Annotated in this window: 51 protein-coding genes and 1 pseudogene (2 of these 52 running past the window's edge); 45 read left to right on the top strand and 7 right to left on the bottom strand. The window is 40.2% G+C overall.

The genetic code is table 11. The features are described from left to right. The 6 genes from H8S51_RS10525 to H8S51_RS10500 all read left to right on the top strand — a co-directional run. A protein-coding gene (locus tag H8S51_RS10525) for a family 43 glycosylhydrolase (RefSeq protein ID WP_186898742.1) crosses the window boundary here: on the top strand, positions 1-1,281 show its 3' portion. 612 nt of this gene lie to the left of the window's left edge; only the last 1,281 of its 1,893 coding nucleotides appear in the window; its start codon lies beyond the left edge, outside the window; it ends in the stop codon at positions 1,279-1,281. A 32-nt stretch (positions 1,282-1,313) separates the two neighbouring features. After that, positions 1,314-1,952 carry a hypothetical protein gene (locus H8S51_RS10520; RefSeq protein WP_186898743.1) on the top strand — a complete coding sequence of 213 codons (639 nt, stop codon included), beginning with the start codon at positions 1,314-1,316 and terminating at the stop codon, positions 1,950-1,952. A 14-nt stretch (positions 1,953-1,966) separates the two neighbouring features. Beyond that, the gene (locus tag H8S51_RS10515) at positions 1,967-3,523 is read left to right on the top strand and encodes a glycoside hydrolase family 28 protein (RefSeq protein ID WP_186898744.1); all 1,557 of its coding nucleotides are present in this window, start codon (positions 1,967-1,969) and stop codon (positions 3,521-3,523) included. A gap of 19 nt (positions 3,524-3,542) precedes the next feature. Further along, positions 3,543-4,385 carry a sugar phosphate isomerase/epimerase family protein gene (locus tag H8S51_RS10510; protein WP_117921869.1) on the top strand — a complete coding sequence of 281 codons (843 nt, stop codon included), beginning with the start codon at positions 3,543-3,545 and terminating at the stop codon, positions 4,383-4,385. Positions 4,386-4,489: 104 nt separating this feature from the next. Further along, a complete protein-coding gene (locus H8S51_RS10505; protein WP_117921870.1) occupies positions 4,490-5,752 on the top strand; it encodes a fibronectin type III domain-containing protein in 1,263 nt (420 codons plus the stop codon). A gap of 184 nt (positions 5,753-5,936) precedes the next feature. Beyond that, complete coding sequence (locus H8S51_RS10500) at positions 5,937-11,507, top strand: carbohydrate binding domain-containing protein (protein WP_186898745.1); 5,571 nt, start codon at positions 5,937-5,939, stop codon at positions 11,505-11,507. A gap of 183 nt (positions 11,508-11,690) precedes the next feature. On the opposite strand, the gene rpmB is transcribed toward H8S51_RS10500, so the two are convergent. Further along, on the bottom strand, positions 11,691-11,876 hold the full coding sequence (gene rpmB, locus H8S51_RS10495; protein WP_006856028.1) for a 50S ribosomal protein L28: 186 nt from the start codon (positions 11,874-11,876) through the stop codon (positions 11,691-11,693). A 206-nt stretch (positions 11,877-12,082) separates the two neighbouring features. Between rpmB and H8S51_RS10490 the strand changes: the two genes are divergently transcribed. The 3 genes from H8S51_RS10490 to recG are packed head-to-tail and all read left to right on the top strand — an operon-like array spanning position 12,083 to position 16,225. Then, positions 12,083-12,442 (top strand): Asp23/Gls24 family envelope stress response protein, encoded by a 360-nt coding sequence (locus tag H8S51_RS10490; protein WP_015560583.1) that lies wholly within the window; start codon positions 12,083-12,085, stop codon positions 12,440-12,442. Between the two features lie 14 nt (positions 12,443-12,456). Then, positions 12,457-14,154: a DAK2 domain-containing protein gene (locus H8S51_RS10485; protein ID WP_055193700.1), complete on the top strand. Its 1,698-nt coding sequence runs from the start codon at positions 12,457-12,459 to the stop codon at positions 14,152-14,154. Positions 14,155-14,167: 13 nt separating this feature from the next. Next, complete coding sequence (gene recG / locus H8S51_RS10480) at positions 14,168-16,225, top strand: ATP-dependent DNA helicase RecG (RefSeq protein ID WP_186898746.1); 2,058 nt, start codon at positions 14,168-14,170, stop codon at positions 16,223-16,225. A gap of 175 nt (positions 16,226-16,400) precedes the next feature. On the opposite strand, the gene H8S51_RS10475 is transcribed toward recG, so the two are convergent. Further along, positions 16,401-16,607, bottom strand: coding sequence for an alpha/beta-type small acid-soluble spore protein (locus H8S51_RS10475; RefSeq protein WP_117921873.1), 207 nt, complete (start codon positions 16,605-16,607; stop codon positions 16,401-16,403). Between the two features lie 385 nt (positions 16,608-16,992). Here H8S51_RS10475 and H8S51_RS10470 point away from each other — a divergent pair, with 385 nt between their 5' ends. Together H8S51_RS10470 and H8S51_RS10465 are read left to right on the top strand one after the other, a co-directional pair. Beyond that, positions 16,993-18,120, top strand: coding sequence for a glycoside hydrolase family 88/105 protein (locus H8S51_RS10470; protein WP_118208819.1), 1,128 nt, complete (start codon positions 16,993-16,995; stop codon positions 18,118-18,120). Between the two features lie 40 nt (positions 18,121-18,160). Beyond that, a complete protein-coding gene (locus H8S51_RS10465) occupies positions 18,161-19,018 on the top strand; it encodes a CPBP family intramembrane glutamic endopeptidase (protein ID WP_186898747.1) in 858 nt (285 codons plus the stop codon). Between the two features lie 121 nt (positions 19,019-19,139). Here H8S51_RS10465 and H8S51_RS10460 read toward each other — a convergent pair whose 3' ends face one another. Next, the gene (locus H8S51_RS10460) at positions 19,140-20,936 is read right to left on the bottom strand and encodes an Rqc2 family fibronectin-binding protein (RefSeq protein ID WP_186898748.1); all 1,797 of its coding nucleotides are present in this window, start codon (positions 20,934-20,936) and stop codon (positions 19,140-19,142) included. A gap of 317 nt (positions 20,937-21,253) precedes the next feature. On the opposite strand from H8S51_RS10460, the gene H8S51_RS10455 reads away from it, so the two are divergent. The 6 genes from H8S51_RS10455 (at position 21,254) to H8S51_RS10430 (ending at position 31,452) form a co-directional block, all read left to right on the top strand. After that, positions 21,254-22,003, top strand: a complete 750-nt coding sequence (locus H8S51_RS10455) for a P-loop NTPase family protein (protein WP_241070679.1) — start codon at positions 21,254-21,256, stop codon at positions 22,001-22,003. Positions 22,004-22,065: 62 nt separating this feature from the next. Continuing rightward, positions 22,066-22,812 carry a hypothetical protein gene (locus H8S51_RS10450; RefSeq protein ID WP_186898750.1) on the top strand — a complete coding sequence of 249 codons (747 nt, stop codon included), beginning with the start codon at positions 22,066-22,068 and terminating at the stop codon, positions 22,810-22,812. A gap of 809 nt (positions 22,813-23,621) precedes the next feature. Then, entirely contained in the window at positions 23,622-25,238 is a 1,617-nt protein-coding gene (locus H8S51_RS10445) for an Ig-like domain-containing protein (protein ID WP_186898751.1), read from the top strand. Positions 25,239-25,406: 168 nt separating this feature from the next. Beyond that, complete coding sequence (locus tag H8S51_RS10440; RefSeq protein ID WP_118208824.1) at positions 25,407-29,249, top strand: InlB B-repeat-containing protein; 3,843 nt, start codon at positions 25,407-25,409, stop codon at positions 29,247-29,249. 100 nt (positions 29,250-29,349) lie between these two features. Beyond that, the gene (gene pepF, locus H8S51_RS10435; protein ID WP_117922188.1) at positions 29,350-31,152 is read left to right on the top strand and encodes an oligoendopeptidase F; all 1,803 of its coding nucleotides are present in this window, start codon (positions 29,350-29,352) and stop codon (positions 31,150-31,152) included. Positions 31,153-31,218: 66 nt separating this feature from the next. Further along, positions 31,219-31,452 (top strand): HPr family phosphocarrier protein, encoded by a 234-nt coding sequence (locus H8S51_RS10430; protein WP_241070678.1) that lies wholly within the window; start codon positions 31,219-31,221, stop codon positions 31,450-31,452. Between the two features lie 55 nt (positions 31,453-31,507). Here the strand turns inward: H8S51_RS10430 and H8S51_RS10425 are convergent, their stop codons facing one another. Beyond that, positions 31,508-31,942, bottom strand: a complete 435-nt coding sequence (locus H8S51_RS10425; protein WP_241070677.1) for a hypothetical protein — start codon at positions 31,940-31,942, stop codon at positions 31,508-31,510. Positions 31,943-32,197: 255 nt separating this feature from the next. Between H8S51_RS10425 and nadA the strand changes: the two genes are divergently transcribed. From nadA to H8S51_RS10405, 4 genes are all read left to right on the top strand, one after another. Then, a complete protein-coding gene (gene nadA / locus H8S51_RS10420) occupies positions 32,198-33,106 on the top strand; it encodes a quinolinate synthase NadA (protein WP_118208826.1) in 909 nt (302 codons plus the stop codon). Between the two features lie 61 nt (positions 33,107-33,167). After that, positions 33,168-34,388, top strand: coding sequence for an L-aspartate oxidase (locus tag H8S51_RS10415; RefSeq protein WP_186898752.1), 1,221 nt, complete (start codon positions 33,168-33,170; stop codon positions 34,386-34,388). Beyond that, positions 34,357-35,241 carry a carboxylating nicotinate-nucleotide diphosphorylase gene (gene nadC / locus H8S51_RS10410; protein WP_186898914.1) on the top strand — a complete coding sequence of 295 codons (885 nt, stop codon included), beginning with the start codon at positions 34,357-34,359 and terminating at the stop codon, positions 35,239-35,241. The genes H8S51_RS10415 and nadC overlap by 32 nt, the downstream gene beginning before the upstream one ends. A 63-nt stretch (positions 35,242-35,304) precedes the next feature. Beyond that, positions 35,305-35,841 carry a transcription repressor NadR gene (locus H8S51_RS10405; protein WP_186898753.1) on the top strand — a complete coding sequence of 179 codons (537 nt, stop codon included), beginning with the start codon at positions 35,305-35,307 and terminating at the stop codon, positions 35,839-35,841. Positions 35,842-35,873: 32 nt separating this feature from the next. Here H8S51_RS10405 and H8S51_RS10400 read toward each other — a convergent pair whose 3' ends face one another. Further along, complete coding sequence (locus tag H8S51_RS10400; RefSeq protein WP_186898754.1) at positions 35,874-36,170, bottom strand: helix-turn-helix transcriptional regulator; 297 nt, start codon at positions 36,168-36,170, stop codon at positions 35,874-35,876. A gap of 297 nt (positions 36,171-36,467) precedes the next feature. Here H8S51_RS10400 and H8S51_RS10395 point away from each other — a divergent pair, with 297 nt between their 5' ends. The 10 genes from H8S51_RS10395 (at position 36,468) to H8S51_RS10350 (ending at position 42,835) form a co-directional block, all read left to right on the top strand. Beyond that, positions 36,468-37,346 carry a YicC/YloC family endoribonuclease gene (locus H8S51_RS10395; protein WP_117922191.1) on the top strand — a complete coding sequence of 293 codons (879 nt, stop codon included), beginning with the start codon at positions 36,468-36,470 and terminating at the stop codon, positions 37,344-37,346. An 11-nt stretch (positions 37,347-37,357) separates the two neighbouring features. Further along, positions 37,358-37,627, top strand: coding sequence for a DUF370 domain-containing protein (locus H8S51_RS10390; protein WP_117922183.1), 270 nt, complete (start codon positions 37,358-37,360; stop codon positions 37,625-37,627). Then, entirely contained in the window at positions 37,608-38,246 is a 639-nt protein-coding gene (gene gmk / locus H8S51_RS10385; protein ID WP_117922182.1) for a guanylate kinase, read from the top strand. Before H8S51_RS10390 ends, gmk begins: the two co-directional genes overlap by 20 nt. Positions 38,247-38,343: 97 nt before the next feature. Then, positions 38,344-38,589, top strand: coding sequence for a DNA-directed RNA polymerase subunit omega (gene rpoZ / locus H8S51_RS10380; protein WP_186898755.1), 246 nt, complete (start codon positions 38,344-38,346; stop codon positions 38,587-38,589). Next, the gene (gene rimO / locus H8S51_RS10375) at positions 38,579-39,913 is read left to right on the top strand and encodes a 30S ribosomal protein S12 methylthiotransferase RimO (RefSeq protein ID WP_117922180.1); all 1,335 of its coding nucleotides are present in this window, start codon (positions 38,579-38,581) and stop codon (positions 39,911-39,913) included. Before rpoZ ends, rimO begins: the two co-directional genes overlap by 11 nt. Positions 39,914-39,954: 41 nt before the next feature. After that, the gene (gene pgsA / locus H8S51_RS10370; protein WP_117922179.1) at positions 39,955-40,497 is read left to right on the top strand and encodes a CDP-diacylglycerol--glycerol-3-phosphate 3-phosphatidyltransferase; all 543 of its coding nucleotides are present in this window, start codon (positions 39,955-39,957) and stop codon (positions 40,495-40,497) included. Between the two features lie 11 nt (positions 40,498-40,508). Continuing rightward, the gene (locus tag H8S51_RS10365) at positions 40,509-41,051 is read left to right on the top strand and encodes a CinA family protein (RefSeq protein WP_186898756.1); all 543 of its coding nucleotides are present in this window, start codon (positions 40,509-40,511) and stop codon (positions 41,049-41,051) included. 89 nt (positions 41,052-41,140) lie between these two features. After that, complete coding sequence (rsmD, locus tag H8S51_RS10360) at positions 41,141-41,695, top strand: 16S rRNA (guanine(966)-N(2))-methyltransferase RsmD (protein WP_186898757.1); 555 nt, start codon at positions 41,141-41,143, stop codon at positions 41,693-41,695. Between the two features lie 36 nt (positions 41,696-41,731). Beyond that, positions 41,732-42,217 carry a pantetheine-phosphate adenylyltransferase gene (gene coaD / locus H8S51_RS10355; RefSeq protein WP_117922176.1) on the top strand — a complete coding sequence of 162 codons (486 nt, stop codon included), beginning with the start codon at positions 41,732-41,734 and terminating at the stop codon, positions 42,215-42,217. Positions 42,218-42,229: 12 nt separating this feature from the next. After that, the gene (locus H8S51_RS10350; RefSeq protein WP_117922175.1) at positions 42,230-42,835 is read left to right on the top strand and encodes an ATPase; all 606 of its coding nucleotides are present in this window, start codon (positions 42,230-42,232) and stop codon (positions 42,833-42,835) included. On the opposite strand, the gene H8S51_RS10345 is transcribed toward H8S51_RS10350, so the two are convergent. Together H8S51_RS10345 and H8S51_RS18430 are read right to left on the bottom strand one after the other, a co-directional pair. Then, a complete protein-coding gene (locus tag H8S51_RS10345) occupies positions 42,762-43,142 on the bottom strand; it encodes a hypothetical protein (RefSeq protein ID WP_241070676.1) in 381 nt (126 codons plus the stop codon). The two genes, H8S51_RS10350 and H8S51_RS10345, sit on opposite strands and share 74 nt — an antisense overlap. A 237-nt stretch (positions 43,143-43,379) precedes the next feature. Continuing rightward, positions 43,380-43,745, bottom strand: a pseudogene (locus H8S51_RS18430) (nucleoside recognition domain-containing protein); the annotation flags it as partial. 30 nt (positions 43,746-43,775) lie between these two features. Here H8S51_RS18430 and H8S51_RS10340 point away from each other — a divergent pair. The 14 genes from H8S51_RS10340 to H8S51_RS10275 all read left to right on the top strand — a co-directional run. Next, on the top strand, positions 43,776-45,233 hold the full coding sequence (locus H8S51_RS10340) for an aminoacyl-histidine dipeptidase (protein WP_118208830.1): 1,458 nt from the start codon (positions 43,776-43,778) through the stop codon (positions 45,231-45,233). 46 nt (positions 45,234-45,279) lie between these two features. Beyond that, entirely contained in the window at positions 45,280-46,122 is an 843-nt protein-coding gene (locus H8S51_RS10335) for a M23 family metallopeptidase (RefSeq protein ID WP_186898759.1), read from the top strand. Between the two features lie 96 nt (positions 46,123-46,218). Next, the gene (locus tag H8S51_RS10330) at positions 46,219-46,929 is read left to right on the top strand and encodes a pseudouridine synthase (protein ID WP_117922171.1); all 711 of its coding nucleotides are present in this window, start codon (positions 46,219-46,221) and stop codon (positions 46,927-46,929) included. A gap of 78 nt (positions 46,930-47,007) precedes the next feature. Continuing rightward, a complete protein-coding gene (locus H8S51_RS10325) occupies positions 47,008-48,942 on the top strand; it encodes a YgiQ family radical SAM protein (protein ID WP_186898760.1) in 1,935 nt (644 codons plus the stop codon). A 12-nt stretch (positions 48,943-48,954) separates the two neighbouring features. Continuing rightward, entirely contained in the window at positions 48,955-49,947 is a 993-nt protein-coding gene (locus H8S51_RS10320; RefSeq protein ID WP_186898761.1) for an RluA family pseudouridine synthase, read from the top strand. Between the two features lie 87 nt (positions 49,948-50,034). After that, entirely contained in the window at positions 50,035-50,568 is a 534-nt protein-coding gene (locus tag H8S51_RS10315; RefSeq protein WP_117922168.1) for a Holliday junction resolvase RecU, read from the top strand. A gap of 138 nt (positions 50,569-50,706) precedes the next feature. Continuing rightward, positions 50,707-51,891, top strand: a complete 1,185-nt coding sequence (gene hisZ / locus H8S51_RS10310; RefSeq protein ID WP_118208834.1) for an ATP phosphoribosyltransferase regulatory subunit — start codon at positions 50,707-50,709, stop codon at positions 51,889-51,891. A 13-nt stretch (positions 51,892-51,904) separates the two neighbouring features. Beyond that, positions 51,905-52,552, top strand: coding sequence for an ATP phosphoribosyltransferase (gene hisG, locus H8S51_RS10305; RefSeq protein ID WP_117922166.1), 648 nt, complete (start codon positions 51,905-51,907; stop codon positions 52,550-52,552). A 70-nt stretch (positions 52,553-52,622) separates the two neighbouring features. Beyond that, positions 52,623-53,915 carry a histidinol dehydrogenase gene (gene hisD, locus H8S51_RS10300; RefSeq protein ID WP_186898762.1) on the top strand — a complete coding sequence of 431 codons (1,293 nt, stop codon included), beginning with the start codon at positions 52,623-52,625 and terminating at the stop codon, positions 53,913-53,915. 16 nt (positions 53,916-53,931) lie between these two features. Then, the gene (gene hisB / locus H8S51_RS10295) at positions 53,932-54,519 is read left to right on the top strand and encodes an imidazoleglycerol-phosphate dehydratase HisB (protein ID WP_118208836.1); all 588 of its coding nucleotides are present in this window, start codon (positions 53,932-53,934) and stop codon (positions 54,517-54,519) included. Positions 54,520-54,615: 96 nt separating this feature from the next. After that, entirely contained in the window at positions 54,616-55,899 is a 1,284-nt protein-coding gene (gene hisIE / locus H8S51_RS10290; protein ID WP_186898763.1) for a bifunctional phosphoribosyl-AMP cyclohydrolase/phosphoribosyl-ATP diphosphatase HisIE, read from the top strand. Positions 55,900-56,021: 122 nt separating this feature from the next. Next, positions 56,022-57,089, top strand: coding sequence for an acyltransferase (locus tag H8S51_RS10285; RefSeq protein ID WP_186898764.1), 1,068 nt, complete (start codon positions 56,022-56,024; stop codon positions 57,087-57,089). Between the two features lie 146 nt (positions 57,090-57,235). Further along, positions 57,236-57,535 (top strand): hypothetical protein, encoded by a 300-nt coding sequence (locus H8S51_RS10280; protein WP_241070675.1) that lies wholly within the window; start codon positions 57,236-57,238, stop codon positions 57,533-57,535. Positions 57,536-57,568: 33 nt separating this feature from the next. Beyond that, positions 57,569-57,671 carry the start of a TIGR03960 family B12-binding radical SAM protein gene (locus H8S51_RS10275; RefSeq protein WP_117922161.1) on the top strand. 1,760 nt of this gene lie beyond the right edge of the window, so only the first 103 of its 1,863 coding nucleotides appear in the window; the start codon lies at positions 57,569-57,571; its stop codon lies beyond the right edge, outside the window.

The following is a 57,671-nucleotide window of genomic DNA, read 5'->3' as shown; positions in this document are numbered from 1 at the left end:
GATATTTCTTATGATAATGGAAAATTTTATGTCACGGCAACCTACCGCCTGAATGACACAGGCACTGTGTACCGTAAACAGATCGTGGTAAGCTCAGATAGACCGGAGGGACCGTACAGTAAACCGGCGGTCATTGATGAGGATGGAATTGATCCGTCTATCTTTCACGAGAATGGCAGACACTATATGCTGCTAAACCGTGGGGCGAGGATTTTAGAACTGAATGATGACTGCACAAAGCAGATCTCTGAGGCAAAATTGTTGTATTACGGAGATCAGAAACGTGCGCCGGAAGGACCACATCTGTTGAAAAAAGACGGTTATTATTATCTGTTTTTGGCAGAAGGAGGAACCGGAATGGGGCACAGGATTTCGGTTGCGAGAAGTAAGACGCTTATGGGAAATTATGAACCGTGTCCATACAACCCGATCATGCGGCAGATGGATGAGGGGGCAGCGATCCAGAGATGTGGTCATGGAAAGCCGGTCTGCACACAGAACGGGGAGTGGTATATGGTATATCTCTGCGGCAGGATGATCGGAGATGGTTACAGTATGCTTGGCAGGGAGACGGCACTTGATCCGGTAAGCTGGACAGCGGATGGCTGGCCGGTCGTAAATGGATTAAAAGGTCCTTCTGTTTTGCAGAAAAGACCGGACCTTCCGGTGTGGATGCCGGAAGAAGAGCCGGATATTGGCTGGAACCCAAAATGGATGACACCACGTGCACCGGAGCCGGAAGGAATCCGTTTTCTCTCATCAGGAATCCGTATCAAAGGGAGCTGTTTTCCACTCAGAGATGTGGCTGCTAAAAATATTTTATTGCAGAGACAGACTTCGTTTTGTTTTACTGCGGAAACGGAACTTGTGATACCGGAACTTACAGGTGGTCAGGAAGCAGGTTTAGTCTGTTATTATGACGAAAATACATGGGTGTGTCTTGCAGTCTGCAGGGAAAATTCTTATTATATCCAGGTAAAAGAACATATTGGGGATAAAGATGTTCTGCATGAGAGACAGATGCTTCCATGTGATTGTTCAGGGAAAAAGATCAGCCTGAAAGTGGAAACAGAGTATTTAAAGCGGCGTTTTACTTACCGGCTGCAGGGGGAAGAAAAACATATAGCAGCAGAGATTGCGAATGTTTATTATCTATGCGATGAAGGAATTCATATGGGTAAGCGCTTTACCGGGGCAATGACAGGTATTTATGCGGTTGCCGGAGAACACAAATTGTATGCAGATTTTTTAAATTTTATTTATCAGGATATCGAAGCATAAAAAAGTCAGTATCAGAAAAACGAGGGAGACAAATGGAAACAAAAAGACAGGAAGATATCAGAAAACTTATGCAGATGCCGGAAGAGGCGATTGCTTCTCTGAATGAATCAGAGGCAGACCGGCTCGGAAGACTAGCAGTCATGTTTTATAAAGAAACAGGAGATGGAGTATATAAGGAGAAAGCAGAACAGATCCGTGCAGCGCAGGGCGAATTGCCGGAGGATATCTGTGCCATGCCTTTTTTTATGGAATATGAAACGGTATGTGGGAAAAAAGAGCGGTACAATAAGATCGTTGACCGGATGGAAGATGAGGCGTCAACCGGATTTGCCGATGCAAAAGCAAGAAATGCATATTTAGCAGCCCTGGTGGATGTGATTGATGGGATCAGTTTTGAGATTTATGAAAAATACCGGACTTTGACCGCAGTTTATAAACGCGTATTAAAGGATGCGTTAGCTGAGGGAGAAGAAACAACGGAACTCACCTATGCCATATTAAAGGGCTGCAATATTGGAATTTTGCTGAAAGAAAAATATGCAGAAACAGGTGCTTTAATGGCAGGGCATCTGAAAAATACGGGCATGGCAGATCAGACGGAATATCTGTCAGACATTACAGCAAGAACAATGGAACAATATGATCTGCTTGCGATGGAACAGTCGGAATAGGGAGGAAAAGAGTCATGGAAGTAAAACTGATTATGAAATCTGCCCGCAATGCGGTCATTGAAATTGCAGATGGTGGAATTTACAATACAAAAGAAACATATCATGTTCTGCTGAACGGTGAAGAGGTATTTTCAACGGATACGGTTATAAATTCATTGTTTGATTTAAAACCGCAGACTTCCTATGAGGTTTCTGTAAGAACAGCAGGTGGTACCGAACTAGGAACGGTATCGTTTGTTACAGCATATGAATTTGTCACATTAAATGTCCGTGATTTTGGTGCCACAGGCGATGGAAAACAGGATGATACGAAGTTTATACAGGCAGCGATCCTAGCCTGTCCGAAGGAAAGCCGTGTGCTTATTCCAAAGGGAAGCTATCGCATTACCAGTCTGTTTTTAAAAAGTAATCTGCGCCTTGAGCTTGCAAAGGGAGCAGAACTTATCGCAGATACAGACAGGGCGGCCTATCCGAAATTTCCTGGTATGATTGAAAGTTATGATGAACAGGGGGAATATAATTTAGGAACATGGGAAGGAAATCCATTACCGATGTTTGCCGGCATCATCACCGGACTGGATGTAGAAAATGTATTGATCTACGGAAGAGGAACGATAAATGGCAATGCTTCAAAAGAAAACTGGTGGAAAAATCCGAAAGTCATGGTAGGAGCATTCCGACCGCGTCTGTTTTTCTTAAGCCATTGTCAGAATGTGACACTTTGTGGTGTAACTTTCAAGAACAGTCCGTCCTGGACACTGCATCCGTATTTTTCAGATAACCTGAAATTCTACGGACTTACGATCAACAATCCAAGCGATTCGCCAAATACGGATGGCCTGGATCCTGAATCATGCAAAAATGTAGATATTGTCGGTGTGAAATTCTCACTTGGAGATGACTGCATAGCAGTTAAGTCTGGTAAGATCTATATGGGAAAGAAATATAAGACACCTTCTGAAAATATCCATATCAGACAATGCCTGATGGAAAATGGTCATGGTGCAGTAACAGTCGGAAGTGAGATGGCTGGCGGTGTCAAAAATCTGGTCGTGGAAGAATGCCGGTTTTACGATACAGACCGGGGACTACGTATCAAGACACGCAGAGGACGGGGAAAAGATGCCGTTTTAGATCAGATTATTTTCCGGAAAATCGATATGGATCAGGTTATGACGCCGTTTGTGATAAACTGTTTTTATTTCTGTGATCCGGACGGCAAGACCGAGTTTGTCCAGAGCCGTGAAAAAATGCCGGTAGATGATGGTACACCTGCGATCTTAAGACTTGATTTTGAGGATATTAAAGCCCAAAATTGTCATGTGGCAGCTGCATATTTTGATGGACTGCCGGAACAGAAAATTGAGCAGATCATTATGAAAAATATTACAGTGACATATGCTAAGAATCCGAAATCCGGCGTTCCTGCCATGTCTTCCGGTGTGGAAGAGTGTACAAAGAAGGGAATCTTTGCGCGCAACATCAAAGAACTGGTATTAGAAAACGTGGAAATAGAGGGACAGGATGGAGAACTTCTTGTTACAGAGGGAATTGACCATTTCGTGCAGTAGAACAGAAAGAGGAAAACATATGCAGTTAGGAATACGTTTACATGATATCAAAAAAGCACCACTTGAGGAGCGCCTTGCAATCGCAAAGGAGCAGGGGTTTTTGTGCGGACATCTGGCACTCTCAAAAGTAATCACGGAATATCCGGTGGATGATGGGGCACTGACTCCGGGGTATGCAATGTACTTGAAAAAAATATTTGCAAAAAACGATCTTGATATTGCCGTACTGGGATGTTATTTAAACCTTGCAAATCCAGATGAAGGACAGCTTGCAAAGATCACACACCGTTATCTGGCGCATATTCGGTTTGCATCACTGCTTGGCGTCGGGGTAGTCGGAACAGAGACAGGTGCTGTCAACGAGGCATATAAGTTTGAGGAAAAAAATCACTCGGATGAGGCGCTGGATATTTTTATACAGAATGTGAAACCGGTGATTTCCTATGCAGAAAAAATGGGCGTTATTTTTGCAATCGAGCCGGTGTGGAAACATATCGTATGCAATCCGAAGAGAGCGCGGAAAGTGCTTGATGAGATCGCGTCTCCAAATCTTCAGATCATTTTTGATCCGGTCAATCTTTTGGATATCAGTAATTATCAGAACAGGGATGCGATCATAGAAGAAGCGATAGAGCTGCTTGGAGATGATATTGCAATGGTCCATATGAAAGATTTTGTGGTGCAGGATGGGAAACTGGTGTCAGTCGCTGCAGGAACAGGTGAGATGAACTATGAGAAGATTATTCGTTTCATTAAGGAGAGAAAGCCGTATATACATGTGACGCTTGAAAATACAACGCCGGAGAATGCAGTACAGTCTAAAGAATATATTCAGGGATTGTATGATTCGTGCCGGATTTAAAAGAAGTTTTTTAGAAAAAATCAGGCTGGGAAGAAAGTAGGATTGTATTCCTGTGATATAAGATGTAAAATAAGATTAATAATATAAAAAAGAGGAGAATAAAAATGTTAAGAAAACAGACAAAAAAAATTTTATTTGTTATGCTGTTTGCGCTGACATTAGTTCTTGCCGGAAGAGTTGATGCGAATGCACAGACTGCTGCACCGGCAGGCGTGAAACAGGTAAAAGCGGGCAGCAGCTCTGTAACAGTACAGTGGGATGCTGTTATGCAGAATGATATTTATTATTATTATCGTATCAGCAATGATTCAAGTTTTAACAGCAGTAAAAGCGAGCGGAACTATGATGAATCAGAAAGCTATATTTCAGGTCTTTCTGCGGGAAAGAGTTATTACGTCCAGATTGGAACATCAGCAACACATTCTGGTTCGACTGTGCCGGCCGATGTGACGTGGTCGAAGGCGATTGAAGTTGTAACAGCTCCAGCGCAGGTTGCATCGAGTTCAGTAAAACAGAGTGGTGCAGGTACGACATCCATTTCATTGACCTGGCCGGCTTCTTCCGGTGCAAACTGTTATAAGATCGATTATTATTTAAATAATGCATCGCAGCGTACAGCATCAGAAGTTATCTCCCAAAATAACAATGTAAAAATTACCGGATTAAAAAAGAACAACCGTTATTGTGGACATGTTTATGCAGGAAGAACAAGCAGTACAGGCTTTACAGCTTATGCAGGTTCTGGCAGTTACTATTATGATGTAAAAGTTAAACCAACGAAGATCACCGGAGTAGAAAATACCGTATTTTATTCATATATAAATACTGCATATATAGAATGGAATCCTTCTAATTCCGCGAGTGGATATGAATATATTCTTTATGATAATTCCGGAAAGAAAATATTAAGTAATACAACGACTTCTAAACGCCTTGATATTTCTACCAATAAGATCAAGAAAACACAGTTTTACCGTATCAAAGTAAGAGGTTATGTCAATTTAAATAATAACAAAAAGGCTTATGGTGCATGGTCTGACACATTATATTTTGCAAAGGCACCATACAAGAATTTAAAATTAAAATCATCCGGAAAGAAAATTTCTGCAAACTGGAATAAAGTGACAGGAGCAACAAGTTATACGGTATATGTTTCCAATAAGGAAAAGAGCGGATATAAAAAAGTCGGTACCTATAACAGTAAGAAAACAAGTGTTACGATTAAAAAATATGGAAAAGCTGCTTTGAAATCAGGTAAAACATATTACGTAAAAGTTGTCGCTGAAAAGAAAGTGAAAATCAATAAGAAATATAAAACCTTTAAGAGTACCTTATATTATGAAGGAAAAAGTATCAAAGTAAAATAAGAGAATGAATAAAGAAAAGCACCTGAAAATTCAGATCTGAATTTTCGGGTGTTTTTTTCGAAATAAAAAGTAAAAAAAAGAAACCATTTTGAAAAATGGAGAATTGTTTCTGGCATCATTGTATTTTTTAATAAAAATAAGGTTGCAAGGGGGATTTGCACCTAAAAAGAAGAGAAGGAGTATAATGATGAAAAACAGGAAACTAACCAGAATTATCGCAATTACGTTGACGGCAACTGTGGCTGCAACATCTGTGATGCCGTGCGGGACGGTATTAGGGGCGCAGAATGATCCGGTCACAGAAGAGGCAGCACAAACAACGGAGAGTGTGCAGGAATCAGAAGTATCAGAATCGGAAATATCAGAAGCTGAGACATCAGAAAACGAGACAGAGAGTCAGACAGGAACCGAAGCTGGCACCGAAAAAGAAATCAATACGGAGATTAATACGGAAACAGGGACAGAGACAGAGACAGAAATCGGCATGGAGACAGAAAACGATGCTGAGATAGAGACAGAAATTGAGACAGAACAGATAGAATTAGAAAGTTCAGATTTCCCCCAGATTGGTTCTAAAGTTACAAAAAATACGGTAGACTGCGAAACAAAAGAAACAAAGAGTACAGACTGGGAACTGGTCTGGAGTGATGAATTTAATGAAGATTCGCTAGATCTGACAAAATGGGATTATCAGTCTGGTGATGGCAGTGATTATGGAGTTGCCGGATGGGGAAATGCTGAGAAAGAATATTATACAAAAGGAGAAAATATCTCTTTTGAAGATGGACATCTTGTGATTACGGCAAGAAAAGAAAACAGAGGAAGCTCCACTTATACCTCTGCGAAATTATGGACAAAAGGAAATGATTATTATAACGGAACTGCAAAAGAGCCGTTATATGCAAAAAAATATGGTCGTATTGAGGCAAAAATGTCTCTTCCGGAAGGTACCGGATACTGGCCGGCATTCTGGATGATGCCGCTGGATGACGCTTATGGTGGATGGGCTTCGTCCGGTGAGATCGATATTATGGAGGCAAGAGGACGTGTTACGGGAAGTGTTGACGGTACGATACATTTTGGTAATTCATGGCCGAATAATAAATCACGTGGAGGACACTATGATACGACGATCGATCCTTCCTTTAATTTTACACAGGAGCATGAATATGCGTTAGAATGGACACCGGGTAAGATCAGCTGGTTCGTAGATGATCAGTGCTACAAGACCATTACCAACTGGTATTCTATTGGTTCAGATAATAAAGAAAACTTTACTTATCCGGCTCCGTTTGACCAGGAATTTTATATCATGTTAAACCTGGCAGTGGGTGGCAATTACGACAGTGGCAATCTGGATGACATTGATGGCGGACAGATGAAAGTAGACTATGTGCGTGTCTATGATCTGCTGGATGCAAATGGAGAAATCCATGATTATTCTGAGGATGAAAAAACTGTTGAATCAGAGGCGGCGCAGGCTGGCGGATTAGAAGGCGGTATTGTCGGAAAAACTAATTTCTTAAGCGGTGATCTGACAAAGGCAAGAAAAATTACTGAACATGCAGAGGGAATCGAAGGCTGGTATCTGCAGAATGGCACAGGAGGTGCAGCGAATGTGACTGCTGCCGAGGGTGGTGCTAAGGTAAGCATCAGTTCTGCCGGAGAAAATGGGTACTCTGTGCAGCTGATGCATCAGTTTCCATTGACATATGGATATGAATATGAATTAAAATTTGATGCAAAAGCAGATGAAGCACGCAGTATCACGGCACAGGCTGGCGATTTTACCTATAATTTCCTTGGAAGCTGGACAAAATACAGCGATGCTTTTACCGTTCCATTGACGACCGAATGGAAAACTTATACCTATAAGTTCGACATGAAAGAATTTAACGATGACTATGCACGTCTGGAATTAAACCTTGGTTTGACGTCCACGGCCGGAGTTTATATCAGAAATGCATCATTGGTTGCAACCGGACTTTATCAGGGAATCACAGAAGATGGAGATAAGGAACCGACAAAGGGTGGAGAACACATTTATAACGGAACCTTTGATCAGGGAAATAATAAAGATGCAGGTGGTGCCTATACAAGATTAAAATTTTGGAATGTAAAAGGTAATGCAGCTGCAAACGTTGATACACAGCGTAAACTGGTACTTGGATCTGGAACAGATGAAAATGCTGGCATAGAACAGACAGGGATTTCTCTGCTTGGAAAAGATCGTTATGAACTTACTTTCGATGCTGCTGCATTTTCAGGTGATAGTATCAGAGTGCAGGTGAAGGGAGCAAATGGCACAGAGTATATTTCTGAAACGGTGGATCTGACTTCGGACATGCAAAAGAAAAAAGTATCTTTTACAGTGCCGGAAAATGTATCTGACAAAACAGGAAGTGTATCATTTATAGTTGGGAATGATGGTAAGAAAATACATATAGATAATATATCCCTGAAACGTCTGACAAATTATAACGTGGATTACAGCCAGATAAAAGTATATCCGATTGAAAATGGTGATTTTGCAGGATGTAGTGGAAATGATTTAAAAGGATGGAGTACTTATGGTAATCCGGCTGTTGATGTGGCAGATGGCGTGTGTACGGTAACTGCAGTTCCAAGTGGAAATGTATGGGATAAAATGCTGATTGCCGATGCCATGCAGATGGAAGAGGGAATGACGTATGAACTGCATTTTGAACAGAAAGCAGAACGTGCGGGAGAAACATACACTGCTAAAATAGAAACGACAGATGGAAGTTATACAGTTATTACCGAAAAACAGTGTAAGACGACAACTGACTGGACAAACGAGGATATTACGTTTACCTGTAACAGTTCCGGTGTGATGGAGTTTAAATATCTGCTTGCGCAGGTATCAGGTGAGTGCAAAATTTCATTTCGTAATGTGAAACTTAATGTTTCGAATGCGCCGATTTTGCAGATGCCGTTCTTCTATAAAAATGGTGTAGCAAAAGCAGAGCAGGATATTGTATTTCAGATGCATCCTGCAAGTGGTACAGGGGATGCATGGAAAGCAGTAGAAAAAACAGTTACAGTTGATGGAAAACAGGTGGAAGCTGTATTTGATGATACTACGATGACAATTCCGGCTGGAACTATTTCAGAGGAAGGAAAATATAAAATTAAAATTTCAGCTTCCGGATTTGATCTTTGTGAGTGGAATCTTGAGGTATTTCCAGCAGGAAAAAATCTGGTTTTGAATGGTAATTTTTCAAAAGGAACAGCATCATGGGCAGACAGCTATTTTAACGAGGGGGAAGGATATCCTGCGGGAAAGCTCAGCGTAACAGAATCGAAAGAAGCGAAAATTGAGTATAAATGGGCTCAGAATTTCTGGGATCTTCAGTTGATACAAAAAAATATTCCGGTAAAAAAAGGTGTTGAATATAAGATTACCTTTGATGCTCGTGCAACAGTGGACCGTCCGGTCAGCCTTCAGATTGCAGGTGGACTTACAACCTATAAACTGGGAAGCAGATATCATAAATACACCCGTTATTTTACTGCACCGGAAAATAATGCGGAAATAGCATTCATGCTTGGAAATGTGGCGATGGGCAGTCTGATCACACCATCTGATGAACATACAGTTTATTTTGATAATATTTGTATAGAAGAAATGGGTGCGGAAGATGCACTGACGCGGATTCCTGAAGTTGAATCCGCAGGAAGTGTCAAGCTGACACAGGATGCAGTATTGAACCTGGTTGGTGTCAATGATGCATGGAATGCTGCAGAAAAGACAGTTTATGTGAATGGAACCGCTGTGGAAAAACAAAACAGCAAGTTTGATGATGATAAAATTACTATTTCCGGTAGTGTATTTCACCAGACAGGAAACTATGAGATCGTAATAAAAGCAGATGGATTTTCAGATACAAATCTTGCATTTTTGCAGATCACAAGCGCCGATATTCAGGAATACATGACGAATGGTGATTTCTCGGAAGGCGAAAAGAATTGGAAATTCTGGGCAGGTGGTGAGCCGGAATCTGCCAGCGTCCGTTATGTGGGCGGTCAGGCAGAAATCAATATGCTTTATCCGTGGAAAAACCAGTTTGGTGTTTATGATTCCTGGGGAATCCAGTTATCGCAGAATGTTCTTGTTTCTAAAGATACAGAATATGTTTTAAAATTTAAGGCAAAGTCCGAGATAAATAAAAAACTTGATGTTGATATCAGCGGACAGAAATTCGGTTTTAATATGACAGGAGATGAACAGGAGTTTACATGTCAGTTTAAGGCAAATGATGCAAAAGCTACAGTTGGATTCTTCTTTGGGGCATGCGATGAGAATACGCCGGAAAATACAAAAATGTGGCTTAAGGATGTGTCTCTTACAAAGGTTGGCGATGAGACACTCGATGGTGTCTGTAGCTATCAGGTAGAACATTATCTTCAGAAAAATGGAAGTTATGTGTTATATGAAAAGGCACATGGAGCAGCCAAGGCAGATACCATGGTGGATGCACAAAAAGATGGACTGTGCAGAAATTATGAAGGATATACGTTTGCACCTGGAGTGAATGGTAGTGTTGTATCAGGGAAAGCCTCAGATAAACTGGTAATAAAGCTGTTCTATAAGCCGAATAAATATCAGATTCAATATGTGATGAATCTTGATGCAGACGTAAAAAATCCGAATCCGGATGCTTATACTTATGGCAAAATGGTCGGGTTGAAAGCGCCTTCCTGTGATACAAATGAATTTTTGGGATGGTATCTTGATCCTGAATATACAGTTCTGGTAGAGAATATCGAAGCTAATATGACAGGTGATGTTGTTCTTTATGCGAAGTGGAAGGATAGAGAAAATGTAGATCCGGAGAAACCAGGAGATAAAAAACCGGATGAAAACACGCCGGATATAAAGAAGCCAGATGAAAAAACACCAGATACGAAGATACCAGATGAAAAGACACCAGATACAAAAAAGCCGGATGAAAAAGCACCAGACTCACAGGACTCAGGAAATGCAGCGGTAACAGCCATATCTTTGAATAAAACGAAAGTTACTTTAAATAAAGGGAAAAAGTTTACGCTGACAGCAAAAATAACACCGGAAAATGCAGCAAATAAAAAGGTGGTATTCCGTTCAGGTAACAAAAAGGTTGCAACCGTAAATGCCAAAGGCGTGATTAAGGCGGTCGGAAAAGGTAAGACAAAAATTACAGTAAAAACGCCAGACGGTAAAAAAACAGCAGTTTGTACTGTTACAGTTAAAATTCCGTCTAAAAAAGTAACCCTGAATGTCAAAGAGATTTATGTGGTAAAAGGGAAAAAAATAAGCCTTAAAGCAACCATGAATCCAATTGACTGTACCGATAAAATTAAGTGGAGCAGTTCCAAAAAATCAGTGGCAACCGTAAAAAATGGAAAAGTAACAGCTAAAAAGACCGGCACTGCAGTCATCACAGCTAAGACGACGAGCGGCAAAAAAGTAACATGTAAGGTACATGTTGTAAAGAAAGCCAAAAAATCGACGTCAATCAAATTAAATAAAAAACAGCTGACCATGAAGACTGGCGGCAGATATGAACTTAAGGCAAAAGTAAAACCGTTTAATTCAACGGATATCGTAAAATGGAAGAGTTCAAATAAAAAGATTGCAACGGTAGACCAGTTTGGAACTGTAAAAGCAAAGAAAGCTGGAAAGGTAAAAATTACAGCAACTACGTCCAGTGGAAAAAAGGTTACCTGTGTGATAAAGGTAAAGAAAAAATAAAGACAGGAATTTGATCTTTTAAAGGAAAGAGGGATGACAGATATGAAATGCCATCCCTTTTTTGAGTCTTCGTATTTAATTTATAGAACATTATTTTATGTAATAGAGAATTTCAACGAAATTTCCTATTACATAAAAAAACTGCCATATCAAATTTGATATGACAGCTTTTTTACTGTTCAATTAAGCTCTTTCAACTTTGCCGGATTTCAAACAGGAAGCACATACATATAATTTCTTAGGTGTTCCGTTTACTTTACAGCTCACACGCTTGATGTTTGATTTCCACATTCTATTTGATCTTCTATGAGAATGGCTGACATTATTTCCGAAATGAGCGCCCTTTCCACAAACTGCACATTTTGCCATAGTTTTGCACCTCCTTGTAATTCACTAAGTCTGCCTGTACTATCAGACTCACAACATGTTTATTCTAACAGATTCATTTTTATATTGCAAGTAAATTTTAAAAAAAATATTAAAAATAGTAAACAGGACTAGGAATTTTGGTAAAAAGCGGTTATAATAGACAATAAACTAGCGTTAATATGGCTTTGAAAGGAGCAGGAACGTATATGAATGGACATATGGATACCCAGTTGGGAAGAGTTTCAATAGACCCGGAAGTGATTGCAACCTATGCAGGATCTGTAGCTGTAGAGTGCTTTGGAATCGTAGGTATGGCTGCAGTTAACATGAAAGATGGTCTGGTGAAGTTACTGAAAAAAGATTATTTGACACATGGTATTAATGTAGCGATTGACGAGGATAATAAGATTACGATCGATTTTCACGTGATCGTATCCTACGGCGTCAGCATCAGTACGGTTTCCGATAATTTAATAGAGACGGTAAGATATAAAGTAGAAGAGTTTACCGGACTGGAAATCAAAAAAATTAACATTTACGTTGAAGGCGTGCGTGTAATTGATTAAGGAGGACATAGAAGGTGGAAATCACTACGATAAATACTGAGCTTGTGGCGAAGATGTTTCTTGCCGGAGCAAAGAATCTGGATGCAAAGAAAGAATGGATCAACGAGCTGAACGTATTCCCGGTTCCGGATGGTGATACCGGTACAAATATGTCAATGACGATCATGTCAGCGGCAAGAGAGGTAAGTGCTTTGGAAAAACCAGAGATGAAAGCATTGGCAAAAGCTATTTCATCCGGTTCTTTAAGAGGAGCGAGAGGTAACTCCGGTGTTATTCTTTCACAGTTGTTCCGTGGTTTTACAAAGGTGATCGCGGAATATGATGAGATCAACGTACAGATTTTATCAGATTCTTTCCAGAAGGCCGTTGAGACAGCATACAAAGCTGTTATGAAGCCAAAAGAGGGAACAATCCTGACTGTGGCAAAAGGCATGTCTGACCGTGCGTTAGAACTTTGTGATGATACAGAAGATCTGGTATATTTCTGTGAAGAAGTCATCAAGGAAGGTGACCGCGTGTTAGATCTCACACCGGAGATGCTTCCTGTTTTAAAACAGGCGGGAGTTGTGGATTCCGGCGGACAGGGTCTGATGCAGGTTATGAAAGGTGCAATGGATGCACTGCTCGGCAAAGAAGTGGATTACACCATCGAGGAAACCCAGGCGGTGAAAAAGGCACCGGAAAGTACAGGAACATCCTACAATATTGAAGCACAGGCAAATCAGGAGATCAAATTTGCATATTGTACACAGTTCCTTATTATGCTTGATACGCCGATCACACTGCAGCAGGAGAATGAGTTTAAGTCTTATCTGGAGACGATAGGTGATTCCATTGTTGTTGTCGCAGATGATGAGATCGTAAAGGTACATGTACATACCAACGATCCGGGACTTGCGATGCAGAGAGGACTGACCTATGGCTCTCTGACTACAATCATCATTGAAAATATGAAGTTAGAGCGTGATGAAAAGATTTCTGCCCTGAAAGAAAAAGAGATGCAGTCAGCAGGTATTCCGGAAGAAAAAGAGGAAAAACCGGCAGAGCCTCCAAAAGAGATGGGATTTATATCCGTCAGCATCGGAGAGGGAATCAATGAGATCTTTAAGGGACTCGGTGTTGATTATATCATCGAGGGTGGTCAGACTATGAACCCGAGTACTGAGGATATGTTAAATGCCATTGAAAAAGTAAATGCAAAGACGGTATTTATTTTGCCGAACAATAAAAATATTATCCTTGCAGCAAATCAGGCAGCATCTTTAGTAGAGGACAAAAAGATCATTGTTATCCCGACTAAGACGATTCCACAGGGTATCACTGCTCTGATCAATTTCATTCCGGACAGTACACCGGAAGACAATGAACAGCGTATGAGTGCTGAGATTTCCACGGTCAAGACAGGTCAGGTTACTTATGCAGTCCGTGACACAGTGATCGATGATAAAGAGATCAAACAGGATGATTTTATGGGTATCGGCGATTCCGGTATTCTTTCCGTAGGACAGAATTTAGAACCGACAGTCATGGATATGATGAAACAGCTTGTGGATGAAGATTCTGCGATTGTCAGCATTTATTATGGTGAGGATACGAAAGAAGAAGATGCAAATGCACTTGGCGAGAAGATTGGAGAGGCATTCCCGGATGTCGAGATCGAAGTGCATTACGGCGGACAGCCAATCTACTATTATGTCATTTCTGTAGAATAAGAATGGAGTAAAAATGGACCGCAATTCCCCTTTAAGAGATATTAAGGGTGTTGGCGCTAAAACAGAAGAATTATTTCATAAGATAGGAGTATACACCGTAGGTGATATACTCCTTCATTATCCCCGGACATATATACAGTACCCGCAGGCGAAGCATGTGGATGAGGTGTCAGACGGAGAACAGGCAGCGGTTCTTGGACGGATCACAAGAACACCGGTAGTGCGAAAAGTGCGTACTATGCAGATCACGGTTACGACGATCAGTGAGATGGGAGTTTCCTTAGAACTGGTATGGTACCGGATGCCTTATATGAAAAATAATTTAAAAGCCGGCAACACCTACATATTTTATGGAAAAGTTAATAAAAAGAACGGAAGACTTGTCATGGAGCAGGCAGCCTTGTTTACAGAAGAACAGTATGCATCCATGGAACAGGTATTTCTGCCTGTATACACGCTGACCAACGGACTTTCCAATAATCTTGTCACGAAAACAGTGCGGGCGGCACTTGGAGACGAACAGTTGTTTATGGATTATCTTCCATGCGCGATCCGCGAAAAATATGGGCTTTGTGAGTATAATTACGCCATACGGCAGATTCATTTTCCGGATGATATGGATACACTCATTACAGCGAGAAGACGCCTTGTGTTTGATGAATTTTTCCTTTTTATATTAAGCATGCAGTATCAGAAGGAAAAGCATGTCAAAGAGAAAAATGAGTTTGTTTTTACTGAGGATGATTTTACAAATGAGTTGATAGAAAAACTTCCTTATGAGCTTACCAATGCACAGAAAAAAGCACTTGCGGATGTGAAACGTGATATGCGTTCCGAGACGGTCATGCAGCGTCTGATCCAGGGAGACGTAGGCTCCGGTAAAACGATCGTTGCGTTCCTTGCGATGGCTGATACAGCACACAATGGATACCAGTCTGCGATCATGGCGCCGACGGAAGTACTTGCAAGACAGCATTATGAGTCTTATCAGAATATGTGTGAACAGTTTGGACTTCATATTCCTATCGTGCTTTTGACCGGTTCCATGACGGCAAAACAGAAACGCCGCGCTTATGAAGCATTAGAGGTATATCCGAATGCTATGATCATCGGGACACATGCACTGATACAGGAGAAAGCAATTTATCAGAATCTGGCACTTGTGATCACGGACGAACAGCATCGTTTTGGAGTACGGCAGCGTGAAACATTTGCAGGAAAAGGAACAGAACCGCATGTACTTGTCATGAGTGCAACACCGATTCCACGTACTTTGGCGATCATTATCTATGGGGATCTGGATATTTCTGTCATTGATGAAGTTCCGGCAAAAAGACTTCCAATCAAAAACTGTGTAGTTGACCGGCGATACCGCCCGAAAGCATATGCTTTTATCGAGCATGAGATACGCGCGGGACATCAGGCATATGTGATCTGTCCGCTGGTGGAAGAAAGTGAAAATATGGAAGCGGAGAACGTTACCGATTATGCAAAACGTCTGCGGGAAGAACTGCCGGAAGACATTGTGATCGGTGTTTTACACGGACAGATGAAAGCAGACCAGAAAAATAAGATTATGGATCAATTTGTAAAAAATGAGATTCAGGTGCTTGTTTCCACGACAGTTGTTGAGGTTGGCGTCAATGTGCCGAATGCTACGGTCATGATGATCGAGAATGCAGAACGTTTTGGACTTGCACAGCTCCATCAGTTAAGAGGACGTGTCGGAAGAGGTGACGCCCAGTCTTACTGTATTATGGTCAACGCCTCAGACAGTAAAAATTCGATGAAACGGCTTGATATTTTAAATAAATCTAATGATGGATTTAAAATTGCAAGTGAAGACCTGAAATTACGTGGTCCGGGAGATTTTTTTGGCATCCGCCAGTCTGGAGAGATGCAGTTTTTGCTGGCAGATATTTATCAGGATGCAGCCGTGTTACAACAGGCATCAGAGGAAGTGCAGGATCTGCTTGCCGCAGACCCGGAACTTTGTGGCGAAGAAAATGTCAATCTGCAGCATTATCTGGAGATTTTCTTCGAGGATCAAAAGAGCAGATTAAATTTATGACAGAGATCTGTTTATAATGGATTTTATTTAGAGGCAGAATATAAAAACATAAAAAACGGGAGCTTCCGTTATGGAAAGCATCCCGTTTTTTGGGCTGGAATCATAATTCCTGGTGACATATAGCTCCTGACAAAATTATGATTTTAGCGGACGATAAATCTTAGCTGGCAGATGATTACTTGCCTGACATCTGTTTCTCCTGTGCCTCGATCATTTTCTTAACCATATAACCGCCGACAGAACCGTTCTGTCTGGAAGTAAGGTCTCCATTGTAACCGTCCTTTAAAGGTACGCCGATCTCGCTTGCTACCTCATATTTGAAACGGTCTAATGCACTTTTTGCTTCAGGAACTGCTGCTCTGTTAGATGAACGACTTGCCATAATAGTTTCCTCCTTTGGTGTGTTGTGATACATCATTTGTTTCAAAGTATCCTTTGTATTAAAGTCTGAACAAACGCCGCGCTGATCATATGTTCCGCGGCGTTTGTGTTTTGCTGCGGTGTTTTGATCGCGTTTTGTTTTGTTCAGTGATAGTATATGAAATATGATGTCAGATAAACATGTATTTTTTGTCAGAAAAGCAAGTAATATCCGTTTTGAAAAACGCATAAGATATCTGTTTTATGTTTTGTAAATAAATATTTGTAAGCGCTTACAAATATTTATTTACAAACCGGATCATATAAGCTATGATAAAGGTAACGTGGTTGTGTCAGAAATTCGTAATGCAGGCTGGCAAAATGCACAGGAGAAGGAGAAAAACAGTATGGATAAGATTGAAAAATACATTGATGAACTTTTAGAGAAAAGCACACCGGATCGCCCGATCTGGAACATCGAAAAAATTCTGCAGGGGAAAAAGTCAACCTGGAATTATATTGATGGCTGTATGATCAAGGCAATTTTAGAGATGTATGCCATCACAAAAGACGAAAAATATTTTTCATTTGCAGATCATTTTATTGACTGTAAAGTTATGGAGGATGGTTCGATTGAAGGATATTCCGTGGAAGAGCTGAATATTGACAATGTCAATGCCGGAAAGACATTATTTGAACTTTATGATCTGACAGGAAAAGAAAAATACCGTAAAGCGATCGACCTTGTATATAGCCAGATCAAGAAAATGCCTCGTACAAAAGAAGGAAATTTCTGGCATAAAAACATTTATCCGAATCAGGTATGGTTAGACGGACTCTATATGTGCCAGCCATTTTATATGGAGTATGAGACCCGTTTCAATGACAAAAAAAATTATGACGATATTTTTTCACAGTTTTTTAATGTGGCAGAGCACATGCGTGACCCAAAGACTGGACTTTACTATCATGCGTATGATTCCTCAAGAGAAATGTTCTGGTGTGATAAAGTAACCGGTCTCAGCCAGAATTTCTGGCTTCGTGCATTGGGATGGTATTCCATGGCTTTGCTTGATACTTTGGATAAAGCAGATGCGTCTGTCGGCGAACCATATGAAAAAATGAAACAGATCTTTGTGGATCTGATGGATTCCATGTTAAAATATCAGGATGAGAGTGGCATGTGGTATCAGGTCGTAAATGTCGGTGGAATGGATCGTAATTATCTTGAGACAAGCGGAAGCTCGATCATGGCATATGCACTGCTTAAGGGTGTACGTCTTGGATTTTTGCCGGAAAGTTACCGTGTTTATGGTGAGAGGGCATTTCACGGTATTTGTGATAAATATTTATCGGAAGATGAAAACGGAGAGCTTCATTTAGATGGTATCTGTCTGGTTGCAGGATTAGGCGGAGCAAACCGCCGTTCCGGAACATTTGATTATTATATGTCCGAGCCGGTTGTAAAAGATGACGCAAAAGGTGTCGGTCCATTTTTACTTGCATATACAGAGATGAAGCGTTTAGAGAAGTAAAATAAAAAATTATTTGCCGGTAAAGGAAAAAGGAGCAGATATGAGAGGTAATAATCAAACAAAATTTAGTGGAACAAAAGCAGTTGGGGTAAGTATCCTTGCACTTTGCTTATTGGCATTTTCACAGCTTCTGGCACTGTTGATCGGAAATATGCTGGTGGCAGGCGGAATGTCAGCAGTGACCGGGAATATTTTTACCGGAATTTTATATGCAGGACTGGTGCTTGGCGGAGTCTGGCTGATATGCAAGAAGATGTTGAAAATACCAGTGACAGATTTTAAGGTTGGGAAGCCGGATCTGCATCCATTTTGGATCATCGCTGCTTTTACAATGCCGTTGCTGGTGATCTTAGTATATCAGTTATTTGCAGGAACATGGCAGCAATCGTCCATGGAACCGGAAACGATAAAACGGCTTGTCGCCGGAAGCGTGGCATATTTAGGGCTGGCAACCGGAATCGTGGAAGAGACAGTATTCCGTGGAGTTATTATGAGTTCGGTAGAATATGCGTGGAACCGGAAAATTGCAGTGATCGTTCCATCCGTTCTGTTTGGATGTCTGCATATCGAAGAGGGGATGAGTATTTCTGGAATGATCCAGGTTGTGATAGCAGGAAGTCTGGTTGGCATTTTGTTCTCCCTTGTGACCTGTTATACCGGAACAATCTGGTATTCTGCACTCATGCATGGAGTCTGGAATTGTCTGATGATCGGAGGATTGATCTATATCGGCTCTGCGGTGGATGGTACAGCCTGGTATAATTATGTGCTTGATACAGATTCTTTTCTGCTGACGGGTGGAGAATTCGGTGTGGAGTCTTCTGTTATTTCCATAGCAGCGTATCTGCTTTTTGCTGTCATCGCATTATTATTACTCAGTAAAAAGAAAGAAGCATAACTTATTTTAAAATATAATTTTAGACAGAAAAATCGCAGTCGTGGTCTTATAAATCCACGGCTGCGATTTTTATCATTTTATAACACTGATTCATAGTTGTTTTGGAGGGCTGGTTATTGTTTTATTCCACCAGCGTCAGATTAGAAATATCAGGATGTACCGTCAGCGAAAAATTAGTGTAATACACCACAAAACCCGGAGCACTTCCGTTTGGCTTTTTTACATTTTTTTTCTGAAGATAATCGATCTCAATCTTATCACTGTCCCTGCCGCTTGAATAGTAACCGGCAAGTTTTCCGGCTTCTTCAAACATGCGGTCTGGCAGGTCTGTTTCGTTGTTTGTTTTTACGATAACATGGGAACCTGGCATTCCTTTGGCATGAAACCACCAGTCGTTTCCGGTTGCAAATTTAAATGTCAGTTCTTCATTCTGATAATTATTTTTCCCGACATATATATGATAACCGTCCGAAGAAATGTAATGAAAAGGTTTGCTTTTGATCTTTGCTTTTTTATCGGTGCGTTTCCGTTTGATATATCCATATTCTACCAGTTCTTCTTTGATCTGCACCAGATCATCCTCAGTCAGGGCAATATCTAAAGAGGTGGCAATACTCTCTAAATGTTCAATTTCAGACTTTGTCTCTTGGATCAGATCGGTAAGTGCCTCATAAGTACGTTTTAACTTCCCGTATTTATCAAAATATTTTTGCGCATTTGCTTTGGCATCTAAAGTCGGATCAAGAGGAATCGTAACGTTTTCGTTTGTATAATAATTGACTGCTTCAAGCTGTCTGGCACCTTCCTCTAAACCGTAGCCGTATGTGTGGATGAGCTCACCGTATACTTTATATTTATCACGTTTTTCGGTGTCTTTTAACTGCTTTTGCTGGAGCTGGTATTTTTTCCGGTTACGTTCTAATGCAGTTGATACGATTTTACGCAGATCGACAGATTTTTGTCGGATGCGTGTGTAAATATTTCTTGAAGCGTAGTATTCTTCAAGTACTTTGGAGATCGAATCATATTCTGTCATAGTATAGCCATCTGTGTCAGAAATGTCTGTGTTCTGCATGATTTTTTTGTCGGATGTAGTGTGGACATATTCTGACAGGCGGAAACAGGAAAAATCGATCGGTTCCCGTCCGCGCATGATGATGTTTGGACAGTAATTGTGATTTCTGACATCATCCATCATCCATGAAAAGTTATGGAACAGATGTTTTTTGCCGTCTGCATCCAATGAATCTACTGGCATATCTCCATCAATCGAGGCACGGTAACAGATTTCATTTGCGATCACAGGACTGATTCCGGTGAAAGAGCCATAAATTGCCTTTGTGATGGAAACAGGTTTTTTCATGACGGATTCCATGAAAACTTCTTCCGTAACTTCAAGTGGATTTAATTTATCTTCCTGTGTCGCAGGAATACAGTAAGCCCGTCCCGGAAGGACTTCACGCACAGAACTCATCATGGAGGATACATGTTTGATACTGTCAATGATCATGCCGTCGGAGTTACAGAAAATAATGTTGCTGTGTTTTCCCATCAACTCTACGATCAGTGTTTTCTGGCACAGATCACCCATTTCATCGAGGTGTTCGATATCAAAATGAATGATACGTTCCATGTGAGGCTGATAAATTTTTATGATCCGTCCGTTTGCGATATGTTTGCGCAACAGCATACAAAAATTTGGTGCCGTCAGTGGACTGGGTTTGTTTGTTTCTGTCAGATACAGAAAAGGCAGGGAAGCACTTGCTGACATGGCAAGGCGGAACTGTCCGTTGCTTCCTTTTAAGGTAAAAAGAAGTTCGTCATTTTCCGGCTGTGCAATTTTGCTGATTTTCGCATTTAAAATTGTCTGATTCAGTTCATATACAAGATTGGATATTACTAATCCATCAAAAGCCATTTTTAAATCTCCTTTCGGAATGTGTTTCCGCGGATTTCCCGCAGAATGATATTATAACGGATTTTTAGCATAAAAACAACGCTGTTGGGATGTTTATTTGTTGACACATTATGATGAAACATATATAAATATTGCATAAATTCATTTGAATACAATAACTTGTCAAAAAGGTCAGAAAACAGATGAAATAATCAAAAATAACGATGATTTTGATAATTTACATGTCTGGATAGTAATTATTTTCATTGGCAGATATTGTATTTGAAGATGAGGTGCAGTGCGTGAAATTGGGAGAATGAGAAATGGAGGATTTGCGTATGGTAAAACAGAAAAAAAGTATTGTGTTAATGGCAAGAGTGCTGGTGTTAGCATTGCTGATCGGTGTATTTGCATCTGTTCCGTCAGAGCAGACATTTGCAGCCGCAAATAAGGCTCTTCGTTCAAAAGTTGTATTCAATGGAGATAAAGAATCTGATGCAGCGTGGATGAATAACAATTATGTTATGCAGGCAGGTTACAAAAAAGCTTCAAAAATAAAGAAAAATATGAAAATGTCTGCAAAAGCGTATGTTCCGGCAGCAACCTTAAAAAAGAATGGAGATACCGTACATGTGGATGCGTGGATAGGTCTGGAAAATAGTAAAAACGGTAATTATGTTGGGGATATCCGTACAAAATATACGGTAATGCTGATCAAAGATGGCAAAAAAATGCGTGTTGCACTGTGGGATCCGGCGAAGGAAAAAGAGTGTAAACCTGGGAAAACAGCCAGCTATAAAAAATCTGGAAAATATTATGTGATCACGATCAATGATATGCCGCTGGAAAATGTTGTTTATAAGGATGAACAGACATCGAAAATTAACACAAAAACGAAATATAACCTGGGGCAGGGGATCAGTGTCACAGGTACCTGCTCAAAGACCAGCGGATATGTATATGTGGATGATTTAAAGATTTCAGGAGTGACTACGCAGAAGATTACATTTAATAAAAAAGACTATAAATGGTACAGTGGATGGCATTTGGATAAAAATTATTCTTTAAAGGTTACAACCATTAAATAATAGCTAATCTGTAAAGTAAAAAAATGTTAAAACCGGGAGAATAAGGACAGGAGAATTTGTGTATGGTAAAACACAAACAGAGTATTGTGGTAATGGCAAAAGTACTGGTAATGGCACTTTTGATCGGTGTGTTTGCAGCTATTCCGTCGGCAGAGACATTTGCTGCTGCAAATAAGGCGCTTTGCATAAAGGTTACATTTAACGGAGATAAATCAGAAGAGGCGTGGGAAAATAATAGTTACTATCTTGGGATTGGCTATAAAAAAGCATCAAAAATAAAGAAAAATATGAAACTTTCGGTTAAGGTGTATGTTCCGGCATCAGCCCTAAAAAAGAATTGGGATCGTGTTTATGTAAATACAGGGATTGATCTTGAAAACAGTAAAAATGGTAAATATGCCGGTACTATCTCTTCAAGATATCCGGTGATATTGATCAAAGATGGTAAAAAAATACAAGTGGAATTGTATGATTCAGTAACTGACAGAAATATTAAAGCCGGGAAACTGGAAAGCTGCAAAAAATCAGGAAAATATTATATGATTACAGTTAACAATATGCCGCTGAGGAATGTTGTTTCTAAAGATGAAAAGGAGTCAAAGATCAATACAAAAACCAAATACAACATTATACAAGGGGTTGCTATTACAGGAGTCTGTTCAAAGAGCAGCGGCTATATATATGTGGATGATATAAAATTTTCGGGCGTAACGACACAGAAGATCACATTTAATAAAAAAGATTATAAGTTTTGTGATTGTTCTCATCTTGAGAAGCAGCATACTGTGAAGGTTACAACTATAAAATAAAATTTAAACTGATATAAAATATCAATGAGTGCAAGTGTGTCAACATGCTTGCACTCATTTTTATTATTGCGGGAACAGGACAATTTGAATTTGTATATTTTAATTAAAAATAAATTACAAATATAAAAATAAAATTAAATAAATGAAAATGTCTTTTTTTATGTAAAAAATTTGTTATACTAAATTTACATATGAAGAAATGAAATATCAGTTTTAATCTGGATATTCTATATGTCAGCTTTTTATTAATAAAGATGGCATATCCGTAACAGTCTTTTTTATTTCATTACAGATATCTTTAAGAATATTCCTGACGCATTTAAGTGAAACAATGGCTTTATTCACACACCGTACTTTGACAATTAAATTAAGAAGAGATTCGATCAGAGGAGTTGCTTTTCCATAGCATTACGTTTATAATAAAAACAGGAAATCCAATATAGTATACTTTTCAAGGCAGCCGAAAGGACGGCTTTACCACTTAGATCTGCTCCGAGATTCGGAGAAAGGGGTGGTAGCATGGTTACATATAGTGACTTGTTCACATTTGTTATTATGATATGTACCATCATAACGCTTGTCAGAAGTGTCAGAAATGATACCCATGATAAGACAAAAAAATAACCGTCCAGCTCCTCGCAAGATCTGACGGTTATTTTATGTAACTAAAGATTTATATATGCCGGAGCAGATAGGTATTTGCTTATCACCCGGCTGTCTTGATAGGTATATTATAGAAGTTTCCATTTTATTTGTCAACGTCATAAGGTAAAAGAATCAAAAATAAAAGATAAAGGAGAATCGAAGTTATGAGAGAAAGAAGAAACCGGAAAGGAATGAACACCGCAAAGGTGGCAGGATGGAAAAAAGCAGTCGTGCTCACGCTGGCACTTATCATGTGCATCAGCAGCATCGTAGTACCGCAGCCGGAGGAAGTATCGGCAAAGCAGGCAACATACATTGATTACTTTGGAGAGGATCAGCCAAAGAATCAGATCGTGTTTGCAACATCGGATGATGCCAAATGGCATAAAACGCAGGAACATTGTTGCAATATTTCTACATACAGACATTATCACTGCATAAAAAAGAAAACTGTTTATGCAGGAGAGAAGTTCACGATCATCCCGGTTGCCATGTTTAAAAATGGAGTGGTAGTAGGATCAAAAAACAGTAAAGACGGTATCAAATCCGGTGAACTGAAATACAAATCCTCGAACACCAGCATTGCAACAGTAAATGCAAAGGGTGTTGTGACAGTAAAGAAAAAAGGAAAATGTAAGATCACTGTGACATCCATTTATGATTCCAAAGTAAAAGGAACACTGAGTCTGACGGTAAGCAAAGGAAAGCAGAAAGCAAAGATCACTTTAAAAAAGAGCAAAGAGAGTATCATTGTTGGAAATACAACCACGATCAAGGTAAAATCGTTTAAAGGTCTCAGCAATAAGAACCTTACCTTTTCTTCCAGTGACAAGAAAATTGCAACGGTATCATCCAAAGGAAAAGTAACCGGAAAGAAAGCTGGTACAGCTACAATCACTGTAACTTCCCTAATCAACAAGAAAGTAAAAGCTGTGTTTAAGGTAACAGTAAAAACGGCGGATATGATTGACACGGACTATTCCGAAAAAGGAAAAGGTAAGATCGTCCTCGAAGAAGATAACGTGGTTTTGTACCCGGAAAAATCTTTCCATAAGATTTATAATCATTGTGGTGATGCACACAGCCTTGAATTTTATACCGAAGATCACGAGAGCATGGATCAGTTTATTGGAGAACAGCTTTTAGTACAGAAAGAAAAATACGGACAGGCGCAGATCAAGGTAAAACGGATCACCGGTGTAAATAACAGTGCTGTTTCCTATAAGTCCAGCAACACAAGTGTCGCAGCCGTTTCTTCTACCGGTTTTGTTACACCGAAAAAGGTAGGAAACGCAACGATCACAGTTACATCCAAAGCCAATAAGAAAGTCAAAGCTGCTTATAATGTAACTGTCAAGAAAAATGACATGGTACTGGCAGTGGGATTTGATAGGTACGATAATATCAAGTACTATGTAAAGAAACATGAGGATGGAACGATTGAAAACAGCACTTTGCCTGTTTCAACAGAATTTTTCTCAGCAGATAAAAAAGTTGCAGCATCAAGTGATTCAGCAGATGCTATTACAAGCAATAATAAGATTATCATGACCAGTAGTAATAAAAATGTATTAAGAGTAACGGAAGATGATCGTCTTGAGGTTATTGGGAAAGGATCAGCTGTTATTACTTTAAAAACAGCGGATGGACGTTGGAGTTATTCCTGGAAAGTGACTGTCAGCGATAAACCGACTTCTTTTAGTAAGTATGTTACAGGTTGTAGAACAGGAAGAGGCATAGATGAAGCTAGGGAAAAGGATGGCTGGGTAACCAAACTTTAAAACAGCAAGGAAAATTGAATAAGTATGAAAACTATCAAAATTAATTTTGATAGTCGAAAAAATGAACTGCTTGGAATCTCTGATTACCTTGCAGTTCATTTTTTATTTACCACGGTATTTTCAAAATGAAAATATAAATACACAGGACGAAAAGTCGAAAGGAGATCTATGAAAGAAAAAATATTGAAACTAAGCAGATTTTTACTGCTCTGCGCAGTAATGTTTCTGGCCACCATGATTCCACAGAGTGTGAAAGCGATCACGGTAGAAGAAGCAGGAAATGTCTATATGACAGATTCACAAGCTGGAAAAGAAACCCCGCTGTATGGGCGGCTGAATATTAACTATACCGGAAATACGAACTATGATACATGGGCTTATGATATCGTTACGAATTATAATACCTATGATAGTAAAAAAGACCAGTATAAAGCTGCGGAAAATGTTTTGAAAAATGCAGATAATTCAGTGATCGGAAAGAAGATCAAAAACAACCGGTCTGCAAAGCTGACAAAGTCAGAAGGTGCGGATGGGACGATCCGTGCAGCATATCTGGTATGGCAGGCAAGGACAAGTATCAAAAGATCGGACACAGATGCGAAAGCACTTGCAAAATCAGAAATCGCTTTTGTACTGCCGGATGGAACGGCAAAACTGATAAAGGCACAGTATGCAACTTATGATAACAGGTCAATTGATTATAAAAACCAAAACAAAGAGGAAGGAGTGAGGCAACAGTACACCTTCGTAAACATGTATGCGGATGTGACGGATATCATTAATAAAAGCAGCAAGATCTATGGAACGTATTCGGTATTCAACATTCCGTATTATGAGCATATCGGCGGTGGCGAGGGCGCCGGTGGATGGCAGCTGATCATTGTGGAAAACTGTGATATGTCAGTTCCGATGAGGGCAGTGCGTCTTAGAATGTCCGCGGATTTTAATATTGATGATGTTTCAAAGCATAATGGAGAATGGGTAGAGAAAGACATTAAAACCGGAATGGTTACAAGTGTGAGATCAAAGGCATACAAGGCAAATGATAAAGTGCCTTTGACCGGACAATATCTGATGATTTTTGTGGAGAGCACTAATAGTAATTCCAAATTTACCAAAATGAACCTGTATGCACAGAAAGCGTCTGAAAAGTTTGATAAAAACAAAAAGATTTTCGGACTGTCAAAAGATGTAAGTCCGTATTTATCGATCAATGGAAATGCACTGTACAGTAAAGCGACGACAACAAGAGGAGATCTGGTCGATTTTACAATTAAAAAGGAAAGTACACAGCCTGCCTATGCAAATCAGTATTATACTTTGCAGACCAATACCGGAGATTTTACCAAATGGGTTACCATGTTTGTGACAGGTATTGCGATAGATATCTCGGATAACTTTGCAGAAGGAAATCAGGTCACAACGGTAAAGAGTCCTACCACAGTTAACGTTTCACAGAAGATCACCAATAAAACCCTGCAGACAAAAACAGGTTATTACAATGGAAAACTGGTAGTCACATTAGATAAAGCACTGACTCCGACCAATACCAAACCAAAACTCACTGTTTACAACAAGGAAGCGGATAAAACAACCACAATCACCGGTACATGGAATGCGAAAAATCATACGGTAACCTTTGCGGTTGATACACAGGGAAATTATGGAACAGATTATAAAGAAAGTAAATTTAAAAACCCAAGCAGAGGCAGTTATATCAGTTACAGCATCGACTGTACATATGAGAAAAATTCCGGAGTGGAAGAGTTTAAGAATGGATCTAGGCTGTCCGGTGATTTGAGATCACAAAATGTTGCAACTGGTACTACCATTGATGACATATTAACGAAAGAATCAGTCGGAGTTCCGATCTATGTACTTACTGTCAAGATCGACAAAACCACGGTCAATAAAGCTGTAACACAGGTATTTAATAATGGGACGGCGATCACTGGTGCCGGTGGCACAGTAAACAGTAGCAGCACGGTATCTGGTGATTATTACATGACATCGTATGAATTGCCGTGTAATGCAAACATTGTTTCCACACCGACCTTTAATACCGGCTACGTGTTCAGCATGTGGACGGATCTCAATGAAAAGACTGGTGTTTCGACAAACTTTAAGGTTACATCTGATTATGTGAATGATAAAACCTATGCCTATGAGAGAAGCATGCCTGCTTATAACATGACCTTAACTCTTACCGGAGTGTTAGATGAAGCTGTTTATACCGTTCGTCACTGGAAACAGAAAACAACGGGCATTGCTTCCACACATGATGATAAAAATTACGAGCTTGCCGAGACAGAGACAAAGAAAGCACAGATCGGAAGCAAAGTAACGCCTGCAGTAAAGACATATACCGGATTTGACAGTCCGAAAACACAGACGAAAGCAGTCACTGCGGATGGAAAGATGGTCATTGATTATTATTATGAAAGACACCTTTATAATGTGACCTTAAATGCTGGGATAGGCATAGAAAAAACGATCGGAGCAGGACCGTACCGTTACGGCCAGAGCGTAACGATTGATGCCAATGTAAAAGAAGGCTATCACTGGCTGAACTGGACTGGTAATTATACCGGAGGTTCCGGTGGAGATCAGACCGTGGATACAAAGAAATTTACATTCACAATGCCGGCCGGAAATGTCACGATGACAGCCAATGCAGAAGCAAATAGATATACGATCCATTTTGATCCAAACGGCGGAGCCGGACATATCGACGATATCGAAACCACGTATGATACCGATGTGACACTGCCGGATGTATGGAATGCAGATGGAACAGCTGCCTATGTGAAGTATACACTGGATGGACAAAACGTGACAGATGGTGTCATTTCCGGGGCAATTCCAAAAGCCATGATGGCAGGATATGAAGAGGAAGATACTGAAAGTGACGATACCGAAAACAATGATGCCGAAAGTGAAGACATTGAAAGCGAAGATGCTGAAAGTGAAGATACTGAAATTGAAGATGCTGAAACCAAAGATGTATCGAAATCCGCGGACGATATGGATGAATCAGGCATGGAAGATAATTCTGATGAAGCTGCAGAAACAGAAGCAGATTCTGATGATACAGACGCTGCAGATGAAACAGATCTTAACGGAGATGCTATGCTGGAAAAAAGGACAGAAGATGATGCAGTCGATATCGATGCTTTAAAAGACGCAAAAGAAGCAGACGGACTGGATGAAGTGGAGGAAGATAAGAAAGCCGAAGCACCAAAGAAAAAGGTATATGCATCCATTTTTATGGGATGGGCGTTGGAAGATGGCAAAGATACCTTTATCCCGAAGTGGAAAGCCGGGGATATCGTTCGGAACCTTGTAGCAGAAGATGGTGGAGAGATCACACTTTATGCTGTATGGGATGATTGTCCGTGGATTCAGGCGCAGGATCTGTATTACACTTTAGAACAGGCACAGAGCGGATTTATCACGGAAGAAGAGATTTTAAGCCATGCAACAGCGACCGACCGTGAGGATGGAAGCCCGATTTTACCGGGAACAAACCCGGCTCCAAGTGATCCGGAGGTTTTCACATCCTTTACGATCCCGGACTATCAGGCAGGTGAGTTTACAAACCTGCAGCATGATTTTGCCACATCGGAAAATCTGACTGTAGTTGACCATACAGGAAATACTTATGTGAAACAGATCATGGTGTATGTAACTGATACAACACCGAAGAAGATCACACAGATGGATCTGACCGGAGTTACCCGTTTCATCAACAGCAAATATTATCATAAGCCGTATGAAGAGGGAGGACTTGAAGATAATTCTATCTGGAAAGTCGATCCGGAATACCGTGCGGCACTGGAATCAGCATTAAATAATATGGATAATGATACCCCGGTTGAAACCTATGTATTATCAAAAGAAACCATCAAAGAGATAAAAAAATATGTGGAAGACCATGGAATCGGAAACAGCAGAGAACCGGATGCATTGAATAACTTCTACGAGCTGTTCCTTGCACCGAATAAACAATAGATAAAAAAACATCAATATTTTTCTTTACAATTTCTTTTGCAGAGCGTAAATTAAAGAGTGTTGGAATTATTTTCTGGCAGTAAAAATCTGGAGGTTTACAATGGCAAAAAAATTATTAAAACGAAGTGAAGTAAAAGAAGAATATACATGGAATTTAAAAGATATGTATGCATCCGATGAGGATTGGAAAAAAGATTTAACGGAGATTGATAAGATCCTGGATGAGATTGGGAAAATGGAAGGCAAGGTAGCTGCATCTGCAAAAAATCTGCTGTTTGTATTGGAAAATGCAGCAAAAGCAGGAGAAAAACTGGATTATGATTTTGAATATGCAGAGAGACTGTTTGATGAGGATCAGAAAAATACTGCGCATCAGGCAATGTCTCAGAAAATGTATTCCATGATGACAAAAGTGTCGAGCCGCACAGCATTTATTGTCCCGGAGATTCTTACAATGGATGAAAATGTATTAGAAGGATATTATAAAGAACTGCCGGAACTGGAACTTTACCGGAAGCAGATTGAAGAGATTGAGCGTACCAAAGCACATACGCTTTCTGCGGAGATGGAAAAGCTGGTGGCGATGACAGGGGATATGGCAGAGACATCCGGACAGGTATATTCTATTATCAACAATGCTGATTTTGTATTCCCGGAGATCAAAGATGAAGAGGGTGATACAGTAAGACTGTCCCACGGTAATTTTGTGCCGTTTGAAGAGTCTGCAGACCGCCGCGTGCGCAAAGACGCATTTGAAGGTTTTTACGGTGTATATAAACAGTATGCTAATACACTTGCTGCATTATATAATGGACAGGTAAAACAGCAGATTTTTTATGCAAATGCAAGACATTATGCTTCAACATTGGAAGCAGCAGTGGATGCAAACAATGTTTCTCCGTCTGTGTATTATAATCTGATCGATACTATCAATAAAAATATGGACAAAATGCACCGTTATGTACGTCTTCGTAAAAAATGTCTCGGTGTAGATGAACTTCATATGTATGATGTGTATACACCAATGATTGCAGATGCAGCAAAGAAGATTTCTTTTGAAGAGGCAAAAGAGACTGTTTTAAAGGCATTAGCACCACTCGGCGAAGAATATGTTGCAAAGGTAAAAGAAGGATTTGAAAGCCGCTGGATCGATGTTTATGAGAATGAGGGAAAGAGAAGCGGGGCTTATTCTGCAGGCGCATATGGCGGACATCCATATGTATTGTTAAATCACAATGATACGCTTGATAACATGTTTACACTTGCACATGAGATGGGACATGCAATGCACTCCTACTATTCAAACGAAGCGCAGCCATATATTTATTCCCAGTATAAGATTTTCGTTGCGGAAGTGGCATCTACATGTAACGAAGTACTTTTAATGGAATATCTTCTGAAAAATACGACAGATAAAAAAGAGCGTGCTTATCTGCTCAACCATTATCTTGACAGCTTCAAAGGAACTGTTTACCGTCAGACAATGTTTGCAGAGTATGAAATGTTAAGTAATAAGATGGCAGAAGAGGGAGAAAGCCTGACTGCTGAGACATTAAATAAACTGTATTATGACCTGAATTGCAAATATTTTGGACCGGATATGGTATCAGATCCTGAGATTGCCTATGAGTGGGCAAGAATCCCTCATTTTTATTATAATTTTTATGTATATCAGTATGCAACGGGATTTTCTTCCGCGGTTGCACTGGCACATGGAATCTTAAAAGAGGGAGCACCTGCTGTAGAGCGTTATAAGAAATTTTTGTCAGGCGGATGTTCTGCCTCTCCGGTAGAACTCCTTAAAATTGCAGGCGTTAATCTTGAAACACCAAAGCCGATCCAGGAAGCACTTGATGTGTTTGGAGAAGTGCTTGATGAGATTGAAGCATTGCTTGCTGAATAATGAATAACCGGTGGAAAATTGTGGAATACTATATCTATACAAGAATAAAAACAGGAGGATTTTGTTTTGAAGCAGATAGAAGTATTGATCGATGCACCGGAAAAAGCAAAGAAACTATGTCATATTCTAAGCAGTCATAAGGGAACATTTGATCTTGCAAAAGGCAGATATATTGTGGATGGAAAATCTATTATCGGCGTCTGCACAATGGATCTGTCAAAGCCACTGACTCTGACGATACATGAAGAAGATGATATGGTTATGGAAGAAATTCAGGAATTTGTTGTAAAAGGCAGATAACAAAAAAGACAGTAACAATCCAAAAGGTTGTTATTGTCTTTTTTGATTTGTCTGCCTATAGATAACTTCGTATTTCTTTGGCGAGATTTTCTTCCAGATGGATCAGTTCCTTGCAGAATCCTTGTGCCTGTTCGTCTGCAGCTGCGTACTGGTTGTAATAACGGCAGAGTGATTTGACACCCATGTTACATCCTTCGGTTAACAGATCGGCACACACAGCATCGCTTTCCTCGACAGCTAATTTGGCATTTGTTTTCAGCCAGGACATTCCTTTTACAAATACGTTCGGTTCTTTGGCGGAATCATCGAATTTTTCTAATTGTGTATGGATTTCATTACCAAGACGTTCATGTTTCTGCCTGGATGCTGTGACAACATTTTTGAAATCTGTATCTGAGATTTTATCACAGATCTCATCCATGGAATAAACTGCCATTTTTGTGCCGGCATCACATTCACGCAGTAACTTTATGGTATCTCCGTTTAACATATATAATACCTCTTTTTCATATTTTTTTGCAGTAACCGAATGTGGGTCATACATTCTATTGCTTAATATGCTGCAAAACAGTCTGGATTATGTATGGATTCAGAATGATTGATTGTTTTCTGTAAAAAAACTTTACATAATTTCAAACATGTGTCTTGTCATATGTAATGATAAGTGATATACTACGAAAAGTTTCAGTAAAAATCTGGGATTGATGGGCAAAATAAGATTTTTGAAAGAGAGTTAAGAGGGTATATGATTAGTTTAGAAGAATTAGAAGAGTGGAAAAAGAAAAGAGATGCCGTGATCTTAGCACATTATTATGTAAGACCGGAGGTACAGGCGCTTGCTGATTATATCGGAGATTCTTATTTTCTGAGTAAAAAGGCAACAGAACTTGATAATAAAACAATTGTACTCTGCGGAGTGACATTTATGGGCGAGAGCGCAAAACTATTAAATCCGGATAAAACGGTATTGATGCCGGATCTTGCTGCAGATTGTCCGATGGCACATATGGTGACAAAAGAAACTGTCGAAGCGGCGAGAAACCAGTATGAGGATCTGGCAGTTGTGTGTTATATCAATTCAACACAGGAGATTAAATCATGGTCTGATGTATGTGTGACCTCCGCAAATGCGGTAAAGATCGTAAAAAATCTGCCGAACAAACATATTTTATTCATTCCGGACCGGAATCTGGCTCATTTTGTTGCAGCAGCAGTACCGGAAAAAGAATTTATTTACAACGAGGGATTCTGCATTGTGCATGAATTTATGCAGGCAGAGGAATTGCTTGACTTAAAGGCAGAGCACCCGGATGCAAAAGTTCTGGTTCATCCGGAATGTAACCGTAAAATTATTGAGATTGCAGATTTTATCGGTTCCACAAGCGGAATTATCAATTTCGCCGGTGAGAGCAGTGACAAAGAATTTATCATTGGTACGGAGTGTGGAGTTCTTACAAAATTAAAAGAGCGCAGACCGGATGCAGAATTTTATTTCCCGGAGACGATACCGACCTGTGTGAATATGAAAAAAATCACGCCTGAAAAAGTGCTTCATGTTTTAAAAACGGGAGAGAATGAAATCCATGCGAAACCGGAAACGGAAAAAGCAGCAAAAAATGCACTGGCGAGAATGTTAGAACTTGCAGGAAAATAAAAGTAATGTGTGCTGTAAAATATAAATTATATCAGGTGGCAGCACAGAAATGAGGTCAGATATGAGAAATCTGTATTACGACGTGGTAATTGCAGGATGTGGTGTGGCAGGACTTTATGCAGCTTTAAATCTGCCAGAAGAAATGAGTGTTCTTATGCTTTCAAAAGAAGACTTAGAAAGCTGTGATTCCATGCTGGCACAGGGAGGAATCTGTGTATTACGGGATGAAGAGGATTACGATTCGTATTTTGAAGATACCATGCGGGCAGGGCATTATGAAAACCGGAAAGAGAGCGTTGATATCATGATACGTTCCAGCAGGGATGTGATCAATGATCTGCTGAATTTTGGTGTACGGTTTGCAAAGAATCCGGATGGCAGCCTTGCATATACCAGAGAGGGAGCACACTCAAGACCAAGAATTTGTTTTCACGAGGATATTACCGGAAAAGAAATTACGACGACACTTTTATCGCATGTAAAAAAATGTTCTAATGTAACCATTTTAGAATATACGACAATGACAGATATTTTGGTGGATGGTGGAAAATGTACCGGTATGGCTGCAGAAACAAAAGAAGGCGAGACACTACATATCCATGCCAACAACACGATCATGGCGACGGGAGGAATTGGCGGACTTTATGAACATTCCACTAATTTTCCAATCCTGACCGGCGATGCATGCCGGATTGCCGAAAAACATGGTGTGGAACTTGAACACATGGACTATGTACAGATCCACCCGACCTGTCTTTACAGCAAAAAACCCGGAAGAAGTTTTCTGATCTCGGAATCAGCAAGGGGAGAGGGAGCGATTCTGCTCAATCACAAAGGAGAACGTTTTGTTAATGAACTTTTGCCGCGTGATGTTGTGACCAAAGCGATTCAGGAAGAGATGAAAAAAGAAGGGGTGGAACATGAATGGATTTCATTTGCACATGTTCCAAAAGAAATTATTTTAAAACATTTTCCACACATATATGAGCGCTGTTTAGAAGAAGGCTATGATCTGTTGAAAGAACCGGCACCGATCGTACCGGCACAGCATTATTTTATGGGTGGTGTTCATGTGGACCGTGATTCCATGACTACAATGCCGCATCTTTACGCAGCCGGGGAAACAAGCTGCAATGGTGTTCATGGAAAGAACCGTCTTGCAAGCAACAGTCTGTTAGAAAGCCTTGTATTTGCAAAACGTGCAGCAATAAAAATACAAAACGAAGAGAAAGGAAATAAAGATCATGAATTTGAATCCAATTACCATGCAGCTTGTTGCTGACAAATATATCCGTCTTGCCTTAGAGGAAGATATTCACAGTGAGGATGTATCCACTAACGCAGTAATGCCGGAATATAAAGCCGGAGAAGTGGAACTGATCTGCAAACAGGATGGAGTGATCGCAGGACTTCCGGTATTTGAGCGTGTATTTACCATGTTAGATGCCTCTACAAAAGTGATATGGGCAAAAAAACAGGATGGTACTGAGGTAAAAGACGGTGATGCTGTTAAAAAGGGACAGCTTCTTGCAACGGTAAAGGGAGATGTACGTGTGCTTTTATCTGGAGAACGTACAGCCCTTAATTATTTACAGCGTCTGAGTGGTATTGCAACATATACACGTGAGGTTGCTCAGTTATTAGAAGGCAGCAGTACAACACTGCTTGATACAAGAAAGACCACACCATGTATGCGTATTTTTGAAAAATATGCGGTCTGCGTGGGTGGTGGACAGAATCATCGCTACAATTTGTCTGACGGTGTGCTGTTAAAAGATAATCATATTGACGCGGCAGGAGGTGTAAAAGAGGCAGTTCTTGCGGCAAAAGCCTATGCACCGTTTGTCCGTAAGATTGAGGTGGAAACAGAAAATCTTGATATGGTAAAAGAAGCTGTGGAAGCTGGTGCAGACATCATTATGCTTGATAATATGACACCGGAACAGATGGCGGAGGCAATCCGTCTGATTGCTGGAAGGGCAAAGACAGAGTGTTCCGGAAATATCACAAAAGAAAATATCAGGACGATCACAGAGCTTGGCGTTGATTATGTTTCCAGTGGTGCACTGACACATTCTGCACCAATCTTAGATGTCAGTCTGAAACATTTGAAAGTAACAGATTCCCTTCAGTAACGCTTGTAAAAATAAACAGATTCAGCTAAAATAAGTGGAGAGTCAAAAAGGAGAGGATCGCAAATGGAAAAAGAAATGACCGGAATAGACAGAAGAAAAGAAATCCTTACCATGATACGGGAAGCAGATACACCGGTGTCGGGTACAGCACTTGGAAAGAAAACAGGTGTCAGCAGACAGGTTGTGGTACAGGATATTGCACTTCTCCGCACACAAGGGTATCCGATTATTTCTACGGCAAGGGGATATTTATTAGATGAGCCGAAACAGGCGTCTAAGATATTTAAAGTCTGTCATACCAATGAACAGGTGGAGGATGAACTTACCACAATCGTTGATCTTGGTGGCTGTGTGGTCAACGTCATGGTCAATCACCGGGTTTATGGAAAGTTAGATGCCTCGTTAAACATCAAGAGCAGGCGTGATGTGCAGAATTTTATGGATGATTTAAAAACAGGAAAATCAACACCACTTCTCAATGTGACATCTGGATATCATTTTCATAAGATCAGCGCTGAGAGTGAAGAAGTGTTAAATGAGATAGAGGAAGCACTCAAAAAGAAAGGATATCTTGCGGAATTACTTCCGTATGAACAGTAAGAAAGTAATATTGCCAACCCAAAAAGATGTTGTCAGTCGACAACATCTTTTTTTTGTGAAGTAAAATAATCCACCAATTCATAGACTAGTACAGCTTCACGTTCAGAAAGCGTGGAAATATCAATGGTATTATTTTGTTCTAAGCCTAGTAAAAAGTCTGTAGAAACATGAAAAAGTAAGGAGAGTTCGATCAGGTAAGTGGTAGATGGAACGGAAATACCCATTTCCCAGGCATTGACGCTGCTTCGCGTGATGTTTAACTTTTTTGCAAGCTCTGTCTGTGTCAGATGACTTGCTTCCCGTAAAAGCTTAATTTTGTCTGCAATCATACATACCTCCATATGTATGTGTATAGTATTCTATACAAAATGATGTTGCATTATGTAGTTCTTGTTTTTGTTGTTGGCGCTGCACTTTTCTTTGCATGGAAGCACAGAAAGCAATATGATGAAAAACATAAATAGTCGTTGCAGTCTGAAAATTAAAGTAAAATAAAAAATCCGCTATATTGACTTGAAACCAAATTCGCTTTATAATAAAATCACTTATGCATACGAGAAGAGATGAAGCCGTGATGCATAAGTGATTTTTACGTGACAGGTTATTTTGCAGAAACGGAGAAAGATATGATAAAAAGTATGACCGGTTTCGGCCGGTGTGAATTTGCGGATGAAGACCGTAAATTTACAGTAGAGATAAAAGCGGTCAATCACCGTTATCTCGATGTTAATATCAAGATGCCCAAAAAGCTGAATTTCTTTGAAAGTGCGATCCGCACTCTTTTGAAAGAGTATATGGAACGGGGAAAAGTCGATATCTTTATCAGTTATGAAGATTTTACGCAGGATAATGTTTCATTAAAATACAATGAAGCACTTGCAGCCCAGTATCTGACATATTTAAATCAGATGGCTGAGAAGTTCGGACTTGATAATGATATCCGTGTGAGTACGCTTTCAAGATATCCGGAAGTGTTTGCCATGGAAGAACAGAGTATCGATGAAAAATCGCTTTGGATGGGACTTGAAAGGGCGATACGTGGTGCAGCAGAGCAGCTCGTGGAGAGCCGGATCAAAGAAGGCGAACATTTAAAGAAAGATTTGTGCGAGAAACTTGATGGCATGCTTTCTTATGTTGACTTTATCGAGGAACGTTCTCCTATGATCATTAAAGAATATCGGGAACGTTTAGAAGCTAAAGTGGCTGAGTTGTTAGGTGACCGTCAGATTGATGATGCAAGAATTGCAACAGAAGTAACAATTTTTGCGGATAAGATCTGTGTGGATGAAGAGACAGTCCGGCTGCGCAGTCATATTAAGAGTACCAAAGATACTTTAGAGACAGGCGGAAGTGTGGGCAGAAAGCTTGATTTTATCGCACAGGAGATGAACCGCGAAGCCAATACGATCCTTTCTAAGACGAATGATCTTGAAATTTCTGATATCGGTATCAGCTTAAAGACGGATATCGAAAAAGTCAGGGAACAGATTCAGAATATAGAATAGGGCGGTGGTGTATGGCAAAGTTAATGAATATCGGATTCGGCAATATGGTCAATACCGATAAGATTGTCTGCATCGTATCCTTAGATTCTGCACCGGCAAAGCGTATGGTACAGAAAGGCAAGGAACAGGAAAATCTGATCGATGCGACACAGGGACGCAGAACGAAAAGTGTCATTTTTACAGAAAATAATAAGATCATTTTATCAGCATTGCAGCCGGAGACACTTGCAGGCCGGTTTAACGGCAATGTGACAGAGGTATATGATGATGCGAAAGAATAGAGGAATCCTTACGGTGGTATCCGGATTTTCCGGTTCTGGAAAAGGAACCATCATGAAAGAACTGATGAAAAAATATGCTGACAGCTATGCACTTTCTATCTCAGCCACAACAAGAAATCCAAGACCGGGCGAAACAGATGGTGTGGAATATTTTTTCCGCACCAGAGAACAGTTTGAACAGATGATAGAAGAAGATGCGCTGATCGAATATGCCCAGTTCGTTGGCAATTATTACGGAACACCGAAAGCATATGTGGAAGAACAGTTAGAAGCCGGGAAAGATGTCATCTTAGAGATCGAGATCCAGGGAGCACTGAAAGTCAGAGAAAAGTTCCCGGATACGTTACTTTTGTTTGTGACTCCGCCAAGCGCCGGAGAGTTAAAAAATCGTCTGGTAGGCAGAGGAACAGAGACCATGGATGTAATTGAGTCAAGACTGGCGAGAGCTGTTGAAGAGGCAGAGGGCATTGAGTCCTATGATTATCTTGTGGTCAATGATATATTGGAAGAATGCGTGGAGGAAGTTCATCAGATCATAAAAAATGAACATTACCGCGTGAATCGAAATACGACAGCGATACAGGAAATGCGGAATGAACTAAAAGCATTTTCAAAATAGTTTGTCCATGACACAGATTACTATCTGTAGCATAAATATAAGAATTTAAGTGCGGGTAACCGCCATATGCGCAATGCGCAAAGAAAGGGGAATTATTATGATACATCCATCTTATGTAGAATTAATGAAAGTTGTAAATGACGGTGTGGAGATTGGCGAGGAGCCGGTTGTAAACAGCCGTTATTCTATTGTGATCGCAGCGGCAAAAAGAGCACGCCAGATTATTGCAGGTGATGAGCCGATGGCAGAGAAGAAAGTATGCCCGAAACCATTATCTATCGCAGTAGAAGAACTTTATGAAGGAAAAGTAAAGATTTTACCGGAGTCATCGGATGAAGAATAATTTAAAACTTTTATTTGTATCACTCGGATGTGACAAAAATTTAGTCGACACAGAGTTTATGCTTGGCATGTTAAGGGATGATGGGATCGAAATGACGGATGATGAGCGGGAGGCGGACATAATTATTGTCAATACCTGCTGTTTTATCAATGATGCAAAAGAGGAAAGCATCAATACCATCCTTGAGATGTCAGAACTGAAAAAAGAAGCCAGGTTAAAAGCCCTGATTGTGACAGGATGTCTTGCACAGCGCTATAAAGAGGAGATTATCAAGGAAATCCCGGAGGTGGATGCAATCCTTGGTACGAATTCCTACGAAGACATTGTAAACGCAGTTCATCAGTCCTTAGAGGGCAAACACTATGAAAATTTTAAAACATTAGAGGGACTTCCGACACTGCATACAAAACGGTCTGTGACAACAGGTGGACATTTTGCGTATTTAAAGATCGCAGAGGGATGTAATAAACGATGTACTTATTGTATCATTCCGTACATCCGTGGTAATTACCGCAGTGTTCCGATGGAAGATCTGATCGCACAGGCAAAAGAGCTGGTTGCTGCTGGAGCAAAAGAACTTATCTTAGTAGCACAGGAGACCACACTTTATGGAGTAGACCTCTATGGTGAAAAGTCACTGCATCGCCTGTTAGATGAATTAAACAAAATTGATGGTTTGTTCTGGATCCGTATCATGTATTGTTATCCGGAAGAAATATACGAAGACCTTATTGATGCAATGATCCGCAATGAGAAAGTGTGCCATTATCTGGATATTCCGATCCAGCATGCAAACGATACCATATTAAAACGTATGGGACGAAGAACAAACAATGCTGATCTGGTACGGATAATTACGCATTTACGTGAACGTATTCCGGATATTACACTGCGTACTACACTGATCTGTGGTTTTCCAGGCGAAACGCAGGAAATGCATGAAGAATTGATGCAGTTTATCAATGATATGGAGTTTGACCGTCTCGGAGCTTTTACGTATTCGCCGGAAGAAGGAACACCTGCTGCTGAGTTTGCAGATCAGGTTGACGAAGAATTGAAAAAAGACTGGCAGGCAGATGTCATGGAGCTACAGGAAGAGATCATTTTTGATAAAAATGAGACTATGAAAGGCAGGGAGTTATACGTTTTCATTGAGGGAAAAGTGAGCGATGAAAATGCATACGTCGGAAGAACTTACCGTGATGCGCCTGATGTGGATGGCTACATTTTTATCAACACAGATGAAGAACTCATGACTGGAGATATTGCAAAGGTACGTGTGACCGGTGCTTATGAGTATGATCTGATTGGAGAATTGATCTGATCGTATTTAAAATTTATTGTGCAGAATGGAGAGTGTAAATTATGAATTTGCCAAATAAACTGACAGTAATGCGTATGATATTGATTCCGTTTTTTGTTTTTTTTATGCTTGCTCCGTATTTTGAAGGTTATGGAAATTATATTGCAGTAGCAATTTTCATTATTGCAAGCCTTACTGATATGTTAGATGGTAAGATTGCGAGAAAATATAACCTGGTTACTGATTTTGGAAAATTTATGGATCCGCTGGCAGACAAACTGCTTGTCTGCTCAGCAATGATCTGTCTGATTGAAAAAGGACAGCTTGCAGCATGGATCGTTATCATTATCATCGCAAGAGAATTTATTATCAGCGGATTTCGTCTGGTTGCAGCCGACAATGGAATTGTAATTGCTGCCAGCTATTGGGGAAAATTTAAAACGGTTTTCCAGATGCTGATGGTGATTGTATTGATCTTAGATATCCCAAATCAGTTTTTTGCAGTGCTTGGCACGGTTCTTACATACATTGCACTTATACTTACAGTTGTATCTTTGATCGACTATATTGCCAAGAACAAAAATGTTTTAAAAGAGCAGAAATAGGAGAATAGCAGTTGGCTGAACATGTATATGATTCCAGTGATTCCTGTACCGGGAAAAATGTGGCACAGGAGCCGCTGGAATATTCCATTTATAGTTTGTTAAAAAAATATCAAATCACGATTACCACGGCTGAATCCGCTACCGGTGGGATGATCGCATCGACGTTGATCAATGTTCCGGGAATTTCAGAATTCTTTACCGAAGGCTATGTGACATATTCGAACGAAGCAAAAGTAAAAATGATACATGTTGCACCTGAAACCATTGACACTTATGGTGTGGTGAGCAGTGAGACAGCAGCAGATATGGCTTCTTCGGCAGCAAAAACAGCAGGAACCATGGCTGCCGTGTCCGTGACAGGCGTTGCGGGACCGGACGGTGGAACAAAAGAGTGCCCGGTCGGACTGGTTTTTATCGGTTGTTATCTGAATGGAAAAACAGTGACGGAACGTCATTTGTTTTCCGGTAACCGCATGGATGTAAGAAAAAGTGCTACAGAGAGTGCACTTTTACTGCTAAAGAAATGTATAGAAAAAGAGTATAATGGAGATTAGTGTGAAAAATCAAAGATTTTTTACACGCAAGATTTGTGCTTGCGCACAAACTTGAGATGCCCTGAATACGGGCAAGAATGGAGTGTAATATGAGAATTATTGCAGGAACAGCGAGAAGCCTTCCTTTAAAGACAGTAGAGGGACTTGACACCAGACCTACCACAGACCGTATCAAAGAAACTTTGTTTAATATCATACAGGACGAGGTTCCGGGATGTTATTTTTTAGATCTGTTTGCCGGAAGCGGACAGATGGGACTTGAGGCAGTCAGCAGGGGGGCACAGTATGCCGTTTTTGTTGAAAACAATAAAAAGGCGGCTGCATGTGTAGAGGATAACATTCAATTTACAAAGTTCACAAAAGAGACGAAATTATATAATTCGGATGTTTTATCTGCTTTAAGAGCGATGGAAGGAAAATACCGGTTTGATATCATCTTTATGGATCCTCCATATAAACAGGAACTGGAATATGAGGTGTTAACTTACCTGAAAGACTCCTCACTTTTAAAAGAAAATGGGATGATCATTGTTGAGGCTTCTCTCGATACGTCATTTGACTATCTGTCAGACATGGGATATACATTAAAACGCTTAAAGACATATAAGACAAATGAACATGCATTTATCATCAGAAACAACTAGAGAAAATTATGTGATCCATCTGTATGGGAGGAACCTATGAAAAAAGCAATTTATCCGGGAAGTTTTGATCCGCTGACATTAGGTCATTTAGATATTATAGAACGATCTGCTAAAATTGTGGACGAACTTGTTGTCGGGGTACTTAATAACAGCGCAAAAAATTCGTTGTTTTCTTTAGATGAACGTGTTAGTATGATTAAAGAGATGACGGATTCCATGCCAAATGTTACAGTGACATGTTTTGATGGTCTGTTAGTTGATTATATGAGGGAAATTGACGCAACGATCATTGTAAGAGGACTCAGGGCTGTAACCGATTTTGAATATGAGCTGCAGATAGCACAGACAAATCATGTGGAAAATCCGGAAGTAGAGACGATTTTTCTGACAACCAGTCTCCAGTATTCTTATCTGAGTTCTACGATCGTGAAAGAATTTGCATCTTATGGAGGAGATTTATCCAAGTTTGTGCCGACACGTTTTATAGACCGGATTTATGAAAAGTATCAGATTAAAAAATAAGGAGTGGTTACTATGGCCAGCAGAATTGAACAGATAATAGATGAGATCGAAGATTATATTGACGGCTGTAAGACACAGGCCTTTGCACCGTCTAAGATCATTGTAAACCGTGAGACTATGGAAGAATTATTAAATGAACTCCGTAGTAAGACTCCGGATGAGATCAAGCGATATCAGAAGATTATCAGCAATAAAGAGGCAATCTTAGCAGATGCACAGGCAAAAGCGGATGCAATCATCGCCCAGGCGCAGGTGAAAACCGATGAACTTGTCAGCGAGCATGAAATTATGCAGCAGGCATATGCACAGGCAAATGAAGTTGTCATGATCGCAACGAAGCAGGCACAGGAGATCTTAGACAATGCGACCAATGATGCCAATAACATCCGTATGGGCGCTATGCAGTATACAGACGATATTTTAAAGAATTTAGAGAGCACGATCTCGCATGCAATGGATTCTTCAAAGGCAAGAAGCGAGGCATATATGAGTGCTCTGCAGGGATTTCTTGATGTTGTCACCACAAATCGTGCCGAGTTGAATCCTACGGCAGACCTGCAGGAAGAACAGCAGCCGGATACACAAGAGATACAGCAGCCCATGCCAGAACAGCAGTAATTACGGTCATGATAAGTTTAAACATTCCATATGTTTTGATGGAGAGACTGGTTCCTTTTATCATTGAACCAGTTTGTGCCAGACCGGAGAGCCCGCCGAAAGCGGTAAATGCCATGGCAAGTGTGTAGCGGTGTGCAGGTGAGAGAGATGACTGACTCACGGCTTTGATACCGTTTGTGATTTCTGTAAATCCGCAGAGCATCAGATTTATGCTTTCCGGAAATGGAATCAGCTGAAGCATGGAAGAAATCATGGAAAACAGCATAATATAACCTCCAAGTCTGGTTAATGTTTCGAAACCGTTCATGATGCCGGCGTCTATGATTTTAAAATTTATTTGAGATCCAGATGCTGGCTTTTTGTATGTGCTGGTGTTTTTACTGTTTTGCCTGGCAAGTGTTTTTCTTCTCCTTTGTACGATGGCAAACAGAATTCTCCCGGTAATAATGGGAGGAAGAAATAACACCAGATAGCTGAGAAAGATCAGAGAAGGCATCTGGAGCTCCTGACAGAGGATATAACCGCTGATAAATACAGGACTGATATTGTTTGTAACCATAAACAGTATGTTTGCTTCTATGTATTCCAGTTGCCCGCATTTTAACATTTCAGCACAGTTTTTACTTCCCATTGGAAAACCAAACAGAAAACCTGAAAGTAATACAAACGAACCGTTTCTGCTGGTTGGTAAGATCAGGCGGAGAAAAGGATAAAAGAGTTTTACGAGATATTCCGTAAAACCGGAGTAGATCAGTATATTGGATAAAATAGCAAATGGCAGTAGAGAGGGAAGCACACGCTCATACCACAGAATGAGTCCATTTGCAGCTGCAGTTACTGCGCTTTTGGGGAAAAATAAAATATAAATAACAAAAATAAGGATATACAATAATAATAATTTTTTTTTCATATTAGAATATATGAGAAACAGGAGGCATCTATGAAGAACAAATTAAATTTACCAGAGTTAGAATCAAAAAAAGTATTTGCATATTTTGAAAAATTAGCAGAGATTCCGCATGGCTCAAGAAACACCAAACAGATCAGTGATTATCTAGTTTCTTTTGCAAAAGAGCATGAATTGGAATATTACCAGGATGAGGCAAACAATATTGTGATCATAAAGGAGGCATCTGCCGGTTATGAAAATGCAGATCCGATCATCATGCAGGGACATATGGATATGGTCTGCGAAAAAGAAAAGGGCGTGGAGATTGATTTTGAAAAAGATGGTCTTGATCTTTATGTGGATGGCGATTTCTTAAAAGCAAGAGGAACGACATTAGGCGGTGATGATGGTATTGCAGTTGCCTATATACTGGCAATCATGGATTCACCGGAAATCGCACATCCGAGGCTGGAAGCTGTGATCACGGTAGATGAAGAGATCGGTATGCTTGGGGCAGAAGTTATAGACCTTTCCATGTTAAAAGGCCACAAGATGTTAAATATTGACTCTGATGTGGAAGGTCATTTTCTGACAAGCTGTGCCGGAGGCATGACCGTGGACACGGTGATCCCGGTAACATGGCAGACACAGCAGGGATATAGTGTGGGGTTGACTGTAACCGGTTTAGAGGGCGGTCACTCTGGCAGTGAGATTGATAAAGAACATGCAAATGCAAACATTCTGATGGGACGCGTATTGAAATATCTTTTTGATCGTATGGAAATGGCAATTGTTTCATTTGCAGGCGGATTAAAAGATAATGCAATCCCACGTGAGAGTGAAGCAGAAATTGTTATCCCGGAGGAAAAAAAGACAGAATTTCTGGATTATGTTTCGGAATTAGAGAATATCTTTAAAAAAGAATATGCTGTTTCAGATCCGGCTGTCTGCATTGAAGTAAAAGAAAATGGAGCAGGCGAATATGATGTATTATCTTATTCTTCCATGACAAAAGTGATATTCTATCTGCGCAATGTACCAAATGGTGTACAGCATATGAGTATGGTAATGCCTGGACTGGTTGAAACATCTTTAAATACGGGAATCATGAAACTGACCAAAGATGCTCTGGAGCTGACGGCTTCTGTACGAAGCAGCGTTTCTACCAGAAAAGAAGAATTAAAAGACAAATTAGAATACTTAGCTGAGTTTTTGGGTGGTGAGATTTCTGTAAGCGGAGATTATCCGGCATGGGAATATCGTGCCGAGTCAGATATCCGTGAGGGAATCAGTGCGGTATATGAAGAATTGTTCCATGAAGAGCCGGTATTTGAAGCAATTCATGCGGGACTTGAGTGTGGTATTTTATCTGGCAAGATCGCAGATTTAGACTGTGTTTCTTTTGGACCGGATAATTTTGATATTCATACACCAAAAGAACGTCTCAGCATTTCTTCTACGGAAAAGGTATGGAAACTGATCGTGGAATTTTTAAAGAGATGTAAATAGTAAAAATTAATATCACAAATAAAATGAGGGAGTCCGGGCTGATCTTATGAAAAAAGTCAGATTATGGCAGTGCCTGTTTTTACTTGGAATGGCAGTGCTTCAGGTACTTTTGACAGAAGAAATATCAGAGAGTGCACACAGGAGAAACTGTTTTTCTTATGAAAAGGCATTTGACAATCTGCGGAACCATAACCTGACAAAAGATCAGAGCGATACCTTTTTTGATGCCGCGGAATCAGATATTGACAAATTCAGTGAATTACTGACGATGTATTTTGCATCAGACTGTCAGATAACAGATCCTCGGACATTGAAAGAGCAGCTTTCTGATGCAAAAAAATATCGTGGTGATGAATTTTCAGAAATAAAGGAATATGTCAAATGTGCCTGGAGTGATCTTTTGTGTTTCCCGGTTGGAAAAATTGTGGGAAAACCGGATGATACGGTCGGTTTTGAAAACAGCTGGATGCAGAGCCGGACTTTTGGCGGTGACCGTGGTCATGAAGGATGCGATATTATGGCATCTGAAAATGTGCGCGGAATATATCCGGTCTACAGCATGACGGACGGTGTCGTGGAAAATATAGGCTGGCTGCGTCTTGGCGGCTACCGGATCGGAATCCGCAGTCCGTCCGGAGCATATTTTTATTATGCTCATCTGGCAGAGTATGCAAAAGATTTTCAGATCGGTGAACAGATATCGGCTGGGACATTCCTTGGATTTATGGGAGATACCGGCTACAGCGACGTGGAGGGAACAACTGGGAATTTTGTGGTTCACCTTCATATGGGGATTTATCTGAATGATAAAAATGGAACGGAGTTTTCTGTCAATTCATATCCAATGCTATCTTATTTATGGGAAAGACAGGGCGGCGTACTCAGGTAAGTTATAAATTTTTCAGGCAATATGATTGTGAACATAACACAAATACAGAAAATAAGAGCTGATCTATACAGATGCATCTGAAAGAATGGAGAAAACATGCGGCTGGATAAATTGCTGACCGAACTTGGAACAGGGAGCAGAAGTGAAGTAAAAAAATATATCCGTTCCGGTCTTGTCACCGTAAATGGGGAAGTGATAAAGAAACCGGAGCAAAAGGTGGATGAAAAAAATGATACGGTATGTTATCGCGGAAACCCACTCACGTATACAGAGTATGAATATTATCTATTCCATAAACCGGCTGGCTGTGTGAGTGCAACAGAAGATAATCTGCACCGGACAGTTATGGACTATCTGACTGACACTGCCAGGCATGATCTTTTTCCGGTAGGAAGACTTGATATTGATACCGAAGGATTGCTGCTTATCACAAATGATGGAGCATTAGCGCATGATCTGCTTAGTCCAACGAAGCATGTTTCGAAGGTTTACTATGCAGAAATTGACGGTCTGGTCACAGAAGAAGATGTTAACCTTTTTAAAAATGGAGTTGATATAGGAGAGGAGAAGCCTACAAAACCGGCACTTCTGGAGATTCTGCATCAGGGTGACAATTCAAAGATCAGGTTAACAATTACAGAAGGGAAGTTTCATCAGGTCAAACGGATGTTTGAGGCGGTCGGGAAGAAGGTTACTTATCTGAAACGTGTGGAAATGGGTACACTTGTTCTGCCGGATGATCTTGCGCCCGGTGAATATCGTCCATTGACAGAACCGGAATTACAGCGGCTGCGTAATGTAAGATAAGAAAAAAAGACAAAACAGGCAGAGGTATATCGGATATTTAAATTGCCTGTAACGTAACATACAGAAATGAGGATTAACATGAAAAACGGTTTTTTACCAATCAGCAAAGAGGACATGAGAGAAGCCGGCATAGACCAGCTTGATTTTGTTTATGTGTGTGGTGATGCTTATGTGGATCATCCGTCATTTGGACATGCAATCATATCGCGTTTATTAGAGGCGCATGGCTATAAAGTCGGAATTATTGCGCAGCCTGACTGGCATGATAAAGAATCCATCAATATTTTAGGTGAACCCCGGCTTGGATTTCTTGTTTCCGCGGGAAATATGGATTCCATGGTAAATCATTATTCTGTTTCGAAAAAGAGAAGACAGAATGATGCCTTCACACCGGGAGGAGTAATGGGAAAACGTCCGGATTATGCAACAATCGTCTATTGTAATCTGATCCGGCAGACCTATAAACATAAACCGATCATCATTGGTGGGATTGAGGCGAGTTTAAGAAGGCTTGCACATTATGATTACTGGTCGAATAAATTAAAACGTTCAATTCTTTTAGATTCCGGCGCAGACATCATTTCCTATGGTATGGGTGAACACAGTATCATAGAAATTGCAGATGCCCTAGACAGTGGTCTTGACATTAAAGATATTACATTTATTGATGGTACTGTATATAAGACCAGAAAACGTGAAGACATCTATGATGCGATCGAACTGCCTCAGTATGAAGCACTGCTTGCGGACAAAAAAGAATATGCAAAGAGTTTTTATGTACAGTACAGCAATACAGACCCGTTTGTGGCAAAACGTCTGTTCGAAACTTATGACGGCAAAATGTTTGTGGTACAGAATCCGCCATCAAAACCTCTGACACAGAGTGAGATGGATCAGGTATATTCGCTTCCTTATATGAGAACATACCATCCGTCTTACGAGGAAGCAGGAGGGGTACCTGCGATTGAAGAAGTAAAGTTTTCTTTAGTCAGCAACCGTGGCTGTTATGGTGGATGCAGTTTCTGTGCATTGACATTCCATCAGGGACGCATTATTCAGACCAGGAGCCATGAATCCATTTTAGCGGAGGCAAACCAGATCGTCTGGGAGCCGGACTTTAAAGGATACATTCATGATGTAGGAGGACCAACGGCAAATTTCCGTGCACCGGCATGTGACAAGCAGCTCACCAAAGGTGTCTGTCCTCATAAGCAGTGTCTGTTTCCGCAGCCGTGCAAAAATCTGAAAGTAGACCACAAAGATTATCTTTCCCTGCTTCGGAAGTTAAGACAGCTTCCAAATGTAAAAAAAGTTTTTATCCGTTCAGGTATCCGGTTTGATTATCTGATCTATGATGAAGACCGTACTTTTTTACGTGAACTCTGTGAACATCACGTCAGCGGTCAGCTTAAGGTTGCACCAGAACATATATCGAATGCTGTATTAGAGAAGATGGGAAAACCGAGTGTTGAGGTCTACAAGAAATTTGTGAAGGCATATAAGGACATGAATGAAAAACTGGGTAAAAAACAGTATCTGGTTCCGTACCTGATGTCCTCCCATCCGGGTTCTACTTTAAAAGAAGCAGTAGAGCTGGCTGAATTTTTACGGGATCTTGGGTATATGCCGGAACAGGTGCAGGATTTTTATCCGACGCCTTCAACGATTTCGACCTGTATGTACTATACGGGATTAGATCCGCGCACGATGGAGCCGGTTTATGTTGCCGTCAATCCGCACGAGAAGGCAATGCAGAGAGCCCTGATCCAGTACCGGAATCCGAAAAATTATGATCTGGTGGTTGAAGCTCTCACAAAAGCCGGAAGAACTGATCTGATCGGATATGATAAACATTGCCTGATCCGTCCGCGAAGAGAACATCAGGGAGAAAATACTTTCCGCAGGAATGGTGCAAAAAACGACAGACGGACGGCTACAGCCGGAAACAGAGCCAGACAGAGTACCGGTGCAAAGAAGAAAAAGACGATCCGCAATATTCATAAAAAGAAATAGAAAGAAAAATCAATGCGTGAATTTAAAATTAATGACAACGAAGCGGGACAGCGTTTCGACAAATATTTAAAAAAGCTGCTTGGCAATGCGCCGGGCAGCTTTATATACAAAATGCTCCGGAAAAAGAACATTACTTTAAATGGGAAAAAGGCAGATGGAACGGAAAAACTCAATAAAGATGATGATGTAAAACTGTTTTTCTCAGATGAAACCTTCGAAAAATTCAGTGGAAGTACAACATCTAACCCGGAATATGAGGCACTTAATGTACTTTCGAAGGAATTTACGTCAGGAAAACGTAAACTTCAGGTTGTTTATGAAGACAAAGATATTATTTTTATCAATAAACCAACTGGGATGCTTTCACAAAAAGCAAAACCGGAGGATATTTCGGCAAATGAATATATTCTTGCATATCTGATCGCTAAGGGAGAACTGACAGAAAGTTCATTCCGGACATTCCGTCCGTCCATCTGTAACCGACTTGACCGTAATACGTCAGGACTGCTGGCTGCCGGAAAAACCTTAAAGGGACTTCAGAATATGGCAAAAGCCCTAAAAGAGCGTACTGTACAGAAATATTACCGTTGTATCGTAAGGGGAACGGTAAAAGAATCTTCTTATCTGAAAGGATATCTGCAAAAAGATGAAACGGAAAATCAGGTTTTGATCCGAAAAACAAAGCCTTCTGTGGGGGAATGGCTTCCAATCGAAACAGAGTACCGCCCGATACGCTGCAGGGGTGGTTATACTGAACTTGAAGTACATCTGATGACCGGACGGTCGCATCAGATCCGTGCGCATCTTGCATCAACCGGGCATCCGATCATCGGAGATTATAAATATGGAAATTCTGACGTTAACGCATATTTTAAGAAAAATGCGAATATAACATCCCAGCTTCTCCATGCGAGTCGTTTTGTATTTGAGGATGGAAAAGAGATCACGGCACCATGTGGCAGTGAGTTTGAACGGGCATGGAAAATAATTGAAAATCAATCATAAAAAATCTTGTAGATCATTTGTAGCTGCATGCAAAACCTGCATGTAAAAGCAGAATGCCCAAAAGATGGGCAGAAATGGAGTATTATCATGGCAACCTGGAACTCAAGAGGACTCCGCGGTTCTACCTTAGAAGAATTTATCAACCGTACCAATGAAACCTATCTGGCAAACGGACTTGCACTGATCCAGAAAGTGCCAACGCCGATCACACCGATCAACATTGACAAGGAAACCAGACATATCACCCTGGCATATTTTGACCAGAAAAGTACGGTTGATTACATTGGTGCTGTACAGGGGATTCCGGTCTGCTTTGATGCAAAAGAATGTGCAACGGATACATTTCCTCTTCAGAATATTCATGAACATCAGGTGACATTTATGGAAAATTATGAAAAACAGGGAGGAATTTCATTTTTCCTGATCAGTTTTACCGCAAGGGATGAATTTTATTATCTGCGTCTTGTAAAGCTGTTAGAATTCTGGAACCGAGCCAAAGAGGGTGGAAGAAAAAGTTTCCGGTATGAAGAATTAGAGCCTGATTATTTTCTCCCAAAAGGAAAAGCAGTTCTGGTTCCCTATCTGGATACCCTGCAAAAAGATTTACTGGCAAGGGATTGACATTCCATTTGTTTTCCAATATAATAAACAACAGTTTCATATGGTAACAAGGTAGCACACTAAAGTGAAAGAAAAATGTGTGCAGGGACGATAGAAAACAGAGGCACCTGTTATAGAACGTCCCGGAATGGAGATGCGATGAAAAGACAGTTATTACATACACCTGAGGGTGTCAGGGACATTTACAATGACGAATGCGAGAAAAAGCTGATTTTACAGGATGAATTATTAAAAGTGCAGAAACAATATGGTTATCATCCGATTCAGACACCGACATTTGAGTTTTTTGACACATTTGGCAGAGAGATCGGAACAACACCTTCGAAGGATCTGTATAAGTTTTTTGACCGGGAAGGAAATACGTTAGTACTTCGTCCGGATATTACACCTTCTATCGCACGCTGTGCTGCAATGTATTTCGGTGAGGAGAATATGCCGATCCGCCTGTGTTATATGGGCAATACATTTTTGAATAACAACAGTTATCAGGGCAGATTAAAGGAAAGCACACAGCTTGGTGCAGAACTTTTAGGGGATTCTACGGTAGATGCAGATGCAGAGATCATTGCCATGGTAATTGACTGTTTAAAAAAAGCCGGTCTGAAAGAGTTTCAGCTTTCTGTCGGTCATGCAGAATTTTTCCGCGGCTTAACAGATGCGGCAGGTCTGAATGAGGAACAGGAAGAAGAACTTCATGATCTTATTTCCAATAAAAATTATTTCGGCGTAACTGAGTTTGCAGAGACCCTGAACTTAAACGATGATTTAAAAGCATTGTTTGGAATGCTTGGTAATCTCTATACCGGTGCAGATGAACTGCAGACAGCTAAGAAATATGCCGATGCATATCCCCGTATTTTGAATGCGATCGAACGTCTGGAAGAATTACATCAGGTTTTAAAGATTTATGGAATTGATAAATATGTTTCCGTGGAATTAGGGATTGTAAGCAATTACCAGTACTATACAGGTATCATTTTTGCGGGATACACGTTTGGAAGTGGTGAACCGATCGTAAAAGGCGGCCGTTATGATGAACTTCTGACTTATTTCGGAAAAGAATCTGCATCTATCGGTTTTGCGATCGTTATTGACCAGTTGATGGCAGCACTTTCGAGACAAAAGATTGAGATTCCGGTGCAGTATCAGAATGAACTTATTATTTATGGACAGGAAATGCGCAGTGAGGCAGTCAAAAAGGCAATGGAGCTGCGTAAGTGCGGCAGCAATGTGGAGCTTATGGCAAGAGATATCTCAAAAACCGAAGAAGATTATCGTGCCTACGCAGAACAGAATCATTGTGTAAATGTGACATTTATGTAAGGAGACAGATACGATGGAAGATATGAGATATTTAACCTTTGCACTTGGAAAGGGCAGACTTGCAAAGAAAACCTTAGAGATGTTTGAACAGATCGGGATCACCTGTGAGGAGATGAAGGATAAAGATACCAGAAAGCTGATTTTCGTCAACGAAGAGTTAAAACTTCGTTTTTTCCTTGCAAAGGGACCGGATGTGCCGACTTACGTGGAATACGGCGCTGCGGATATCGGTATCGTAGGAAAGGATACGATCTTAGAGGAAGGCAGAAATATTTATGAGGTATTAGATCTTGGATTTGGAAAATGCCGCATGTGTATCTGCGGGCCGGAAAGCGCCAAAGAACTGTTAAACCACCACGAACTGATCCGTGTTGCGACCAAATATCCGCGTATTGCAAAAGATTATTTTTATAATAAGAAACACCAGACAGTTGAGATCATCAAACTGAATGGATCGATCGAATTAGCACCGATCGTTGGATTGTCGGAGGTTATCTGTGATATCGTAGAGACAGGTTCAACACTACGTGAGAATGGTTTGTCAGTGCTTGAGGAGGTCTGTCCGCTTTCTGCCCGCATGGTAGTTAATCAGGTGAGCATGAAGATGGAGAATGAGCGTATTACAAAACTGATTTCTGATTTAAAGACCGTAATTAAATAATATAAAATGTCTGCTGCAGTGTATCTGAAATAAAAGAGATGCAGCAGATATTCTGGAATGGAGGAGAAGTATGCGTATTATAGAACTGACAGAAGAAGCAAGAACAAATATATTGGAAAATCTTTTAAAAAGAAGCCCGAATTCTTATGGTGAATTTGAAGGCAGAGTAAATGAGATCATAGAAAATGTGAGAGCGAACCGTGATGCAGCGATTTTTGATTACACAAAGCGTTTTGACGGAGCTGACATTAACGCAGAAAATATCCTGGTCACAGAGGACGAGATCAAAGAGGCATATGAGAAAGTTGATGAAAAATTGCTTGCAGTGATCCGTAAAGCATTGGTAAATATCCGTAAATATCATGAGAAGCAGCGCCAGTATTCCTGGTTTGACTCTGAGGAATCCGGAATTATTTTAGGTCAGAAAGTGACAGCTTTAGAGAAAGTCGGTGTCTATGTACCGGGGGGAAAGGCGGTTTATCCGTCTTCTGTGCTTATGAATATCGTTCCGGCGAAAGTTGCAGGTGTAAAGAAAATCGTTATGACAACGCCGCCTGGAAAAGACGGAAAAGTCAATCCGGCAACTTTGGTCGCTGCAAAAGAGGCAGGTGTGGATGCTATTTATAAAGTCGGTGGGGCACAGGCAATCGCAGCGCTGGCATTTGGTACGGAAAGTATTCCGAAAGTAGACAAGATCGTAGGTCCTGGTAATATTTACGTGGCACTTGCAAAAAAAGCTGTATTTGGTTTTGTAAGTATTGATTCTATCGCAGGCCCGAGTGAGATCATGGTATTGGCAGATGAGACAGCAAATCCGCGATTTGTTGCGGCAGATCTTCTCTCACAGGCGGAACATGACGAAATGGCTTCTGCGATCCTTGTCACAACAAGCAGAACCTTGGCTGAGCAGGTATCAAAAGAAGTGGAAGACTTTGTGGCGCAGTTATCCAGAAAAGAGATCATTCAGAAATCCTTAGATAATTATGGATATATTCTGGTAGCAGAAAATATGGATGAAGCCATTGCAACGGTAAATGAGATCGCATCGGAACATCTTGAACTTGTTACAAAGAATCCGTTTGAGACAATGACAAAGATCCGCAATGCAGGAGCAATCTTTGTCGGAGAATATTCAAGTGAACCGCTTGGTGATTATTTTGCCGGACCAAATCATGTGCTGCCGACCAACGGAACAGCAAAATTTTTCTCGCCGCTTAGTGTGGATGATTTTATCAAAAAATCAAGTATTATCTCTTATTCAAGGGAGGCACTTGAACCGATCTATAAAGATATCGTACAGTTTGCTGAATGTGAGCAGTTAACTGCACATGCAAATTCAATCCGGGTACGGTTTGAAGACTAGAGAGGAATGTGATAAAATGGAAAGAACAGCAGAGTACATACGAAAAACAAAAGAGACAGATATAAAGATCAATCTGAACATAGATGGAACCGGTAAAGCAGATATTGATACCGGAATCGGCTTTTTTGATCATATGCTTGATGGCTTTGCAAGACATGGTTTCTTTGATCTTGATGTTAAAGTAGAAGGGGATCTTGCGGTAGACTGCCATCATACGATCGAGGATACCGGAATCGTGCTTGGCAATGCGATCCGTAAAGCACTAAAAAATAAAAAAGGCATCAAACGTTTTGGAAGCTGTATTTTGCCGATGGATGAAACTTTAGTGCTTTGTGCCGTGGATCTTTCCGGCAGACCGTATCTTGTTTTTGACGGTGAATTTACCGTAGAACGGGTAGGGTATATGGATACGGAAATGGTAAAAGAATTTTTCTATGCCGTTTCTTATGCGGCGGGCATGAATCTGCATATCCGTGTACTGTCAGGAGGCAATAATCATCATATGATCGAAGCAATGTTTAAAGCTTTTGCGAGAGCTTTAGATGAAGCAACCGGTTATGACCCGCGTATCACAGATGTGCTGTCCACAAAAGGCAGTCTGTAGGAGACTTGACAATTCCTGCAGAAATGAATCTGTGATCAATGAAAGAGAAAAGTATATCGCTTATCAGGAAAATGCAGGAATGGAGAGTTTTATAATATGGAACATAAAAACATTGTCGCCACCATTTATCTGAAAAATGGACAGGCTGTAAAAGGTATGGATAATTTTGAACCGATGGGATGGGATGTGATCAGTCTTGCACGTCTTTATAATGACAGTGGTATTGATAAGATCATTATCTTTGATCTATCGGATGATGATGAAGAACATGAAAAAAATATTCAAACGATCAAAAACATCAATCGTAATGTTGAGATCAAAGTCTGTGCCGGCGGGAATATCAGCCGTTTTGAAGATGTTAAGAAGTTTATTTATGCCGGATGTCTGCAGGTTATTGTAAACGGTGCGAAATCTAACAGTATGGATATCGCAAGAGAGGCAAGCGATCGTTTTGGAAAAGAACGCATCCTCGTATCAGTAGCAAATGTTGATTTTGTTTTTAAACATCAGGAGGAAATGCAGGAGCATTTTCATGAGCTTCTGGTTTTAAATACCGGTGTTCTGACTGCAATCGAAAATATTACGGATGTTCCTTATGTCGTATATTTTGAGGAATGTGATTACGAAAAAATTATTGAGACATTAAAACGGGAAAATGTGCGTGGAATCGCCGGTTCTTTTATCAATGATCCGGAAACAGATATCATGGAAATGAAGTCTCAGCTTTCCGCAGGTGGAATTAAGATGGATAACTTTGAACCTGCATTAAAATGGGCAGATTTAAAGAAAAATTCAGATGGTATGGTTCCGGTTATCGTGCAGGATTATCGTACAGATGAAGTATTGATGCTTGCATATATGAATGAAGAGGCATTTGAGACGACGATTAATATTGGAAAGATGACCTATTACAGCAGAAGCCGTCAGGAATTATGGATCAAAGGAATGACATCGGGTCATATCCAGTATGTAAAGTCATTGACTGCTGACTGCGATTATGACACAATTTTAGCAAAAGTATCACAGATCGGTGCGGCATGTCATACCGGAAATGTTTCCTGTTTCTTTAACGAGATCGTTAAAAAAGAATACATGGAGAAGAATCCGCTTAAGGTATTAGAAGATGTTTATGCAATCATTTTAGACCGTAAGGCAAATCCAAAAGAAGGTTCTTATACCAACTATCTGTTTGATAAAGGACTTGATAAGATCTTAAAGAAAATCGGAGAGGAAGCATCAGAGATCATCATTGCCGCTAAAAATCCGGATTCGGCAGATATCAAATACGAGATATCTGATTTTATGTATCACATGATGGTTTTAATGGCAGAAAAAGGAGTTACCTGGGAGGAGATTACTCAGGAACTTTCCCAGAGATAATAATTACATATTCAACGGTTGAGGGAATAGAAAAACTTTGCTATACTGAAAAGTACGGCAAAGTTTTTTTGGGTAATAGGGAAAATCCATAATCACATAAAAGCCGCAAAAGGGAGAATCCTATGCTGGAAAAAATAAAACAAATATTTATTGGAAATAAGAATATAAAAAATCGTAAGATCTACATTGATGATCTGCGTGTCATAGCAACCGTATTTGTGATCGGGGTACATACAGTTTCACTTGCTGCGTCCATGACAGAATACGGAAGTATCGCATTTCGGGTGCTTACCATCTTTAATTATATTTTTTTATCCTGTAATCTGCTTTTTGTAATGTTAAGCGGAGCGTTGCTGCTTCCGGTAAAAAATGAGCCGGCCGGTATTTTTTTTCGAAAACGTTTCACGAAAGTAGCGATACCTCTGGTTGTCTATTATATCCTCTATGTTGTTGCAAAAGAGGGGATTGACTGGCTGAAACCAGACCACTGGTTTCTGATGTTAAAACGGATCTTAACAGGTGCCCCGGTGGAGGCACCGCATTTCTGGCTTGTTTATGTAATTATCTGGTTGTATGTGTTGACACCGTTTATCCGGTATATCGTACACAATATACCGGATAATGTGTTGTCGGGTGTGATCGGAGTAATATTTATCATCTGCACGCTGGATACTTATCTGCCCTTGTTTGGGGTAAAATCTGTGTTTGGAATCGTTGTAGATTCTTTTGCGGGAACTTTTTTGTTTGGATATTTTCTTGCCGAAAAATGCAGCAGAAAAATGGAAAATGTTTTTTTGATGGCGGGCTTCCTTGCTTTTTTGGAAACATGTATGTGGATCTGGAACGGAAATAATTATGTAGATTATATCTATCAGAATTCACCGACAATGATGGCATTTTCAGCAGCTATTTTTATATTGGTAAAAAGACTTGCAGTTCAGAAAACAAAAAACAGTTTTTTTGTGCAGTGGATCAGCCGGTACAGTTATTCTATTTTACTGATCCACTGGGGTGTACTTCATTTTGTGGTAAAGCAGAAGCTACATGTTGATGTATTGAGCGGTGGCATTGCAGGTGGCTGTATCGTTATGATGGTCCTGACACTTTTTATTTCGGCATTCGGTGCAATGATCCTTGATAATACATTACTGAAATGGCTTCAGATCCCATTTTCAAGAAAGAAAAAATAAAACGATAAGTATACATAATATTTTTATGGTAAACTAATACCGCATATAAAACATTTGTATGTAATATAATTATATACAGACAGACTGGCTTGGAAATGAGGATAGTGTGAAAAATACATTTTTCACACGCAAGAATGGAGATTTTTATGGACAGACAAATAATAGACAGACGAAGGGAATATGTGCAGAATATCCGTGACTCTTTTTATGAGGAAAACGGCATGCAAAAAAGGCGGACAGGAGAATCAGAGTATTCTGCACCGGAAATGGGATTTGCAGCTGCACTAAAACTGCGTATTTTTCTTTCTTTATGCATTTTTGCAGTTTTTTTAGCCTGTATGTATACACATACGGATATTTGTGGTTACAGCACACAGACGGTCACAGAAATGATCTGTGATAATCATTATTATACAAATCTCAAAAATTATGTTATGATACATTGAGCGCAAGAGAGAAAAGAGAAAGGATTTTTTTAAATGACAAAATTAGCTTTATCCGATGAGATACTGATGAAGATCGACAAACCAGCACGCTATATAGGTAACGAATTAAATAGTGTGATAAAAGATAAAGATGCGG

The organism is Roseburia rectibacter (assembly GCF_014287515.2).
GTDB classification, from domain to species: domain Bacteria; phylum Bacillota; class Clostridia; order Lachnospirales; family Lachnospiraceae; genus Roseburia; species Roseburia rectibacter.
Note: the sequence above shows the minus strand (reverse complement) of the source record. Positions and strands in the feature narration are given on the sequence as shown.

Excerpts from the sequence above, each read along its gene's own strand:
- hisG (WP_117922166.1), top strand. The coding sequence starts at position 51,905 with ATGGAAGATATGAGATATTTAACCTTTGCACTTGGAAAGGGCAGACTT.
- H8S51_RS10320 (WP_186898761.1), top strand. The coding sequence starts at position 48,955 with ATGCGTGAATTTAAAATTAATGACAACGAAGCGGGACAGCGTTTCGAC.
- pgsA (WP_117922179.1), top strand. The coding sequence starts at position 39,955 with ATGAATTTGCCAAATAAACTGACAGTAATGCGTATGATATTGATTCCG.
- H8S51_RS10470 (WP_118208819.1), top strand. The coding sequence starts at position 16,993 with ATGGATAAGATTGAAAAATACATTGATGAACTTTTAGAGAAAAGCACA.
- rpmB (WP_006856028.1), bottom strand. The coding sequence starts at position 11,876 with ATGGCAAAATGTGCAGTTTGTGGAAAGGGCGCTCATTTCGGAAATAAT.
- H8S51_RS10350 (WP_117922175.1), top strand. The coding sequence starts at position 42,230 with ATGGCCAGCAGAATTGAACAGATAATAGATGAGATCGAAGATTATATT.
- H8S51_RS10475 (WP_117921873.1), bottom strand. The coding sequence starts at position 16,607 with ATGGCAAGTCGTTCATCTAACAGAGCAGCAGTTCCTGAAGCAAAAAGT.
- H8S51_RS10515 (WP_186898744.1), top strand. The coding sequence starts at position 1,967 with ATGGAAGTAAAACTGATTATGAAATCTGCCCGCAATGCGGTCATTGAA.
- H8S51_RS10330 (WP_117922171.1), top strand. The coding sequence starts at position 46,219 with ATGCGGCTGGATAAATTGCTGACCGAACTTGGAACAGGGAGCAGAAGT.
- H8S51_RS10405 (WP_186898753.1), top strand. The coding sequence starts at position 35,305 with ATGGAAAAAGAAATGACCGGAATAGACAGAAGAAAAGAAATCCTTACC.
- H8S51_RS10280 (WP_241070675.1), top strand. The coding sequence starts at position 57,236 with ATGGACAGACAAATAATAGACAGACGAAGGGAATATGTGCAGAATATC.
- hisIE (WP_186898763.1), top strand. The coding sequence starts at position 54,616 with ATGGAACATAAAAACATTGTCGCCACCATTTATCTGAAAAATGGACAG.
- H8S51_RS10500 (WP_186898745.1), top strand. The coding sequence starts at position 5,937 with ATGATGAAAAACAGGAAACTAACCAGAATTATCGCAATTACGTTGACG.
- hisZ (WP_118208834.1), top strand. The coding sequence starts at position 50,707 with ATGAAAAGACAGTTATTACATACACCTGAGGGTGTCAGGGACATTTAC.
- rsmD (WP_186898757.1), top strand. The coding sequence starts at position 41,141 with ATGAGAATTATTGCAGGAACAGCGAGAAGCCTTCCTTTAAAGACAGTA.
- H8S51_RS10510 (WP_117921869.1), top strand. The coding sequence starts at position 3,543 with ATGCAGTTAGGAATACGTTTACATGATATCAAAAAAGCACCACTTGAG.
- rimO (WP_117922180.1), top strand. The coding sequence starts at position 38,579 with ATGAAGAATAATTTAAAACTTTTATTTGTATCACTCGGATGTGACAAA.
- H8S51_RS10445 (WP_186898751.1), top strand. The coding sequence starts at position 23,622 with ATGAGAGAAAGAAGAAACCGGAAAGGAATGAACACCGCAAAGGTGGCA.
- gmk (WP_117922182.1), top strand. The coding sequence starts at position 37,608 with ATGATGATGCGAAAGAATAGAGGAATCCTTACGGTGGTATCCGGATTT.
- H8S51_RS10390 (WP_117922183.1), top strand. The coding sequence starts at position 37,358 with ATGGCAAAGTTAATGAATATCGGATTCGGCAATATGGTCAATACCGAT.
- H8S51_RS10425 (WP_241070677.1), bottom strand. The coding sequence starts at position 31,942 with ATGTTAAACGGAGATACCATAAAGTTACTGCGTGAATGTGATGCCGGC.
- H8S51_RS10400 (WP_186898754.1), bottom strand. The coding sequence starts at position 36,170 with ATGATTGCAGACAAAATTAAGCTTTTACGGGAAGCAAGTCATCTGACA.
- coaD (WP_117922176.1), top strand. The coding sequence starts at position 41,732 with ATGAAAAAAGCAATTTATCCGGGAAGTTTTGATCCGCTGACATTAGGT.
- H8S51_RS10340 (WP_118208830.1), top strand. The coding sequence starts at position 43,776 with ATGAAGAACAAATTAAATTTACCAGAGTTAGAATCAAAAAAAGTATTT.
- H8S51_RS10415 (WP_186898752.1), top strand. The coding sequence starts at position 33,168 with ATGAGAAATCTGTATTACGACGTGGTAATTGCAGGATGTGGTGTGGCA.
- H8S51_RS10285 (WP_186898764.1), top strand. The coding sequence starts at position 56,022 with ATGCTGGAAAAAATAAAACAAATATTTATTGGAAATAAGAATATAAAA.
- H8S51_RS10335 (WP_186898759.1), top strand. The coding sequence starts at position 45,280 with ATGAAAAAAGTCAGATTATGGCAGTGCCTGTTTTTACTTGGAATGGCA.
- pepF (WP_117922188.1), top strand. The coding sequence starts at position 29,350 with ATGGCAAAAAAATTATTAAAACGAAGTGAAGTAAAAGAAGAATATACA.
- H8S51_RS10465 (WP_186898747.1), top strand. The coding sequence starts at position 18,161 with ATGAGAGGTAATAATCAAACAAAATTTAGTGGAACAAAAGCAGTTGGG.
- H8S51_RS10505 (WP_117921870.1), top strand. The coding sequence starts at position 4,490 with ATGTTAAGAAAACAGACAAAAAAAATTTTATTTGTTATGCTGTTTGCG.
- H8S51_RS10345 (WP_241070676.1), bottom strand. The coding sequence starts at position 43,142 with ATGAACGGTTTCGAAACATTAACCAGACTTGGAGGTTATATTATGCTG.
- H8S51_RS10455 (WP_241070679.1), top strand. The coding sequence starts at position 21,254 with ATGGTAAAACAGAAAAAAAGTATTGTGTTAATGGCAAGAGTGCTGGTG.
- H8S51_RS10490 (WP_015560583.1), top strand. The coding sequence starts at position 12,083 with ATGAATGGACATATGGATACCCAGTTGGGAAGAGTTTCAATAGACCCG.
- H8S51_RS10315 (WP_117922168.1), top strand. The coding sequence starts at position 50,035 with ATGGCAACCTGGAACTCAAGAGGACTCCGCGGTTCTACCTTAGAAGAA.
- H8S51_RS10325 (WP_186898760.1), top strand. The coding sequence starts at position 47,008 with ATGAAAAACGGTTTTTTACCAATCAGCAAAGAGGACATGAGAGAAGCC.
- nadA (WP_118208826.1), top strand. The coding sequence starts at position 32,198 with ATGATTAGTTTAGAAGAATTAGAAGAGTGGAAAAAGAAAAGAGATGCC.
- hisB (WP_118208836.1), top strand. The coding sequence starts at position 53,932 with ATGGAAAGAACAGCAGAGTACATACGAAAAACAAAAGAGACAGATATA.
- hisD (WP_186898762.1), top strand. The coding sequence starts at position 52,623 with ATGCGTATTATAGAACTGACAGAAGAAGCAAGAACAAATATATTGGAA.
- H8S51_RS10450 (WP_186898750.1), top strand. The coding sequence starts at position 22,066 with ATGGTAAAACACAAACAGAGTATTGTGGTAATGGCAAAAGTACTGGTA.
- H8S51_RS10395 (WP_117922191.1), top strand. The coding sequence starts at position 36,468 with ATGATAAAAAGTATGACCGGTTTCGGCCGGTGTGAATTTGCGGATGAA.
- H8S51_RS10440 (WP_118208824.1), top strand. The coding sequence starts at position 25,407 with ATGAAAGAAAAAATATTGAAACTAAGCAGATTTTTACTGCTCTGCGCA.
- H8S51_RS10460 (WP_186898748.1), bottom strand. The coding sequence starts at position 20,936 with ATGGCTTTTGATGGATTAGTAATATCCAATCTTGTATATGAACTGAAT.
- rpoZ (WP_186898755.1), top strand. The coding sequence starts at position 38,344 with ATGATACATCCATCTTATGTAGAATTAATGAAAGTTGTAAATGACGGT.
- H8S51_RS10520 (WP_186898743.1), top strand. The coding sequence starts at position 1,314 with ATGGAAACAAAAAGACAGGAAGATATCAGAAAACTTATGCAGATGCCG.
- recG (WP_186898746.1), top strand. The coding sequence starts at position 14,168 with ATGGACCGCAATTCCCCTTTAAGAGATATTAAGGGTGTTGGCGCTAAA.